We start from the raw sequence: 55385 nt of genomic DNA, 5'->3' as shown, positions 1-55385 counted from the left end.
GGCGGGCGGACCTACTTCGCGGGCGACACCGGCTACGGGCACTGGTTCCGGGAGATCGGCCGCGGCTACCCGGACATCGACCTGGCGCTGCTGCCCATCGGCGCGTACGACCCGCGCTGGATGCTCCGTCCGGTGCACACCGACCCGGAGGAGGCCGTACGGGCGTTCGGGGATCTGGGCGCGCGGACGATGATGCCCATGCACTGGTCCACCTTTCTGCTCTCCGCCGAGCCCCCGCTGCAGCCACTGCTGCGGGTCCGTGCGGCGTGGGAGGCGGCGGGGCTGCCGCGCGAGGCGCTGTGGGACCTGCCGGTCGGGGGTTCGCGCGTGCTCGACCGCGACGACTGAACGACCGGGCGGGCCTGAACCCTGATGAGTACTGGCAATTAGTGCATCGGTGGACATAAGTGGCAAGTGGTGCGCACCCCACCTAGCTTCCTGTTCATGCGCACTCGACAGCTTCGCTACCTGGCGGTCCTCACAGCCGCCCTCGTCATCGAACTCGGTCCGCTGCCCACCGCCCACGCCAAGACCCAGCACGTCGTCCACCCGGGCGAGTCGATCCAGGCCGCGGTGACGGCCGCCAAGCCCGGCGACACCATCCTCGTCAAGGCCGGTACCTACCGGGAGAACGTGCTGATCACCACCTCGAGCCTGACCCTGAGCGGGGAGGGCGAGAAGACCGTCATCACGCCGCCCGAGACGGCGTCCGCGAACGACTGCGGGAAGGCCGAGACCGGTGTCTGCGTCACCGGTACGGCCGAAAGCCCCCTCACCGATGTGCGAATCCGCTCGCTCACGGTCACCGGCTTCGCCAAGAACGGCATCTGGGGGAAGTACACCGACCGGATGGACGTACGCCGGGTGACCGCCGCGCAGAACGGTCAGCAGGGCATCGGCCAGGAGAAGTCCACCGGCGGCAGCTTCCGCTCCAACACCTCCAAGGACAACGGCCAGTCGGGCATCTTCCTCGCCAACACCGTCGACGAGGAGGGCGCGGCCCTCGACACCAAGGGCGCGGTCGTCCGCGACAACCGGCTGACCGGGAACCGGGTCGGGGTCGGCATCAGGCGCCTGAGGGTCCTGACCGTCCAGGGCAACACCCTCTCCGGCAACTGCGGCGGTGTGTTCGTGGTGGGCGACGAGGGCTCGCCCCGCGCCGGGGACCTGTCGGTCATCAACAACAAGGTCCACGAGAACAACAAGTACTGTCCGCCCACCACCCGGCTCGCCTTCATCCAGGGCACCGGCATCCTGCTCACCGGCGTGGAGGACACGCGGGTGACCGGCAACGAGGTGCGGGACAACGTGGGCGCCTCGCCGATGTCCGGCGGGATCGTGCTCTTCCCCAGCGTCGTGGGCGCCCAGAACGCCCGTAACACCATCAAGGACAACGTGCTGGCCGGCAACCTGCCTGCCGACCTCGCCGACCGGGACGCCGGCCCCGGGAACACCTTCGAGGGCAACGCCTGCACGGTCTCCGAGCCCGCCGGCCGGTGCGAGAAGGGTGCGTCATGACGTCGATAAGGACCGCTGCGCCCAGCGCGGCGAGCGCCCCCGCCGCCACGGACCCCGCCGCGGCCACCGGTACCGGCACCGCCCCCGACGGCGTCCCGTCGAAGGCCGCCCCGCAGCTGCGGGAGCTCGTCTTCGGCGCCGCCCGGGCGGCGGCCGTCCGCGCCGCGGCCGCCCTGGGCGTCGCCGACGCCCTGGGGGAGCGGCCCGCCACCGTCGCGGAACTGGCGACCGCGGTGGGCGCCGAGCCCGAGCGTCTTGGCCGGCTGCTGCGCGCCCTGACCTGCTGCGGGGTGTTCGCCGAGACCGAGGACGGCCGCATCGCGCACACCGAGATGTCCCGGCTGCTGCGCGAGGACGCCCCCGACAGCCTGAAGTACATCTGCCTGTGGTGCACCGAGCCGTGGACCTGGGAGACCTGGCCGCGGCTGGCCGAGGCCGTACGCTCCGACACCTGCGCCTTCAACGACATCCACGGCAAGGACTTCTTCACCTATCTGCACGAGGACGCGCCCGACTCGGCCCGCGTGTTCGACAGGGCGATGACCACCTCGAGCAGACAGTCCGCCGTGGAACTCGCCGCCTTCCTCGACCTCGACGGGGCCGCGGAGGTGGCCGACATCGGCGGCGGCCAGGGACATGTCCTGGCGTCCCTGCTGGAGAAGCACCCGACGCTGCGCGGCACGCTGCTCGACCTCCCGCAGGTGGTGGCGAACGCGGACGCGCGGCTGCGCGACGGCGGGCCGCTGGCCCCGCGCGCCCGGCTGGTGCCGGGCGACTGCCGCCGCGAGATCCCGGTGCGGGCGGACCTGTACATCATCAAGAACATCCTGGAATGGGACGACGAGTCCACCCGCAGGACCCTGGCCAACGTGGTGGCCGCGGCCCGGCCGGGCGCCCGGGTCCTGGTGATCGAGAACCTGCTCGACAACAGCCCCTCGATGCGGTTCACCACCGCCATGGACCTGTTTCTGCTCCTGAACGTGGGGGGCCGGAAACACTCCTCGGACAGTCTGGTGACACGCATGACGGAGGCCGGGCTGAACGTCACCGGCATCAGCCCGGTCAACCCCTATCTGCACGCGTTCGACAGCCGTGTGCCGGGCGGGGAGGCCGCCTGACCGCGCCGTGCGCGGCCGCGCCGCATGGGGTGATGCCCGCGTGACGGTGTTCACGCGGGCATCCGGGTTCTTCCGGGGTTCTTCTGGTCTTCCGGGGTTCTTTCAGGGCGGGTTCAGGCCCACTGGAAGGAGTCGAGGTGGGCGAAGACGACGACATTGGCGGTGTAGTCGCGGACGGCGCGGTCGTAGGAACCGCCACAGGTGATCAGGCGCAGCTGGGCGTCGGGGGTCTGCCCGTACACCCGCTCGTCGGGGAAGTTCGCCTTGCTGAACGTCTCCACCGAGTCGACGACGAACGTCGCGACGATCCCGTCGGCGCGGGTGATGGTGACCCGGCTCCCGGCCTTCAGCGCGCTGAGCGGATAGAACACCGCCGGGCCCGTCTTGGTGTCCACATGCCCCGCCACGATGGCGTTGCCCCGCTCGCCGGGTGAGGGTCCGCCGTTGAACCAGCCGGCCAGGTTGTTGTTGTCGGCGGGCGGCGGGATCAGCACCCCCGACCGGTCGAGCGTCAGCTCGGTGAACGGCGCGCTCACCCCGATGGAGGGGATGTCCAGATGCCTGGCGGGCGAGCGCGGCAGCGCCGGCCCGAGCCGGACCTCCTGGGGGGCCGCCGTCTGCGGGCGGGTGGCGAGCGTGGGTCCCGAGGACGCGGGCTTCTTCGGGGACGGCTGGGTGGAGGCCGCGTCCACCGAGTTGTAGATCAGGAAGACGCCGATGAGGGCCGACGCGGCGGCCCAGCGGATGACGCGGGTGTTGCTGTCGGCACCGCCCTGTTTGCCCATGGATTCTGCCTTTCTGGCCGGCGGAGAGCCCACCGGCAAAGAGCGTGGCGCTGCCGTGGCCAACCGCCACAAGCGGTGTTGGCCACGGCAGCGGGGCTACGAAAACCGATCAGCTCAGATCGCGGTCCCGGCCGGCTTGCGGCGACGCAGGGCGTACGCGCCGGCGCCGAGGCCGCCGAGCAGCAGGACCGAACCGGCCGCCATGCCGCCACCGGTGGTGGCCATGCCGCCGCCACCGGTGTGGACACCACCGTGCGGCTTGCCGTGCTCGCGCTCCTTGCCGTACGAGCTGCTGCCGCCCCAGCCGTGCTCTTCCTTCTCCTTGCCGTAGCCCGACTCTTCCTTGCTGCCGTAGCCGCCCTTGCTGTAGTCGTCCTTGCCGTAGCCGGACTCTTCCTTGCTGCCGTAGCCGCCCTTGCTGTAGTCGTCCTGCTTGCCGTAGCCCGACTCTTCCTTGCCCTTGCCGTAGCCCGACTCTTCCTTGCCCTTTTCGAAGCCTGACTCTTCCTTGCCCTTTTCGAAGCCCGACTCCTCCTTGCCCTTGCTCTCCTTCTCCTTCCAGGCACCGCCGGAGCCGTAGTCCTCCGACTCCTGACCGCTGGAGTAGCCCCCGTGGCCGCCCGGGTCGGAGACGTCAGCGGCGAACGCGGCGGCGGGTGCGCCCAGAGTCAGGGAAGCGGCAAGCGCCGTCCCGGCGATGAGTGCGCGAGTTGATCGCATGAGTCATTCCTTCCGGCACCTGCACGATTACTGACATTTGCCAGATAAAGGGATCGCGTAGGTGTCTCATCCACCGTCAGCGACGGGGCGGCCCGCTGCCACTTGGCGCGGCCCGCTTTCAGGCCGGTTGTAAGCCCTCCGAGTGGAGATCGCCGTGGTCTTCACTCGTTCGCCGCGCGAATGGGCTGACGATGAGTCATCTTTTCGGCCCATCGTTTCGATCAGCCCCGTGGTGTGCCTCGCCGACCGGAACTCCGGACGCGCCAGCACCCGGCGCAGAAAGCCCAGCGTGGTCCGTACGCCCCCGCCACCGACCCGGAACTCGCCCAGCGCCCGGTCCATGCGGGCGAGCGCCTGCTCGCGGTCGGGAGCCCAGGCGACGGTCTTCGCCAGCAGCGAGTCGTAGTCCGGACCCACCCGCCAGCCCGGGAAGGCGTGCGTGTCCACCCGTACGAAAGGCCCCCCGGGCGGCACGAACTCCGTCAGCGAGCCGGGCGTGGGAGCGAAGCCGCGGTCCGGGTCCTCGGCGTTGACCCGGCACTCGATCGCCACTCCGCGACGCACCACATCGCTCTGACCGAACGTCAGGGGCTGCCCCGCCGCGATGAGGATCTGCTCCCGGACGATGTCGATCCCGGTCACCATCTCGGTGACCGGGTGCTCCACCTGCAGCCGGCAGTTGATCTCCATCAGGTAGAACTCGTGGTCGGGGGTGAGCACGAACTCGAAGGTGCCCGCCCCGACATAGCCCACCGCCGCCGCGCCGCGCACCGCCGCCGCGCACATCGCGGTGCGCCGCTCCTGGGGCAGGTTCGGCGCGGGCGCCTCCTCCACCATCTTCTGGTGCCGCCGCTGCACCGAGCAGTCGCGCTCGCCTAGGTGGACCACCTTGCCGTGCCGGTCCGCGAGCACCTGCACCTCCACATGGCGGGCGTGCTCCACGAACCGCTCCATGTAAAGGCGCTCGTCGCCGAAGACCGCGCGGGCGTGGGCCCGGGTCTCGTTGAACGCGGGCACCAGGGCATCCGGGTCGCGGACCACCGCCATGCCGCGGCCGCCGCCCCCCGCCACCGCCTTGAGGATCAGCGGATAGCCGATCCGCCCGGCGACGTCCCTGGCCTCGGCGGGCGTGGCCACCGCGCCCGTACTGCCCGGCAGCACCGGCAGCCCCGCCTCCGCCATCAGCGCGCGGGCCGCCGCCTTGTCGCCGAGCCGCTGCATCACCGGGGCCGGCGGGCCGATGAAGGTGATCCCCGATTCCTCGCACACCTCCGCGAAGTCCGGGTCCTCGGACAGGAATCCGTACCCGGGGTGGATGGCCTGCGCCCCGGTGCGGTGCGCCGCCTCGATGATCGCCGGGACGCTGAGATAGCTGGCCTTCGACTGCGGCGGACCGATGTGCACGGCCTCGTCCGCGAGCTGGACCACGGCCGAGTCGCGGTCGGCGGTGGAGTACACCGCCACGGTGCGCATGCCGAGCTCCCGGCAGGCGCGCAGGACACGCAGCGCGATCTCGCCGCGGTTGGCGACGAGGACGGTGGAGAACACGGATCACACCGGCCCGGCGGCGGGCCCGGGCTCCACCGCGAGCAGGGGCTGCTGATACTCCACGGGCTGCCCGTTGGGCACCAGGATCTCCACGACCCGCCCGGCGACATCCGACTCGATCGTGCTCATCATCTTCATGACCTCCAGCACACCCACCGGCTGCCCCGGCTTGACCGTGTCCCCGACGGAGACGAACGGCGGGGCGCCTGGCTCCGGCGCGTGGTAGAAGGTGCCGACCGTCGACGCGCAGATGTAGGCCGGCCCCGTCCCCGCCTGCTGCGCCCCGCCCTCCGGCCGCACCCCGTCGGCCACGGCGGCCGCCGGCCCGGCCGCGGCCACCCGCGGCTGCGGCTGCGGCGGGGGAGCCGGGGCCGGCGGGGGAGCGGCGGCGGACCCGGGCGGCGGCGCGTGGTCGGGTCCGGCCGGATCGGGCCACTCCATCTCGACCGTCGTCTGCCCGTGCCGCAGCGTGATGCGGCGCGGCTGCTTGTCCGCGGCCTTCGCCAGCTCCGTCACACTGCGGCACAGGGAATCCAGCGTGGCGTGCGGGGGCAGCACGACCGCGCCCGGCCGGTGCCCGTTCTCGCGATGGTCCGTGATGTGGCTGTCCGCTGTCACGATGCACCTCTCCCGGTGTGTAGCTGCGCGCCGGCCGACCCGGCGGGGACCCCCGTGTCCAGACCGAAGCGGCGGAACCGCTCCGCCCGCGCCGCCAGCAGCCGCCCCGGCTCCCACGGCACCAGCTCGCCGAGCGCCTCGACGAGCGCGTCGCCGAGCAGGGCGGCGGCCTTGGCGGGATCGCGGTGGGCGCCCTCAGGCGGCTCCGGTACGACCCCGTCGACCACCCCGAGCCGCAACAGCTCCCTCGGGTCGAGCCGCAGGGCCGCCGCGGCCGCCTGGGCGGCCTCGGGGTTCTTCCACAAGATGGCGGCGCAGCCCTCGGGGCTGATGACCGAGTAGACGCCGCCCGCGCTGATCAGCACCCGGTCGGCGACGGCCAGCGCGAGCGCGCCGCCACTGCCCCCCTCACCGACCACCGCGGCCACCACGGGCACCGGCAGCCGCGCCATCAGCCGCAGATTCTCCGCGATGGCCAGCGCCTGGCCGCCGCGCTCCGCGTCCGGGCCCGGGTTGGCCCCCGGGGTGTCCACCAACGTCACCACCGGCAGCCCGAGCTTCGCCGCCATCCGCATCAGCCGCGCGGACTTGCGGTAGCCGCTGGGCGCGGGCATCCCGAACCGGTGCGCCTGCCGCTCCGCCAGGCTCGCCCCGCCCTTGTGCTGCCCGATCACCATCACCGGCCGCCCGGCGAGCCGCCCGGGGCCGCCGACCACGGCGGGGCAGTCCTCGCTGAGCCGGTCGCCGCGCAACTCGTGGAAGTCGTCGAGGATATGGCCGATGTAGTCCATCGCGGTGGGCCGCTCGGAATGCCGCGCCGCCCGCACCGCCTCCCAGGCCTCCCGCTCCGCCACCTCCGTGACGCACCGCAGGACCGCCTTACGCGCGGCCCCGCCTTGGCCCGCGTGCCGCTCACCGCGCGCGGCGCCGACCGCGCCCGGGTGGGTGGTGAGGGCTGTGTCCGGCCCGCCGTTCGGCAGCCCCGGCACGCCGGGCCGTCGCCCGCGGCCCGGGGCGGCGGCCGGGTGGCGTGCCGCCGCGCTCAGGGGGGCGGCGGGGGATTCCGGTCCGCCGTCCGGTAGCGCGTGCTCCCGCCCGGTCGGCGTGTCGGGCGCGCCGGGCGCCGTGGGCTCGGACACCCGGGGGTCGGGGGCGCCCAGGGCCAGGAGGCGGGCCAGGGTGGGGCGGAGGGCGGAGCGGGGGACGATGTTGTCGACCATGCCGTGTTCCATCAGGAACTCCGCGGTCTGGAAACCCTCCGGCAGCCGCTCCCCGGTCGTCTGCTCGATGACCCTGGGTCCGGCGAAGCCGAGCCGCGCACCGGGCTCGGCGACGATCACATCGGCGAGGGTGGCGTAGGACGCCGCCACGCCCCCGTACGTCGGATCGGTGATCAGCGAGACCGTCAGGATTCCGGCCTCGTCGAGTTCGGCCATCGCCTGCGCGGTCTTGGCCATCTGCATCAGGGCCAGCGCGCCCTCCTGCATCCGGGCCCCGCCGGAGGCGGTGACCAGCAGCAGCGGGACGCGCCGGGCGAGGGCGGTCCGCGCCGCCTCGCAGATCAGCGCGCCCACCCCGCAGCCCAGGCTGCCGCCGAGGAACCGGAAGTCCATCGCGGCCACGACCACGGGCCGGTCCTCGATCCGGCCCAGGGCGCAGATCACCGCCTCCTTCAGGCCCGTCTTCGCCCGCGCGTCCGCCAGCCGCTCCGCGTACGGACGCGTGTCGGCGAACTCCAGCGGATCGTGCAGCGGCTGCACCTCGCCGACCGGCGCCGCGGAGCCGGCGTCGAGCAGCTGGTCCAGCCGCTGCCGTGCGGTCAGCGGGCTGTGCCAGCCGCAGTCCGGGCATACGCGCAGGGTGCGCGCGAACCTCTTGCCGTAGATCAGGTCGGCGCAGCGCTCGCAGCGCACCCAGTCCGCGACCACAGTCGTGCTCCCTTCCGGCCTTCCTCAGGCGCGGTCGCGCTCCCAGCGGTAGAACTCGTGCGCCATGGCGTCCTTGGGCTCGCGCCAGGTCTCCGGGTCGTACGCCTGCACGAACGGCTGGAGCCGGGCGCTGACGTCACGGAACTCGGGGTGCTTCGCGTACCGGGCGACCTCCTCGGCCGGCGGCCGCTCGGCCTCGATGAGATGCAGGTACACATCGCCGAACTGGAACAGGCTGCGGCCGGTGACCCCGATCAGCCCGGGCAGCTCGCCCCGGTCGGAGTCGGCGAAGACCTTGGCGATATCGGGCCCCGCGTCCCGGTTCATCTTGGCGACGATCATGGTGCGGTACATCGTCAGGCCTCCACCGTGGCGCGGGCGCGCTGCTCGATCTTGTCCCGGATGAGCTCCATCTGGATCTTGGAGTTGCGGTTGATGAGCTCCGTCATCCCGGCGTCGTCGATCGGCGCGTCGGGCCTCATCTCGAAGTCCTGGGTCCAGCGCATCCGGGTGCCCTCGGGCGTCTCGTCGTACTCCCAGCGGATGTTCATGAAGGCGAACGGGCCGGTCTCGACCCGGCGCGCCCACACGGTGTGCACATCGCGGGCGGTCTCGCGCTCGGACACCCAGCTCCAGACCTTGCCGTTCTCGTCGGGGTGCATGGTCAGCCGGAAGGTGGTGGTGTCACCCTCCCGCCGCAGCACCTCGACCGAGGCGTACTCGCTGAACAGGTCCGGCCAGCTCTCGATGTCGTTGGTCATGTCCCACACAAGGTCCAGCGGCGCCGCGATGGTGATCTCGTTGTCGGTGTGCCCGGGCATCTCATGCTCCTGCGGTGATTGAGGCGTTGATGACGTCGATGAAGTCATTGGGGGTCTTGCAGCTCTCGGCGCCCGGCTCGATCGGGGTGCCGTAGTGGTTCTCCAGCTCGCCGACGATGGCGAGCAGACCGAGCGAGTCGAGACCGAACTCGGTGAAGGTCATCTCCGGCGACCCCGCGAGGGCGGCCGGGTCGACGGTCAGGCCGGCGCACTTCTTCATGAGCGCGGCCAACTCCTGGTGGGTGAATTGACGGGACATCACATATCTCCTTCCGGGCCGCGGAGCACGAGCGCCGCGTTGTATCCCATGAGCCCTCGGCTGAGCACCAGCGCACACCGCGGCTCGGCGGGGCGCGGACTTCGGGTGACCAGGTCGAGGTCATGGCAGACATCGGTGACATACGGCGTGGGCGGCACCATGCGGTGCTCCATGGCGAGCACCGCTGCCGCCACGTCCAGCGCGGGAGCCGCGCAGTGTGCCCGGCCGAAGCCGGTCTTCGGCGCGGTCACCGGGACGCGGGTGCCGTGCCGGCCGAGCGCGTCGGCGATCGCCAGCGCCTCGGCCCGGTCCGCCTCCGGTACGCCGAGCGCGTCCGCGAACACCACGTCGATCTCCTCGGGCGCGCATTCCGCGTCGTCCAGCGCCACGCGGATCGCGCGGGCCAGCCCCTCCCGGGACCGCTCCCACCGGGACGCCCCGGTGAAGGTCGCCCCGTAGCCGCTGATGAACCCGCGGATCGGCACCCCGCGGCGCCGGGCCGCCCCCTCCTCCTCCACGACGAACATCGCCCCGCCCTCGCCGGGTACGAAGCCGCCCGCATCGGTGGTGAACGGCAGATACGCCCGGCCCGCCTCACGGGCCCGGCTCAGCTCCCGCCACCCCAGCTGGCAGACCATCGAGTACGGGGCGAGCCCCGCCTCGGTGGCGCCCACGACGATCGCGTCCGCCCCGTGCCGGATCGACCGCCGTGCGTGCGCCAGCGCGTCCAGACCGCCGGCCTCGTCGTCCGCCACCACCCCGCAGGGGCCCTTGAAGCCGCCGCGGATGGAGACCTGGCCGGTGCTGGCCGCGTAGAACCAGGCGATGGACTGGAACGGGCCCACATGGCGCGGCCCCTTGCCGTACAGCTGCTGCAGCTCGCGCTGGCCGAACTCGCCGCCCCCGGAACCGGCCGCGGTCACCACCCCGACGGCGAACGGCGACATGTCGTCGACCGGCAGCCGCGAGTCCTCCAGCGCGAGGTCGGCCGCGGCCAGCGCGATATGGGTGAAGCGGTCGGTCTGGACCAGCAGCCGCTCCTCGATCATGGTGGCCGGGTCGAAGCCGCGGATCTGGCCCGCGACCCGCACCGGGAAGTTCTCGCTGCCGCGACGGGTGAGCCGGTCCAGGAAGCTGATCCCTTCCCGGGTCGCCTTCCAGAAGGCGTCCGTGCCCACGCCGTTCGGCGCGATGACCCCGAGCCCGGTCACCACCGCCCCGCGGGCCCGGGCACTCATGCCGCACCTCCCGCCCGGCCCAGCACCACCGCGGACTGGAAGCCGCCGAACCCGCTGCCGACCGACAGCACATTGCGCAGCGGCAGGGCGCGCGCGGTGCGCGGGACGTAGTCCAGGTCGCACTCGGGGTCCGGGGTCTCGTAGTTCGCGGTCGGCGGGACCACGCCGTGGGCCAGCGCCAGGGCGCAGGCGGCGAGCTCGATCGCGCCGATCGCCCCCAGCGAATGCCCCACCATCGACTTGATCGAGCTCATCGGCGTCTTGTACGCGTGGGCGCCCAGCGACCGCTTCACCGCGGCCGTCTCGTGGCGGTCGTTCTGCTTGGTGCCGGAGCCGTGCGCGTTGACGTAGTCGATCTCGGTGCTGTCGATGCGGGCGTGGCCGAGCGCATGGTTGATCGCCTCGGACATCTCCAGGCCCTCCTGGGTCAGACCGGTCATGTGGTAGGCGTTGCCGTAGGTGGCGAACCCCTTGAACTCGCAGTACGCGTGGGCCCCCCGGGCCCGGGCGTGCTCCAGCTCCTCCAGGACCAGCACGGCCGCGCCCTCGCCGAGGACGAACCCGTCGCGGTGGGCGTCGAACGGCCGGGACGCGTGGGCGGGGTCGTCGTTGTTCGTCGAGGTCGCCTTGATGGAGTCGAAGCAGGCCACCGTGAGCGGGGTGACCGGGGTGTCCGCCGCCCCCGCCACGCACACATCGGCCCGGTTCTCCTCGATCGTCTGGAAGGCGTACCCGATCGCGTCGAGACCCGACGTACAGCCCGTCGAGACGGTCTGCACCGGCCCCTGGGCGCCCGCGAGCTCCGCCACTCCGGAGGCCAGGGCGCTCGGCGAGAAGGCGTGGTGCAGATACGGGCCCGCCCGCCGGTGGTCCACGTCCCAGCGCGCACCGGACTCGCTGACCTTGACGTAGTCCTGCTCCAGCCGGGTGGAGGCGGCCACCGCCGAGCCCATCGACACACCTATCCGCCACGGGTCCTGCGTCCCGAGTCCCCCAGGTTCGATCCCCGCGTCCCGCATCGCCTCGGTGGCCGCCACCAGCGCGAACTGCACATACCGGTCCGAGCGCTCGATCTGCTCGGCCGTCAGCCCGCAGGCCACGGGGTCGAAGTCGCATTCGGCGGCGATCCGCGAGCGGAACCTCGCGGCGTCGAACAGCGTGATGCCGCGGGTCGCCGTGCGGCCCGCGGTGAGCATGTCCCAGAAGGCCGGGACGCCCACGCCCCCGGGAGCGACGACACCGAGCCCGGTGACCACCACCCGTCGGGTCACGACGCCGCCTCGGCGGGCTCGGCGGTCTCGGTGTCCACGTGGCCCAGCTCCGGGCGGGGGGCCAGCGGGCCGAGGTGGAAGACCATCCGGGCCTCGGTGTCGCCCACGTTGCGGAACCGGTGGCGCATGTTGACGGGGATCAGAAGCCCCTGGTCGGCGCGGAGCGGATGCGCCGTGTCGTCCAGGTCCACTTCCAGCTCACCGCACACCACGTACACGAACTCCTCGGAGTACGGGTGGTAGTGCTCGGTGACGCGCTCACCGGGCTGCACGACGGCCATACCCATGAAGCCGCTCGTGGCGCCCACCGTGGTGGGGGTGAGCATGGCGCGCACATCGCCGCCGCGGCGGCGGTTCGGGGCGACGGCGGACAGGTCGACGATGAGGTGGGACTGCGTGGTCATAGTGGCCTCCAGAAGGCGGCGCGGCCGCCGCGCACGACGGAAGGGAAACAGGGTGGGAGGGCGGGAGCTGGGGGTGTGGGAGGGCGGGAGCTGGGGGTGTGGGAAGGACGGGAGCTGGGGGTGTGGGAGGGCGGGGACGAGAGGGGGGAGAGGGGATGTGCCGGGGGAGCGGGTACGGGCGTGGGGTTGGGACCGGGAGGGGAGTGTCAGTAGTCCGCCGCGCGGCGGTCGGTGACCGGTTCCATGTCGCAGTCGGTGAGGAAGCGCCGCAGCCCGGCCTCGCTCGCCAGGTCGATCTTCTTGCCGCCGTCACCCGCGTCGAGGAGCCGGCCCAGCACGGCTGCCGCGCGCGGCCCGCTGACCCCGGCCGCCACCGCGAGCTCACGGTCGAGCGGCACGTCCATGTCCACCATCCGCACGACGATGTCGTCGCGCTGGAAGACGGTGCTGCTCACGATCGTGTGCTGCCCCTTGCCGCCGCCTGCCTCCAGCTCCGCCTTCGACTTGGTGACCGCGAGGTCGTCCTGACGGGCCAGCAGGCTGGCCACCGCCGGCCCGCAGCCCTCCTTGACCGGGTACAGCAGCATGTGGCGCCGCAGGTTCGGCGGGCGGCTGGGGTCCGCCGTCAGGTGGTGCACCACGGGTAGCGCCGCCCGCATGAAGAAGTCCCGCGCGGCCTCCGGGTCGTCCAGGTCGCGGTCCTCCTCCAGATGCGGGTTGATGGCCTCCTCGACCGCCCGCACCTCCGGCTGTCTGGCCACATGGCGCAACGCCGCCACCAGGTCGCCCTTGACCTCGACCGCCCGTACGACACGGTTGCCGCTCATGAACAGCGAGGTGCGGCACAGCCGGGTGTTCTCGTCCACGCGGGCCTCGGGCGCGGCGTAGTCGGCCAGGATCTTGGCCACGCTCTGTTCGCTGCCGGGCTTGACGGTGAAGGTCAGGGCGTGCCGCACCAGCCCGTCGCCGACCCGCGGGGCCAGCCGTACGGGGGGCGCGGCGCGGCGGCCGGCCGCGTCCTTGGCCGAGAAGGTCTCCCGCAACACGCTGAACCGCAGGGACCGGGTGTCCTCCACGCACCCGTGGAGGGGTTTGACCATCTCGCGGTGCTCGGGGCTCTCCACCCAGCTCAGAAACGGCGGGGCACTCTCCCACTCGCTGGTGATCAGCCACTGGGAGGGGTTCTCGATCGACTGGCACAACTGGTCGCTGATGTGTCCCGGGACCGCGGCCACCTGTTGGGACAACTGCTCGTAGGCATGCAGGAAACGTTCCTCCGCGCCCGCGTGGACCGACACCAGCAACACCACACGCAGCCGGGCGTCGGTGAGCATGGAATGCCGTGGCGGGGGCTCGGGCGTGGTGGACTTCGCGGGCCGCGAAGTCTTGGGCAGGGTGCTCATAGATTCCACTCCTCCTCCGGGGGCGTCCTTCGCCGGACGCGGCGCCCGTTAGACGATCGTGGAGCGCTCCCACGGATGCCGCGAGATATGTGAGCCATCCGGGCGAAGGGGCCCGCCAGACGCCTGACCAGGCGTAAAACCCCGGGAATAGCAGCGAGATGAATCCCCATGTCGATGAGCGTGTGCCCGTACTCGTCGTGGGCGGGTCCCTGGTGGGACTGTCCGCCTCACTCTTCCTGGGCCGGCTGGGCGTCGGACACCTGCTCGTGGAGAAACACGCGAGCACCTCCACGCACCCACGCGGGCGCGGGAACAACCTCCGCACCATGGAGCTGTTCCGGACCGCGGGGGTGGAGTCCGCGATCCAGGAGGCCGCGTCCGTCCTGGCCGGCAACCACGGCATCCTGCAGGCCGAATCCCTCACCGGAGTGGACCACCGCTGGCTTTTCCGGGAGATCGACCCGGGCGGCGCCATGCGCGGGCTCAGCCCCTCCGGGTGGTGTCTGTGCAGCCAGAACGACCTCGAACCCGTCCTGCTGCGGACCGCCCAGGAGCTGGGTGGCGAGCTGCGCTTCTCCACCGAGCTGATCTCCTTCGAGCAGGACGCCGACGGGGTGACCGCCGTCGTCCAGCACCGGGAGTCCGGGCGCACCTCGGTGGTGCGCGCCGACTACCTCATCGCCGCCGACGGCCCCCGCTCCTCCGTACGCAGGCGGCTGGGCATCGGGCAGACCGGCCACGGCGAGCTGTTCCACAACGTCAGCATCACCTTCCGCGCCAAGCGGCTCGCCGACGTCGTGGGCGACCGCCGCTTCATCGCCTGCTATCTGACCAACCCGGCCGCCGACGGGGCGCTGCTGCCGGTGGACAACGTCGAGAACTGGGTCTTCCACGCCCCGTGGCACCCCGAGACCGGCGAAACCCTGGAGGACTTCACCGACGAGCGGTGCGCCGAACACATCCGCATGGCCACCGGCGTCCCCGACATGGAGGTGGAAATCACCGGCAAGGCCCCCTGGCACGCGGCCGAACGGGTGGCCGAGCGCTACCGCGACGGCCGGATCTTCCTCGCCGGCGACTCCGCCCACGAGATGTCCCCCACCGGCGCCTTCGGCTCCAACACCGGCATCCAGGACGCGCACAACCTCGCCTGGAAACTCGCCGCCGTCCTCGGCGGCTGGGCCGGCCCCGGACTGCTGGACACCTACGGCGCCGAACGCCAGCCGGTCGCGGTGGCCACCAGCGCCCGGGCCGCGGCCCGCTCAGCCGAACACAGCCACCCCGGCTACACCCCGCCCCCGTCCGCCGGCGGCCCGCAGCGCGATGTGCTCGCGGTGGCCATGGGCTACCGCTACGCCTCGGACGCGGTCCTCGGCGCCGACCCCGCCACCCCCGTCGTCCCCGACCGCTTCACCTCCACCGGCGAACCCGGCAGCCGCGCCCCGCACCTGTGGGTCGACCGCGACGGCACCCGGCTGTCCACCCTCGACCTCTACGAGCGCACCTGTGTCCTGCTCACCGGCCCCGAAGGCGCCGCCTGGCACGGCGCCGCCCTACGCGTCGCCGACCGCCTCGACATCCCCCTCGCCTCCTACCGCCTCGGCCCCGACCCCACCCACGACCTGACCCCGGACCCCGGCACCGACTGGACCGAACTGCACGGAACCACCCCCCAGGGCGCGGTCCTCGTCCGCCCCGACGGCTTCGTCGCCTGGCGCGCCCAGCACGCCGAACGCGAGCCGGAGCGGGTCCTGACCGACGTCCTCCAATCGGTCCTCTGCCGCTGACCCGGCCCCGTACGGGCGGGCCCGGCCGACCCCGAGTCGGCCGGGCCCGGGCCGCCGCCCCGTCTCCGCCCCTGTCCCTTGACCTGCCCCGTCCGTTGTCCTTCTCTGCCCGTTGACCTTCCTCGTCCGTTGACCTTCGAGTTGGTTGAAGCCTGATGATGGCCGCGTGCCACCTGCCGAGCTGATGCCGATCGGGGTCTTCGCCCGACGCAGCGGTCTGACCTCGAGCGCGCTGCGGTTCTACGCCGACTCGGGGCTGCTGCGCCCCGCCGAGACCGACCCCGTCTCCGGCTACCGCTACTACCGCCCCGACCAGGTGGCGCGAGCGGTCGCGCTCCGTCGGCTCCGCGCGATCGGGATGCCCCTCACCGCCGTCGAGGCCGTCCTGGCCGCCGGCCCCGAGGAGGCCTCCCGGCTGATCGACGAGCACCTCGCGAAGGTGCTCGGGGACGCGGCGGCGGCGCGGCGGAAGGCCGCCCTCCTCCAGTCCTCGCTCGCCGACGGCGTGCCGAGCCGGCCGATCGCCGCGCTCAAGGGTCCCGTGCTGGCCGACGCGGTCGAGCAGGTCCTGACCGCGACCGTACGGGAGCCGGGCCTGCCGGTACTCGGCGGGCTGCGCCTCGAGGTGACCCCCGAAGCGGTCACCCTCACCGCGACCGACCGCTACCGGCTCTCGACCCGCACGCTTGTGCCCGCCGAGCCGGCGACCGCCACCTGGGCCGGCACCGTGGGCGGCGAGGAGTTGCGGGCCGCGGCCGCCGAGATCCGCCGCAGTCCGCTGGTCCGCATCGAGGCGACACCGCACGCGATCCGGCTGCGCCGGGCAGGACGGCGAGAAGACCAGGAGGACCCGCACTGCGGGTTGCTGTCGGAGGAGTTCCCCGACTACCGGCTGATGCTCGCGTCCCTGGGCGAGGCCACCACGCGTGTGACGGTGTCCAAGGACGTCTTCCTGCGCGCCCTGGAGGACCACCCCGGCGAGCGGATCACGCTGCGCCTGACCGACCAGGGGATGAACATCCTGCCGTCCGGTGACGCGCACCCGGACATGCCGCTCCCCGCCGCTGTGACGGGGCGGCCCCTGTCGGTCTCCTTCGAGCTGACGACGCTCTATCCGGCCGTCAGCACCGCCCTCGGCCCCGACGTGATGCTCGACCTGAGGGGGCCGGACCAACCCGCCACGATCCGCTCCGCCGACCGCGGTGACCTCACCACCGTGGCCATGCCCGTCAAACAGGAGGACCCTCCCCGTGACCGCCACTCCCACGACCGCCACTCCCACAACCCCCGACCCGACCATGGAGGCCATCGGCCACGCCGTCACGGAGGGCCGGGCGGGTGACACCGCCTCCGCCCGCCGGCAACTCCTGGACCTCTGGTCCGCCATCGGCGTCACCGGCGACCCCCTGCACCGCTGCACCCTGGCGCACTACCTCGCCGATCTCCACGAGGACCCCGCCCAGGCCCTGGCCTGGGACATCCGCGCCCTGGACGCGGCCGACGCCCTGACCGACGAGCGCGTCCAGCAGCACCACGCCGGCCTTCACATCGCGGGCTTCTACCCGTCCCTGCACCTCAACCTCGCCGACAACTACCGTCGGCTCGGATCCTTCGAAGCCGCCACCGACCACATCGACGCCGCCACCCGGCATGCCCCCGACCTCCCCCAGAACCCCTACGGCGACCTGCTCCGCACCGCCATCCAGGAGGTCGCCGAGGCCATCACCCGGCGCGACACCGCCCGGCGGTCCTCCGCCCCCGGCCCCGCGTGACCCGACCCGCGGGACGGCCCGGTCCGTGGGACGGGACCTGCCGTACCGTCCTCGCGCGGCCGGAAGGTCGCGGTCGCGCGGTCGATCACGTTCTGCTGTCGGCCAACACCGTCGCGGTTCCGATGGCATAGGCGACAGGATCGCCCCATGCAGCCGATCTTCGTCCTCGTGCACAGTCCGTCCGTAGGCCCCTCGACCTGGCGCCCCGTGGCCGAACACCTGACGGCGGCGGGATACCACGTACAGGTGCCCTCCCTGCTCCACATCGGCGCCGGTGCTCCGCCGTTCTGGCCCCGCGTCGTCAGTGCTGTCCGCGACGACCTCCGGCAGGTCCCGGCCGACAGCCCCGTCACCCTGGTGGCACACAGCAACGCGGGCTTGTTCCTGCCCGCGATCCGCTCGGGCCTCGGCCATCCGGTCACCGGCTCGGTCTTCGTCGATGCCGCGCTGCCTGCCCTGAACGGGCCGACCCCTGTCGCCTCACCCGAGTTGCTGGAGTTCCTCGGTCCGATGGCCGTGAACGGCAGGCTGCCACGCTGGACCGACTGGTGGGACGAGGCGGACGTCGCACCCATGTTCTCCGATCCGACGATGCGACAGACCGTCATCGAGGAGCAGCCCACCCTGCCGCTGTCCTACTACGAGCAGCGCGTCCCGGTCCCTGACGGCTGGGATGACCATCCCTGCTCCTACTTGCTGTTTGGCCCTCCGTATGACGACCTCGCCGCCGAAGCGCGCGAACGCGGCTGGCGTGTGGCACACCTGCCCGGCGCACACCTCCACCAGATCATCGATCCCGCCGGCACGGCCCGGCACCTCGTCGAACTCGCCACCACGACGTGATCCCCCCGCCACCGACAGTCCGGGTGAGCGAGCCGACGGGCCCGCCGGCCGTGGCGCCGATCCGCGCGAGCGGAGCCCTGCGAAGACGGGTGGTGCGCGGGAACCCCAGAAGCGGGACGCGCGGGCGGTTCCGACGGTGGTGGACACTTCCCTGAGGGCGCGCTCTCGCTGGGACTTGATCACCATGAGCGACTGGTCTCTGCAGCGGGGCCATGGTGCCCGATTCGAGTGGGGGCCCATCGGGGCCCGGCGGCTCGCGGCGGAGGCGGCCTGCCTCGTGGTGGTCGACGTGCTGTCGTTCACGACGTCGGTGACGGTCGCCGTCGAGGCGGACACGCGGGTGTTCCCGTATGCCTGGCGCGACGAGACGGCGGTCGCCTTCGCCCGGCGGAAGGCCGCCGAGCCGGCCGTGGGTCGGCGCGCCGCCACAGCGACTTCTCCGTAGTCGCTGTCCCCCGCGGCCCTGCGGCGGGCTCCGGCGGTTCCCCGGCTGGTCCTGCCCTTGCCCAATGGCTCCGCCATCTCCGCGGCGGCGGGCGGCTCCACGGTGGTGGCGGGCTGTCTGCGGAACGCGAAGGCCGTCGGCCGGTGGCTGGCGGGGCACGGCTACGGGACCCCGGAGGGACGGGTTGGTGCCGACCTTCAGGTTCCTGTCTTTCACCGTCCACACGGTGCGCTTGCCGTCAGCCCCACGAAGGCGCCCGCATTCCCGTCGCCCAGGATCGCTGCCTCCGGCTCACGGGCTCAGCCGAGATACGGCTGCTCGCGATGTTCCAGGAAGTGACGGAGCCGGAGCCGCTGGGTGTGGTGCATGGGGAGATCGGCGAGTTCTCCCGGCGGCACGAACCGAAGCTCTGTGGACTCTTCGGAGATCGCAAGCTGCCCCCCGACAACGCGGGCGGTGAAGCACACGTTGAACTGTCGGCGGACCTCGCCGTCTGTGTAGGCGATGACATGGCGCGGGTCGGTGTACGTGCCGACGAGTCCGGTGATCTCTACCTCGAGTCCCGTCTCTTCCCTGACCTCGCGGACTGCCGTTCCTGGCAGGGATTCGGTCATATCCATGCCGCCGCCGGGCAGAGCCCAGAGGCCGTTGTCCCGGCGACGCTGGAGCAGGATTCGCCCGGTCTCGTCGGCGACCACGGCGGACGCGGCGACAACCAAGCTGTTCGGCTCAGGGGCGTCGGGATCGTCGTAGTACTCGGTCCGCGCCATCGGTCACCTTTCCTCCACCGGCGTCGCCGTCGCCCACACGGCGTTGAAGCTCTGGACGTAGGTGTCGAACATTCCACCCTCGCCGTGTCGACGGAGGTGCCAGACGGGTGCGCCGTACGCGTTCACCCCCCAGACATGTGCGTTGGCCATGAGTTGATCATCTGCGCGGTAGAGCGAGTTGTAGAGGGTCGTTCCGTGGGTCCGGACCTCGATGCCTGGAGTGTCGAGGAGGGGCCGGTAGTGCATGAGCGCGAGTCGGCAGCGTGATTCGATGCCGTGACCGAACTTCTCTTCCTGGCCCCGTTGCTGGACGTTCGGGCTGTCGGCGTCGCCAACGGCGATCCGCACGGCACAGCCGTCAGCGGCTCGCTCCCGTAGAAGATCATTCAGGTGGGGGTACGCCTCGTGCAGGAAGACGGCGGCGTACACGAGCACGTCAATCCGTTCGCGGGCCTGCGTCAGCATCTCCACGAACGCGGACACCGGGATGTCCGCGCGCTGCTCGTAGAGCGCCACCAGCTCGGGGCTGACCGCGCGGGCGGCGCGCGCCTGGCGGAGTGCCGGCCATAGGGCGTGCACGTCTTCTCCTAACGTTTCCGCTGCCACCATCGCCGTGGTACGTCGCGGAGTACGGTTCAGGTTGACCCACCTCTCAACAGATTTGGGGTCCACCTCGACCTTCGCCGCAAGGGCGGCATACGTCCAGCCTCCGGCTGTCATGGCGGCGCGTAGCCTCTCGTTCGGCATCAGAGTCTCTCCCCACGTGTCGGGACGGCACTCGGGACGTTCTACCTGGCACGGGACGTCCCGAAGTGGGCTTTAGGGGAGGTTCCTACGTCCTGATGACAGCGCGATGATCGCGAAAAGCTCCCGCGACCGTTGCAGGCGGCCCGGGAGCGCGGTCAACGCTGTGAGGAGCGTCAACATGAGGAGGACTATCGCTCGATTCGTGGAACGGCTGTTAGAGCTGGTGCTGCCCGCTCCAGGTCGGCACCGGGCTGCCGACAGCGTAAAGGCGGTGGCGACATGAGTACGCGACCGCGTCTCCTGCCGTGGCCCAGCGACGCCGGGAAGCGCTGCTATCTCGTGACGGACGATGACGGCGACAGCCGTCTGTCGAGCCTGGCCGACGAAATCGAGGCTGTACAGCTCAAGGCGGAAACCTCAGCCCGTCGCCTCGCCGTGCGCGCGGCGGCGGGCGCGGGTGCGGCGCCAGAGGGCGGGGGCGGCGCCGACCAGGACGGTCAGGGCGATCGCGGCCGCCACGCCCTCCCAGGGGCGGTCGAAGAGCGAGCCGCCCAGGATGCCGATGAGCGCGTACGTGCCCGACCAGGCCAGCACCGCCGGGACATCGCCGTGCGCGAAGCGGCGCAGCGGCATCCGGGCGAGCAGACAGGCGAGCATCACCGGGATCCGGCCGGCCGGGACGAGCCGGGACAGCACCAGCACGGCCACCTCGTGCTCGTCGAGGCGGCCTTGGGCCTGGGCCAGGCGCTCGGGGGCGGCGCGGCCGCGGAGTTGGGCGAGCCAGCGAGAGCCGTTCTTGGAGCGGAGCCCGCGCCGGCCGAGCCAGTACAGGGCGATGTCGCCGAGGAAGGCCGCGAAGGACGCCACACAGAAGACGACCAGCAGCGACAGGGGCGGCACGCTCTGGTGGATCGCCACCACCGCCGCCGAGCTCACCACCGCGCCCGTGGGCACCACCGGCACCAGCGAGCCCACCACCACCAGCAGGAACAGCGAGGGATAGCCCACCGCCTGCTGGGTCGACTCGGGCGGCACGCTCCGCACGAGCTTGCCGATGGCGTCGAGTATGTGGTCGGTCATCCGGCGGTCTCCAGGCGTACGCATTCGCCGTGCCGCAGGACGTGCACCACCGCGTCGGGCGCCAGCCGCCCGGCGTGCCGGACGAAGTCGTCGCCGGGCGCGTGGAATTCGTGCGGCCGGATCGCGTCGAGGCCGATCGGCCAGTACGTGCCGTAGTGCACGGGCACCGCGCTGCGCGCGCCCAGCCGGGCGAGGGCCTGGGCGGCCCGGTGGGCGTCGAGGTGGCCGTGGCCGAGGTAGGGGCCCCAGCCGCCGACGGGCAGCAGCGCCACATCGCAGTCGCCGACCGCCCGCGCCATGCCGTCGAACAGCCCGGTGTCGCCCGCGAAGTACGTCGTGGACTCACCCCGCAGGACATAGCCGAGCGCGGGCACCCGGCTCGGCCCGTACGGCAGCCGTCTGCCGTCGTGCGCGGCGGGCACGGCCCGGATCCGCACCTCGCCCACCGCGATCTCCTCGCCCGGCCGCACCTCGGTGACCCGCAGCTCCCGCGCCCGGGCCACCCGCCGCAGCCCCGGCACGGCCGCCCCCGCGCCGCGCGGCACCACCAGCCGGGTGCCGGGGCGCAGCCGCATCAGCGAGGCGAGGTGGAGGTGGTCGGCGTGCAGATGGGAGACCAGCGCGACCTCGGCGACCGCGGCGGCGGGCGGCGGCACGGGGCCCCGGCGCCGCCGCAGATGCGCCAGCCGCCGGACGAACAGCGGGTCGGTCAGCACGCGCACGCCCGAGTCCCGCACGGTGGTGGTGGCATGCCCCCACCAGGTGATCTCCACCGACACTCGGAGCCTCCGTCCTCGTGGTGCCGCCCGACCGGCGGGCGCAGGTGCTCGTCGCATTCTTTCACTGCGCCCGACGGTGGTTGACAGGCCCTCCGACGGGTATGCATGACTCATGCATGTACGCGAGAACGACACCGAACGCGTCGCGAACCTGCTCGGGGCCGCGGCGCTGGCCATCACCGACGACCTGCTCACCGCCCCCGTGGCCGCCTCCAGCCTCAGCATGAGCGCCGCCGCCGCGCTGATCGTGCTGCACACCGACCCCGGCGTGAGCGTGACCGAACTGGGCCGCAGAGTGGGGCTGACCCAGTCGGCGGCGGTACGGATGGTCGACGGACTGGAGCGCGGCACGCTCGTGGAGCGGCGGCGCACCCTCGGCAACTGGACCGGCGTCCATCCGACCAGCAAGGGCCGGCGGACCGCCGAACACCTGCTGAGCGCGCGCACGTCGCACCTCGCCACGGCGCTGGACGCCCTCGACCGGGCGGAGGTCCGGGCCCTGGGCGGGCTGCTGGAGAAGCTGCTCGACCGGCTGTACCAGGGCTGCGGCGCCGCCGACCGGATGTGCCGGCTGTGCGACCGCGCGGTGTGCACACCGGAGGGGAGCCACTGCCCCGTCGGGGCCGCGGACCGGGCGGCACAAGGCCGCACACCCGACGCCCCCGGTACGCCTGGGAGCTGAGCTGACCGGGGGCGATTCCCTGATCACGGCCGGTTAATCCCTGGCCCGGAGCCCGCCCCTCCGGCACCATGGCGCCGTGCACGCTACAGAGCTTCACCGCCGCGCGGTGGTCGCCGACGCCCACAACGACCTGCTGATCGCGGTCACCGCCCGCCCGCCGCACCGCTGGGCCTCCTTCTTCCGCGACCAGTGGCTGCCCCAGCTGCGCGAGGGCGGGGTGGATCTTCAGGTGCTGCCGGTCTTCATCGAGGACCAGTTCCGCCCCGAGGGCGCGCTGCGCGAGACGCTGCGGATGATCGAGTGCGCGCACACGCTGGCCGAGGGCAACGCGGACGAGGTACGGCTGTGCCTGGACGGGGACGACGTCGACCGCGCCCTGGGCGAGGGCAGGGTCGCGCTGGTCCTGGCGCTGGAGAGCGCCCCCGGCCTTGACGCGAACGTGGAGCTGATCCCGACCCTGCACCGGCTCGGGGTGCGCATGGCGTCCATCGCCCACTGGGGCCGTACCGCCCTGGCCGACGGCAGCGGCGAGGACGCCACCGGCAGCCGGCTCACCGAGGCGGGGGTGGCGGCGCTGGCGGAGATGGAGCGTCTGGGGATGCTCTTCGACGTCTCCCATCTGGGCGCCTCGGGCGTCGCCCATGTGCTGGAGCTGGCCACCCGGCCCGTGCTGGCCACGCACTCCTCCGCCCGCGCCCTGCTCGACCACCACCGCAACCTCACCGACGAGCAGATCCGCGGCATCGTCGCCACCGGTGGCATGGTGTGTGTGAACTTCCTCGGCGAGTTCCTGGCCACCGACCCCGCCGAGCGCACGGTGGACCGGCTGGCCGACCACATCCTGCATGTCGTCGAGGTCGCGGGTGTGGACCGGGTGGGCCTGGGGCCGGACTTCATCAAGGAGGTCAGCGCGGACACCAGCCCGCCGTGCTGCGAGGACCTGGAGTACGCCGAGCTGGTGGTGCCGGGGCTCGAAGGCCCCCGCGGCCTGCCCCTGGTCACGGAGGCGCTGGTCCGCAGGGGCCTGCCCGAGGCCGACATCCTCAAGATCCTCGGCGGAAACGTCCTCGAGCTGTTCCGCAAGGAGCTCGGCCGCCCGGCGTGAGGCTGTCACCCCTGGGGCGAGGCTCCGACGATGACCGCCGCCGCCAGGGCCCGGAGCGCGCCGCTCACTTGCGCCAGAACGCGTGATTCTTGTGGAGAAACGCCCCGGCCGGGCCCGGGATGCGCTGTGACAGGCTGGGGGCCGGCCCGCGAGTGCCGAGCGGGCCTGGATACGCGAGGTGAGTGACGGCGTGCAGATGCCCCGTTGGAAATCCGTGGGCGCGGCCCTGCTGCGGGTGATCGCGGTGTGGGCGGTGTCCACGCTCACCATGCTGGCCCTCGCGGCCATCCTCCCCGACTTCCGGCTGCAGTCCCCCGACGGGGACAGCGCCACCCGTACGGCGATCACCGCGGCGAGCGGCGCCGGGGCCTTCGGCCTGCTCAGCGAGCTGGTGTGGCCGCTGCTGGTGCGGGCCCTGCTGCTGGTGCCCGCGTTCGTGCTCGGGCTGCTGGTGTTCGCGCTCAACGGCTCGCTGCTGCTGGTCGCGCTGAATCTGATCCCGGACGGACGCGGCACCGCCGAGCCGGAGACCGCCGTGGTGGTCGCGGCCGTCATGTCCGCCGCGTCCTCGGCGACCAGCACCTTCCTGACCGTGCGGGACGACGGCGCCTACGGCCGGCGGCTGGCGCGGCTCGCGGACCGAAGACGGCGCCGTCGGCGCGGACAGGGCGAGCCGGGCGGGCCACCGCAGCCGCCCGGCACGGTGTTTCTGCAGCTCGACGGCGTAGGACACGATGTGCTGCGGGACGCGGTGCGGCCCCGCGGCAACCGGCCGCCGATCATGGAGACCGTCGCCGGGTGGGTCGACACCACCCATGCGCTCACCCCCTGGCGCACCGACTGGTCCAGCCAGACCGGCGCCAGCCAGCTCGGCATCCTGCACGGCTCCACCGAGGACGTGCCCGCCTTCCGCTGGTACGAGAAGGAGACCCGGCAGACCATCGTCAGCAACCGGCCGACCAGCGCGGCCGAGCTGCAGCGCCGCGCCGCGGCCCGCACCGGGGACGAGGGGCTGCTCACCGTCGACGGGGCCAGCCGCGGCAACCTGTTCACCGGCGGCGCCGAGGAACTGGCCCTGGTGCTCTCGGTGGCCGCCCGGCGCGGCCGCCACAACCGCTCCAGGAGCGGCTACTTCGCGTACTTCAGGGACCCCGCGAACGCCACCCGCACCGCGGGCTCCTTCATCGCCGAGATCTTCCGCGAGCTCGGCCAGTCGGCGCGCGCCAGGCTGCGCCGCGAGACGCCGCGCGTGGGCCGGGGCGGGCTGTACCCGTTCATCCGCGCCTTCGCCACCGTCGTGGAGCGCGACGTCGTGGTCGCCGCGGTGATGGGGGACATCCTGTCAGGGCGCACCGCGATCTACGCCGACCTGGTGGCGTACGACGAGGTCGCCCACCACTCCGGGCCACACAGCCGCGACACCCACCAGGTGCTGCGCCGCCTCGACCGCTGTGTCGCGCTGATCGCCGAGGTCGTCGAGCACGCGCCGCGCGACTACCGCATCGTGCTGCTCTCCGACCACGGACAGAGCCCCGGCGCCACCTTCGCCGACACCTACGGCCTCACCCTGGAGGACCTGGTGCGGGCCGGATGCGCACTGCCCGTGCCCCCGCGGACCGGGCGCACACCCCGGGGGCACCGCCCGGCGGCGGCCGGGGCCGGCGCCGAGGCGCGCGAGGCGGCGCGCGCGGCGCTGCGCAGGCCCGAGCGGGACGGCGACGGACACGGCCCGTCCGATCCCGTGGTGCTCGCCTCCGGCAATCTGGGTCTGGTGTCCTTCCCCGATGTGCCGGGCCGGATGAGCCGCGAGGAGATCGACCGCCGCCACCCCGCGCTGCTGCGCACCCTCGCCGACCACCCCGGCGTGGGCTTCCTGCTCGTACGGTCCGAGCGGCACGGCGCGGTGGTGCTGGGCGCGGACGGCGCCGAGCACCACCTCGACACCGGCCGGGTCGTGGGGCGCAGCCCGCTGGTGGTCTTCGGGGACGGCGCCGTGGCCGCCGTACGGCGCACCGCGCACTTCCGCAACGCCCCCGACATCATGGTCAACTCCGCCTACCACCCGGCGACCGGCGAGGTGCACGCCTTCGAGGGGCAGATCGGCTCGCACGGCGGGCTCGGCGGGGCGCAGAGCCACCCCTTTCTGCTGTGGCCCCTCGAACTCAGCCCGCCGACCCGGCCGGGGGAGGAACTGGTGGGCGCCGAGCGGGTGCACGCGGTGCTGCGGCGCTGGCTGCGGGAGGCGGACGGCCCGCAGGTCCCGGAGACCTCACAGGCCAAGGAGGGCGAGGAATCACGGCGGCTCGGCGATGTCACCGCAGCATCTCCGGCGGCCTCGCCACCTCTGCCGGATAAAACCCGGTGATTTGGTGTACCGTGCACGATTCCCCGACCATGGCGGGATGCACGACCCGCACCCCGCCCGCCGCTTCGGCCTGCCCACGGCGACCGCGCTCGTCATGGGCAACATCATCGGCGGCGGCATCTTTCTGCTGCCCGCCTCCGTCGCCCCGTACGGCACCGTCAGCCTGCTCGCCTTCGTCGTCCTGACCGTCGGCGCGATCGCGCTCGCGCTGGTCTTCGGGCGGCTGGCGCGGCGCGATCCGCGCACCGGCGGGCCGTACGTCTACGCCCGCGCGGCGTTCGGCGACTTCGCGGGGTTCCTGTCCGCCTGGTCGTACTGGACCATGACCTGGGTGAGCAACGCGGCGCTCGCGGTCGCGGCCGTCGGCTATGTCCATGTGCTCGTCCCCGGCCATGCGTCCAAGGGCGTCGACCTGGCCGTGGCGCTGCTCGCGCTGTGGCTCCCGGCGCTCGCGAACCTGGCGGGCACGCGGTGGGTCGGCGCGGTGCAGATCGTCTCCACGGTGCTGAAGTTCGTGCCGCTGCTCTTCGTCGCCGTCGCCGGGCTCTTCTTCTTCGACCCGGACAACCTCGGCCCGTTCCACACCGGCGGCGGCAGCGCGATCGGCGGTCTGTCGGCGGCGGCAGCGATCCTGCTCTACAGCTATGTGGGCGTCGAGTCGGCGTCGATGAGCGCGGGCGAGGTGCGCGACCCGGAGCGCAACGTCGGGCGGGCCAGCGTGCTGGGCACCATCGGCGCCGCCGTGGTCTACCTGGTCGGCACCCTGTCGGTCTTCGGCACCGTCGCCCACCGGGACCTGGTGAACTCCACGGCGCCCTTCTCCGACGCCGTGGACGCCATGTTCGGCGGCACCTGGGGCGGCACGCTCATCGCGCTGGCCGCCGTGGTGTCCATCGTCGGCGCGCTCAACGGCTGGATCCTGATGAGCGCCCAGGCGCCGTACGCGGCCGCCCGCGACGGGCTCTTCCCCGCCGCGTTCGCCGCCAAGCGGCGCGGCGTGCCGACCTTCGGCGTGCTCGTCGGCACGGCCCTCGCCTCGCTGCTCACCGTCGTCAACTACACCTCAGGATCGGGCGGGGTCTTCGAGTCCCTGGTCCTGATCACCACCTTCTCGGCGACCGTCCCGTATCTGCTGGCCGCCGGCGCCCAAGTCCACTTCCTGCTGTCGGGGCGCCGGGACGAGGTGCGCGCCGGCCGCTTCGCCCGGGACCTGGTGCTCGCGCTGGCCGGTTTCGGCTTCTCCTTCTGGCTGGTCGCGGGCGCCGGATACGCGGCCGTGTACCAGGGCACGCTCTTCCTCTTCGCCGGTGTGCTGGTCTACGTCGTGATGGCCGCCCGCCGCGCCGCCGCCCGGTCCGGCGCCGGGACGGTCCCCGCGGACGGCGCGCCCCCGGTCGCCGGGACGGCCGCCTGACCCGGGGAGCGCGGCGGCCAGCGGCACCCCGACCGCGGCGACGGCCGCCAGGACCACCGTCGTGGTGGCCGTCGTGGTGAGGGCCATCAGCATGGTCGCCGCGGCGACGCCCAGCGCCGGGCCGACGTTCAGGGCGGTCTGCTGAAGCCCGCCGGCCACCCCGGCGTGCTCCACCGGCGCATGGCGCACGATCACGGCCGTGGCGGTGACCATCACCGTGCCGAACCCGGCGCCGATCGCCAGGAAGCAGCCGCCGATCGCCACGGCCGTCGACTCCTCGTCGAGCCGGGAGAACAGCAGAACGCCGAGGGCGAGCAGCGCCGTCCCCGCCACGGCCGTACGGCGGGGCCCGTACCGGCGCAGCAGTACGGCGCACACCGGCGCGCCCAGCACCATCATCGCGGGCAGCGGCAGCGCCCTCAGCCCGCTCTGCAGCGGATCCAGCGCGAGCACGTCCTGCAGGAAGTACGTGCCGAGGAACAGCGTCCCGAACACCGCGGCCGACGCCGTTACCAGGATGCCGAGCGCCGGGGCGACGGCCGCCGACCGCAGCAGTCCCGGCGGCAGCAGGGGGTGCGCGGTGCGGCGCGTGTGCCACGCGAACGCGCCGCCCGCCGCCGCGGTGGCGAGGCACCCGAGCGCGGTCGCCGCCGTCCAGCCGGCATCGGGCAGCGCGACGAGCGTGTACACCACGGACGCCAGGGCCGGCGCGAGGAGGAGCGCGCCGGGCAGATCCAGCCGCAGTCCGGGCGCCCGCTCCGGCTCCGGAATCCGGGCGACGAGCGCCAGGACACCGATCAGCAGCGCGGGCGCCACGGTGAGGAAGAAGACGGAGCGCCAGCCCAGCTGGTCCGTCAGCGCCCCGCCGACCAGCGGGCCGGCCGCGGCGGCCAGCCCGATCGCGCTGGTGCGCAGCGCGATGGGCATCCCGATCCGGTCCGGCGGGTACGCGGCCCGCAGCATCCCGAGGGTGGCCGGTTGCAGCAGTGCGCCGAACACCCCCTGGGCGACGCGCAGCCCGATCACCCAGCCGACCCCGGGCGCCAGGCCGATGCCCGCCGACGCGGCGGCGAAGCCCAGGGTGCCGATGGCGAACAGCCGCTGGTGCCCGTAGCGGTCGCCCAGGCGGCCGGCGAAGACCAGCAGGCTCGCCACGGCGATGAGATAGCCGGTGCTGGTCCACTGCACCGCGGCGAAGGAGGCGTGCAGATCCCGCCGCATGGCGGGCTGCGCGATGGTCAGCACGGTGCCGTCCAGGGCGACGATCGCGGCCCCGGTGACGCCGGCGACGAGCGTGAGCCGCCGGTGATGCGATGGGCTCACGGCAGCTCCGGCCCGAGGTGCGCGTCCAGCGCGGCGCGCAGCAGCGGTTCGACGTCGTCGGCGCCCGTCGCGAGGGGAAGGCTGCCCCACCCCCACAGCTGGGCGATGCCGTGCAGATTGGCCCACAGCGCACCCGCGACGACCTGGGGCGCGGCATCGGCCGTCGGCCGCGCCCGGGCGACCAGGTCGACCAGCACCTCGAACAGCGGCAGGCTGGTCTCGCGCAGCCCCAAGTGGTCGCTGCGCAGCAGGTCATGGCGGAACATCAGCTCGAACATGCCGCGGTTGGTCAGGGCGAAGTCGAGGTAGACCCGCCCCAGCGCCATCAGCTGGGCGCGCGGCTCGGCCCGTCCGTCCCCGAGCGCCCCGGCGGCGCCCGCGGCCAGTGCGGCGAAGCCCTGGCGCGCGATCGCGGACAACAGCGCCAGGTGGGTGGGGAAGTACCGGCGCGGGGCCCCATGGGACACCCCGGCCCGGCGGGCGATCTCCCGCAGGGACAGGGACTGCATCCCCTCGCTGGTCACCAGCTCCACGCCGACCTCGATCAGCCGGGACCGCAGCCCCGTGTCGTGCTCGCTCATAGACACTGTCTACCAGGGCGCGTAGACAGTGTCTACTAGGTTAAGGATCCAGTCGGTTGGGCCAGAATGATGCAATCGCGCATAGGTGACGACTCGTGAGAAACCTTGAGGCCGACATATGACTGAGCAACAGCCCCCGACGCCCCCGCAGCCCCAATGGCTTCCTCCGCAGCCCCAAGGCCTTCCCCCGCAGCCCCAGGGGATCGCCCCGCAGCCCGCGGGCTTCCCGGCGCAGCCCGGACAGTCTCCCGCCGGGTCCCCTGCCGCGTCCTCGCCGCGGCGGGGCCGGATCTCCTTGCGCAACCCGCTGATCACCGCGGCCCTCGGCCTCGTGGTCGGCCTCGCCGCGGTCGGCATACCCGTCCTGCTCTCGGACGACGACGGCGGGGGCTTCGGCGGCGGGGGTAGCGGCGGTGAGCTCAGCGCCCCCGCGAAGCTGGACGGGCTCAGACCCTTCGCCGACATCCAGCGCGCGTCAGGCGCCCCCAAGGCCAAGGAGATGGCGGACGGCATCGCCAGGGAAGAGCGCAAGAGCGGCGAGCGGCTGTCCGAGGCGTACGGCGGTGCCGCCGCCGTGGTGAAGCAGTACGCCGACGAGGACGTCGAGACGACTGTCACGCTGATCGCGGTCCGGAGCCGGTCGCCGAAGCCGTACGTCCCGTACGAGGACCGCAAACGGCTCGCCCTCGCCGTGCCGCCGGACGAGCTCAAGGTGTTCGGCGACGTCTCCTGCGTGCTCTACAACCAGCCCACCCCGGAAGGCTCCAAGCCCACCGCCGAGTCCGTGCACGTCACCCTGTGCCAGCGCACGGGCGACGGGCTCACCGTCCAGATCCGCCCGGGCGGCAGCGGCGTGGCCAACCAGCCCGAGAAGGTCGCGTCCCTCGTCGAGAAGGCCTGGGCGGAACTGTCCTGAGCCGGGCCGTCCCCGGCCTGGCCACCTCCATTACCTGGCGGGTAATCGACCGGACGAGCCGTCGGCGGCAGGGTTGGGGCATCGGGTTCCGGGCCGGCGCACTCCGGCTCGGAACCCGGCCCCACAGTTGCGTTTCAGGTAATGAGGAGAGCCCTGCCATGACCGTCAAGTCGCAGTACGAGACCGCCGTCGCCCGCTACTTCGAGGCGTGGAACGCGACCGACGCCGAGGCCCGCGCCAAGGCCGTCGCCGCCGCCTGGACCGAGGACGGCGGCTACACCGACCCGCTCGCCACCGTCAGCGGCCACGACCAGCTCGCGGCGGTCATCGCCGGGGCCCAGGAACAGTTCCCCGGCTTCGTCTTCCAGCACACCGGGACCGTCGACGGGCACCACGACACCGCCCGCTTCACCTGGGAGCTGGTCTCGACGGCCGACGGCTCCGCGCCGGTCGCCGGGTCCGATGTGATCACGCTGGCCGAGGACGGCCGGATCCGCTCCGTCCTCGGCTTCCTGGACCGGGTCCCGGCGACGCCTACGGCATGAGCCGCCGCAGGACCTGCGCCGTCTCCGGGTCGGCCGGGAGAAGGGTCTCGATCGCCAGCTCGGAGACGGTGACGTCCATGGGGGTGTTGAAGGTCGCGATCGTGGACACGAAGGACAGCACATGTCCGGCGTGCTCGATCACCATCGGCAGCGCGAACGGCGCGTGGTCCCCGCCCACGGCCGCCCGCTCCCGGCCCCCCGAGCCCAGCGGATAGGCGCTGACCTCGTCGTACAGCTTGCGCAGCGGCGAGGACCGCATCAGCGCCAGCTGGCGCTCCATCTGCTCCAGCAGATGGCCCCGCCACTCGCGCAGATTGAGGATGCGCGGGGCCAGGCCGTCCGGGTGCAAGGTGATGCGCATCGCGTTCATCGGCGGCCGCAGGAGGTGGTCCGCGACCCCCTCCAGCAGCATCGCCATGCCCTGGTTCGCCGCCACCACCTGGTACATCCCGTCGACGACGATCGCCGGGTACGGGTCGTAGCCCGTCAGCAGCCGCTCCATCCCCTCGCGCAGCGGGCCCATCGACGGGTCGTCCACAGAGGTCTCCGGGTAGTGCGGCGCGTAACCGGCCGCGATCAGCAGGGCGTTGCGCTCCCGCACGGGTACGTCGAGGTGCTCGGCGAGGCGCAGCACCATCTCCTGGCTGGGCCTGGCCCGCCCGGTCTCGATGAAGCTGATGTGGCGGGCGGAGGAGTCGGCGCGCAGCGCGAGTTCGAGCTGGCTGATCCGCCGCCGGTCCCGCCATTCGCGCAGCAGTGCGCCCACCCCCGGGGCAATCACGGCAGTCGTCATGCCCTGACGGTAACCGAACACGCGTCTGCGGCTCGCGTGTGGTCCGTACGGTCCGTGGGAAGGTGGGACCCGTCGCGACGAAAGGGGTGTCCCATGGCGGTCGAGCCGCTGTCGAACGAGGAGATCGAGCGGGGTCTGGAGGACCTTCCCGGCTGGTCGCTGCGGGACGACCGGCTGGTGCGCGAGTACTCCTTCCCGGGACACCCGGCCGCGGCCCGCCTGGTGGCCCAGGTCGCCGAGGCCCAGGAGGAGCTGGGGCACCACTCCGACCTCACCCTCGGCTACAACAAGGTCGGCGTCTCGGTGAACACCCACAGCGTCGGCGGCAAGGTGACCGAGCTCGACCTCCGGCTCGCCCACCGCATCGAGGACATCGCCCGAGGACAGGGCGTGGTCTAGGACTGGTCCAGGACGCCACGATCCGGGGCGGCGAGTGCCGCCCGGTGGGCGGGCCGCCCGCTTCAGGCCGCGGGTCTCGGGCCACGCCCGTGGCCCGGTCGGCCGGGCGACCGGGCTATGAGCGGGCTGCCGGGGCGCCGGGGGCCTCAGCCGGTGGTGAGGGTGAGGCCGTACGCCTCGAGGATCGGGTTGACCGGCTGGAAGTACGTGGTGCCACCGCTTGTGCAGTCACCGGAGCCGCCCGAGGTGACGCCCTGGGCCTGGCTGCCGGAGATGTACGAACCGCCGGAGTCGCCGGGCTCGGCGCACACGGTCGTCCGGGACAGGCCGCTGACCATGCCCTCGGAGTACCGGACACTCGTGTCGAGCTGCTCGATCGTGCCGCAGTGCCAGCCGGTCGTCGAGCCGGAGCGGCAGACCGAGGAGCCCACCGGCGCCTGCTGGGAGCCGGAGACCGTGACGACGGAGCCGCCGGGGCCGAGCACCACGGGCTTGGGCGTCCAACTGCTGTTGACCGCCACCCAGGCGTAGTCGTTGCCGGGGAAGCGCGAGGCCTTGAAGGTGCCCTGTGCGGCCTTGTTGACGCCGGTGGTGGTGGCGCCCGCCTGGCCGCAGTGGCCCGCGGTGACGAAACCGCCCTGGGAGTCCTTCGTCACCGAGAAGCCGATCGAGCAGCGCGCGGTGCCGTTGATGTAGTACGCCTCGCCGCCGCGCACGTCGTCCAGCGGTCTCGGCTGCTCGGCGGATTCCACGATCCGCACCATGCCGCGGTCCACGCCGCTGTCGGTGACGAAGGCGGAGGCCTCGTCGGGGTCGGCCGCCTGGATCACCACGCTGTTGCTCTTCACATCCACGTACCACACGGCGGCGGCCGCGGCCGTAGGCGCGCGCCGCTCGGCCGCGCGGTCCAGGGCGCCCTTCGCGGCGGTGAGGTCGTCGAGGCTGTGGCTGACCGTCACGGGCCTGGCGCCGGCGGCGGTGATCATGCCGTGCCGGCCCTGGTCGGTCGTGGCGACGGTGAGCTCGGCGGTCTTGCCGGTCACCCACGCGCCGCCGAACGCGGTCCCCAGGCTTCTGCGGAGGGCGGGGGTGGCCGTACCGGCCCGGTACTCGTTGGTGATCCGGGCCCTCGCCTCGTCGGCCGTGAGGCCGAGGTCGCGCCGCATCGCGTCCAGCATCTCGGTGGGGACTTCGGTGGGGGCCCCGGTGGGGGCCGCGGACGTGGGGCCGGGTTCCGCCGCGACGGGAGTCGCCAGGGCGGGTATGGCAGTCAGGGAGAGGGCGGCGATGGCGATGGCACAACCAGCGGTGAGGGCAGGTCTGTGGCTGCGGAGCATCGGGTGTCTCCTCGTGTCGTGGGGGCTTGCGTCAACGTAAGCCGGTCCGACACGCGCCGCCCACCTGCCCGCTCTCCCCGGTTGCGCCCCGCGGCACACCCGGCACGACCGCCCGCGGGCCCGCCCCCGCGCCCGTCGCCGCAGGCGGCCCGGTGTCCGGCGGCTGACGCCCGGCGGGCGCGGACTCCACCCGAACAGCCGCCGCCGATCAAGCGGTTACGCGAACGCCCCCGCCCTGCGGTGAGGGCGGGGGCGCTCGACGGGCCGGGTACGGCGCCGGATCACACCACGTTGAAGGTGTCCGGGTCCGGGCCGAGGCGGTTGCCGGAGTCCATCGCGTCGATCGTGGCGAGGTCCTGGGCGTCCAGCTCGAAGTCGAACACGTCGATGTTCTCCTGGATACGGGACGGCGTGACCGACTTGGGTATCACCACATTGCCCAGCTCCAGGTGCCAGCGGAGCACCACCTGGGCCGGGGACTTGCCGTGCTTGTCGGCGATGGCCCCCAGCCGGTCGTCCTCCAGCAGGCCCTTGCCCTGGCCGAGCGGGGACCAGGCCTCGGTGACGATGTTGTGCCGGGCGTTGAAGGCGCGCAGCTCCGCCTGCTGGAGCTGCGGGTGCAGCTCGACCTGGTCGATGACCGGGGCGATCTCGGTCTCCGAGAGCAGCCGCTGGATGTGGGCCGGGTGGAAGTTCGAGAGGCCGATGGCCTTGGCGCGGCCCTCGGCGTGGATCTTCTCGAACGCCTTCCACGTGTCCACGTACTTGTCGACCCCCGGCAGCGGCCAGTGGATCAGATACAGGTCCACATACTCGAGGCCGAGCTTGGACAGCGAGGTGTCGAAGGCGCGCAGGGTGGAGTCATAGCCGTGCTCCGCGTTCCACAGCTTGGTGGTGACGAACAGCTCGTCGCGCGGGACGCCCGACGCGGAAATGGCCCTTCCCGTGCCCTCCTCGTTGCCGTAGATCGCGGCGGTGTCGATGCTGCGGTAGCCGGCGTCGAGCGCCGTGCGGACCGCGTCGGCCGCCTCGTCGTCCGGGACCTGCCAGACGCCGAAGCCGAGCTGGGGCATCCGGACGCCGTTGCTGAGGGTGATGAAGGGGACCTTGCTCACGAGCGGTCGATCCTTACGTCGAATACGGGTGCGTACATCTTCAGAGTGAACGGTCGACGGACGGGGCGCATTCCCTACCGGCCACTCCGTCCGCTGCTTCCCAGCGCGCCCGCGCACCACACCTCGCGCACCCCCTCGGACGTGCGAAGGCCACCGCCGACGCGGTGGCCGGGGGCTCGCCGGGGCCCGCCGCCGGCGATCCGGCCCGCGGCGACCGCGTCGGCCACCGCGGTCCGGACCGCGCGGTTCCGGTCGTTCCTCACCCCGCGGCGAGCAGCAGCGGTTCGGGCAGCTCCGCCCGGAACCGCCGCAGCACATGCCCCTCGCGTACCGTCGCGCCCACTTCGACGGCGGCCCGGCTGACCGTGGCGCGCGGCGCCCGCACCACCATGGCCAGCCGGTAGGTGCCGCGGATGCTCGCCGTGGGGGTGCGGCGGATCTCCCAGCCCGGGTCGGACCTGAGCTCGCGCCGCGCCTCCAGACAGACCCGCGCGCCCAGCGCGGCTCGATCCTGTCGTACGAACCCCAGCCGCGGGCCGAGGTGGGCCGGGCCGGTGGCCCGGACCTCCCCGCTGAGCTGCAGCGGGGTCATGGACCAGGCCACCGGCTGGAAGGTGGCCCGGCGATTTCCGGCCGGATCGGCCGAGAGGGTCAGATCAAGATTGACCGTATGCAGTTGAGAACTGGCTGTTTCTTGCGCGCAGCTGACCGAAAGATGCACCAAGTGGTACACCGCGCGCTGCTCGTCGGCCTTGTTGGCTTCCGATTCCACATATGCCTTCAGCTCCGGAACCCGTCCCACGAGTTCCGTCGTCACCGGCACGGCCAGCGGCCCGCCCAGCGTGACCCGCCCGGCCAGGGCGGCTGCCGCGGCGGGCCGCCGCGGGACATGGCCCGAAGGCCCGGAGAATTCCTCGGATACCAGTGCCAGCTCGCGCTCGGGAAGTTCGGGGAGAATGATGTCGATCATTTCCGTGCCCCCTTTGCGGCTCAGGAATGGTAGAGCGCCTCGATTTCGACGGCATACGCCTGCTCGATCGCCTTTCGCTTCAATTTCAGCGAAGGCGTCAGGAGACCATGCTCCTCCGAGAACTGAGCTGCAAGTATTCGGAACGTACGAATCGACTCGGCTTGGGAGACCAGGGTGTTGGCCGCGATCACGGCCCGCCGGATCTCCATCTCCAGCTCCGGCTCGCGGACCAGCTCCTGCGCGGCCAGCTCCGGCCGGCCGCGCATCGCCAGCCAGTGCGCGACGGCCTCGGCGTCCAGCGTGACCAGCGCGGCCACATACGGCCGGTCATTGCCGACCACGATGCACTGGGCGACCAGCGGATGCGCCCTGATCCGCTCCTCCAGGACCACCGGCGAGACGCTTTTGCCGCTGGAGGTCACCAGGATCTCCTTCTTCCGCCCGGTGATGGTCAGATAGCCGTCGTCGTCGAGGGTGCCCAGGTCGCCGGTGGCCAGCCAGCCGTCCCGCAGCACGGCGTCGGTCGCCTCGGGGTCGCCGAGGTAGCCCTCGAAGACCTGGCCGCCCGAGAGCAGGACCTCGCCGTCGTCCTCGATGTGCACGGTGGTGCCCGGCAGCGGGACGCCCACCGTGCCGAAACGGGTCCGGTCGGGCGGGTTGGCGACGGCCGCCGCGGTGGTCTCGGTGAGCCCGTACCCCTCGAAGACCGTGACGCCCGCGCCCGCGAAGAACAGCCCGAGCCGGCGCTCCATCGCCGAGCCGCCCGAGAAGGCGTGCCGCACCCGGCCGCCCATCGCCGCCCGCACCTTGCTGTAGACCATCTTGTCGAAAAACTGGTGCTGCACGCGCAGCGAGGCGCTGGGCCCGGGCCCGATGTCGAAGGCCCTGGCCTCCTGCGCCTCGGCGTACCGCACCGCGACGTCCACGGCCTTGTCGAACGGGCCGAGCCTCCCCTCCGCCTCGGCCTTCCTGCGGGCCGCGGCGAAGACCTTCTCGAAGATGTACGGCACGGCCAGGAAGAACGTCGGCCGGAACGACTGCAGATCGGGCAGCAGCGCGGCCGCGGTGAGGCTCGGCTGGTGGGCCAGTTTCACCCGGCCGCGGACGGCGGCGACCTCGACCATCCGGCCGAAGACGTGCGCGAGCGGCAGGAACAGCAGGGTCGCGGCCTCGTCGCCCCGCTTGGAGTGGAAGACCTCCTCGTAGCGGGCGACCACGGTGTCGCACTCGGCCATCAGATTGGCGTGTGTGATGACACAGCCCTTGGGGCGGCCGGTGGTGCCCGAGGTGTAGACGATGGTCGCGGGGTTCTCGGGCTGCAGCGCCTTGCGGTGGCGGTGCACCACCTCGTCGTCCACCGACGCCCCGGCCGCGGTCAGCTCGTCCACCGCGCCCGCGTCCAGCTGCCACAGCCGGGCCAGCATCGGCAGCCGCCCGACGACCGAGCCGATCGTCATGGCGTGGTCCTCGTGCTCCACGACACAGGCGGAGACGTCCGCGTCATGCAGCATCCAGAAGACCTGCTCGGCGGAGGAGGTGGGATACATCGGCACGCTCTGCGCCCCGATGGACCACAGCGCGAAGTCGAACAGCGTCCACTCGTAGCGGGTACGGGACATGATCGCGACGCGGTCGCCGAACCGCACGCCCTGGGCCAGCAGCCCCTTGGCGAGCGCCAGCACCTGGTCACGGAACTCGCCCGAGGACACGTCCTGCCACTGGCCGTCCGCCGTCTTACGGCCCAGCGCCACCCGGTCCGGATCGGCGTCCGCGTGCTCGAACACGGAATCCGCCAAGCCTCCGGTCTGCGGAGGGCTCGTCAACGGGGGGACGGTGAACTCGCGCAATGAGTAGCTCCTTGAAGCGCTCCGCACAGCGCCGTGACCGTATCTGATCTGGGGCTATGAGCCCGTTGTGCGGCTCATGTGTGACGACTTTCTCCACCGAATCTCTCCCATCAGGGCACAGCTCGGGGCACAGGTCAACGCATCGGGCAGGGGTCAGGGCACGGGTCCGGCCAGGATCGCGGCGGCCAGCCGGTCGGCCGCGGCCCGGGCCGCGGAGTCCCGCTGCCGCCTCCCGTGCAGGAGGACGAACTCCACCGGACCCAGATCGGGCAGCCCGGCCCGGTCCGGGATGCGCGCCAGGCCGGGCGGGATCAGGCCGCGCGTGTGCGCCATGACCCCCAGACCGGCGCGCGCCGCGGCGACCAGCCCGTTGAGACTGCCGCTGGTGCACACGATCCGCCAGGGCCTGCCGTGCCGCTCCAGCACTTCGAGCGCGCGGGCCCGGGTGAGGCCCGGCGGCGGGAAGACGATCAGCGGCAGGGGCCGGTCGGGGTCAAGACGCAGCCGCTCCGAGCCGATCCACACCAGCTTGTCCCGCCACACCAGCCGGCCCCCCGGCCGCTCCTCGGACCGCTTGGCCAGCACCAGGTCCAGCTTCCCCGCCGCCAGCCGCTCGTGCAGCGTGCCCGACAGCTCCACGGTCAGCTCCAGATCCACCTCCGGGTGGTCGCGGCGGAACCCCTCCAGGATCTCGGGGAGCCGGGACAGTACGAAGTCCTCCGACGCGCCGAAGCGCAGCCGCCCGCGCAGCCGGGTGCCCTGGAACCAGTTCGCCGCCCGCTCGTTCGCCTCCAGGATCGTCCGGGCGAAGCCCAGCATCGCCTCGCCGTCCTCGGTCAGCTCCACCCCGTGGGTGTCGCGCGTGAACAGCGGCCGGCCGACCTCGTCCTCCAGCTTGCGCACGTGCTGGCTGACGGTGGACTGGCGCAGGCCCAGACGGTGGCCGGCCTGGGTGAAGCTCAGCGTCTGGGCGACCATGAGGAACGTGCGCAGCTGGGACGGGTCGTACACACCGCAAGTGTAGGCGGGGGCCATCGCGGTTCGCGATGACAGTCAGAGCGGTCAGTGGGATTCCCGATAGCGGTGATCAAGAGCATGCTGGAGAGGGCATCCGACCATGCCGCCCGGGACGCAGCGAGCCACCGAGAGAGCCGCGAGAGCCGAGAGAGCCGAGAAAGAGAGCGCATGCACCGCCGTAAGATCACCCTCCCGTCCTGGCTCCCTCTGGATTGGTTCATCCTCGCCCTGATCGGCACCGTCGTCCTCGCCGCGCTGTTCCCCGCCAGTGGCCGCGCCGCGACCGTCGCCGACGGATCGACCACCGTCGCGGTCGCCTTTCTCTTCTTTCTGTACGGCGCGCGGCTGTCCACCCGCGAGGCGCTGGACGGAATGCGCCACTGGCGGCTCCACCTCACCGTGCTGGCCTGCACCTTCGTCGTCTTCCCGGTGCTGGGCACGGCCGCCCGCGGCCTGGTGCCGTATGTGCTGACGCATCCGCTCTACACCGGGCTGCTCTTTCTGTGCCTGGTGCCCTCCACCATCCAGTCCTCGATCGCCTTCACCTCGATCGCCCGGGGCAATGTCCCGGCCGCCATCTGCGCGGGCTCCTTCTCCAGCCTGATCGGCATCGTCGTCACCCCGCTGCTGGCCGCGCTGCTGCTGGGCAACGGGGGCGGCGGATTCTCGGCGGACTCGATGGTGAAGATCGCCCTGCAGCTGCTGGCCCCGTTCCTCGCCGGACAGCTGCTGCGCCCCTGGGTCGGCGGCTTCGTCGCCCGCCACCGCAAGGTCCTCGGCTACGCCGACCGCGGCTCGATCCTCCTGGTCGTCTACGCCGCGTTCAGCGAGGGCATGGTCCGGGGCATCTGGCACCAGGTGACCCTGGCCCGGCTGGGCGCGCTGCTGGCCGTCGAGGCGGTGCTGCTGGCCGTGATGCTCACGCTCACCTGGCACGGCTCCCGGCGGCTGGGCTTCGACCGCGGGGACCGGATCGCGATCGTCTTCGCCGGGTCGAAGAAGAGCCTGGCGTCCGGGCTGCCCATGGCCAGCGTGCTGTTCGGGGCGCAGGCGAGCCTGGCCGTGCTGCCGCTCATGCTCTTCCACCAGATGCAGCTGATGGTCTGCGCCGTGCTGGCCCGGCGCTTCGCCAGGTCGGCTCCGGAGCCGGTGGCCCCGGAGCCGGCCCCCGCGACGGCGCGGCCCCAGGAGGCTCAGACGCCGGTCCGCGCCTGAGCCCCGGGCGCTAGCCTTCGGCGGGGCGGACGTGGTCCAGGGGCAGCCGGACCAGGGCGGTGGAGTGCTTGTCGCCCCGGTCGTCCGGTGTGGCGTTGAACTCACGGACCTGCCGCAGCTCGGTGTCCGACAGCGCACGCGCCCACACCCGTACCTCGTCCAGATCGCCCGTCAGGTGCGAGCGGCTGTCGACGGCCTCGCCGACATGGATGCCGAACGGCGAGGTGCGGGTGACCGGCCCGGGCACATCGGCGGTGGAGAACGCCGTGCCCCCGTCCACGGTCAGGGTCAGCCGGCCCCCGGTGCGGGTGAGCGCGGCGTGGTGCCACTGCCCGTCGTTGTACGCGGCGTCGTTGCTCACCGAGGCGCTGGTGAAGGTGGCGGTGCCGTTGACCGTGGTGATCAGCGCCCGTACCCGGTTGCTCGAGGGCTCGCCGCGCAGCCACACCTGCGGCTGCTTGTTGCCGATGCCGCCCATCCACAGGAACGGCTGCTGGCCCGAGGTGGCGGTGTAGCGGAACCACAGGCTCACCGTGAAGTCACGGGTGCCCAGCGGCAGTGAGGGCCGGAACGGGATGTGCACGGCGTCGTCCGTGCCGTCGAACGAGAGCCCCCGTCCGAACCGGCCCTCGGCCTGGGCCGGGCCGCCGAGCACGGTGGCCGGGTGGGCGTCGGGCGCCCGGTCGGAGGTGGTCGGATCGGGGCCGCGGCGCGGGCCGAGCCAGTCCTCGGTGAACCGGGCGAAGCGGATCTCGTCCCGGGCGTCGACCGCGCCGCCCTCGTACATCAGCCCGATCTCGTCATGCGAGATGGCGACCATGTCCGAGTAGCCGGACCAGTCAGTGGTCACGACCTTGCCGCGGTCGACGCTGTCCCAGGTGCGGCCCTCGTTCCAGGAGGAGCGGACCATCATGGTGCGGCGCCGGTCGGGGTCGGCGGGCGCGGCGAACAGCAGACGGCTGTACCCGTCCCGGTCCTCGCCCCGCAACCGGAGGATCGAGCCCTGTACCTGGGGCGTGTACAGGTCGGGGATGGTGCGGAACGGCTGGGTGAAGCTCTCCCCGCCGTCCCGGCTGACGGCGAAGTCGCGGTGGCCGAGGTCCGTGCCGTCCTGCTCGCGCCCGTTGACGTAGACCGAGCCGTCCTCGCGCTCCACCAGCGTCATCTCGGAGGGCTTCTGGCGGAAGGTGCCGTCCGCCGCGACGGGCCAGCTGTCCACCGCGCCGATGCGCCAGCTGTCGCCACCGTCGTCGCTGTAGGCAAGCGCCGCGTGGTTGGCGGTGATCCGGGTGCCGTCGTGGCTCTCGGTGTTGACGGTGAAGAGCAGCCGCCCCCGGTGCCGGCCGTGCTGCAGCTGGATGCCGTGCACGGGCCCGGTGGCGTACCAGGAGTTCCACGAGGCGGGCAGCAGCGAGTCGCTCAGATCGCGCGGGGCGGACCAGGTCGCGCCGTCATCGTCGCTGTACTGGAGATGCGGGGTCCGGTCACAGGGCACATCACAGCCCTGCGAGTCGTCGCGCCCGGTGTTGTACGTACTGGCGAGCAGGATGCGGCCGGTGCGCTGGTCCACGATGGGCGCCGGGTTGCCATGGGTGTCGCCGGCGCCCTCGTTGATCACCTGCAGCGGTCCCCAGGTGCGGCCGCCGTCCGTGGAGCGCTTGAGGACCAGGTCGATGTCGCCGGCGTCACCGCAGTTGTTCACCCGCCCCTCGGCGAAGGCCAGCAGCGTGCCGTCCTTCGACTTCACGATGGCCGGGATCCGGAAGCACGAGTATCCGCTGTCCTGGGAAGACTTGAAGAGGACTTGCTGCTCGACGTCGGTACGGGCCGCGGAGGCGGATGGCTCCGCTTCCGCGGCCCGCACCGGAATCGGGATCAGGGCCAGCGCCGCGGCGGCGAGGAGAGCCGACGCACGGCGTCGCCATGGTCTGGACCGCTTGTGTGGAGCGCGAAGATCTGACGCCATCGTCACCGGCCTGCCCTTTCAGTGGCATCTGGACATCACGACATCAAGACATCCCACGTCTGATCGAGTGCTGCCGGAGAAGTGTCCCGTCTCGCCCCCGCGCCGGACAAGGACCGTGCGTCAGATCGTCTGTCCACCAAGCGGGTTGGGCTGATTTGCTGGTCGGTCATCCGGGGGCTCCGGGTCGGTCTGCCGGGGCGGGCGGTTCAGTCGGCTACGGCGAGCTGGGTGCGGTGGTGCCGGGGCGTCTCGATCTCGTCGACCACGGCGATCGCGAGATCCGCGTACGAGACCCGGCCGCCGCCGGGCGGCAGCTGGCCCCCGTAGAGGCGGTAACGGCCGGTGCGCGCGCCCTCCCACGCGAAGTCCATCGGCGGGTTGACGACCAGCCAGTCCAGCTGCGGGGGCGCGGAGCGCAGCACCTCCAGACCCGCCGCGTGCCCGAGGGCGAAGGTGCGGAACGCCTCGGGGAAGTCCGGCGCGTCCAGGACCCGTACGCCCGGCTCGGCCTCCAGCGTGGCGGCGAGCCCGACGACGACCAGCCGCCGCACCCCGGCCTCGCCCAGCCCGGCCAGCAGGGCCCGCGCCGTGCCCTCGTACAGCTCCGTCGGGTCGGTGTCCTCGCGGTAGATCGAGCTGATCACCGCGTCATGCCCGGCGACGGCCGCCGCGACACCGGCCGGGTCGGTGACGTCACCCGCCACGACCGTGACACTCCCGGCGGCCAGGCCCGGATACTTGGCCGGGTCGCGGACGACCGCGGTGACCTGGTGGCCACGGCCGGCCGCCTCGGCGACCAGAAGCCGGCCGGCCCTTCCGCCGGCCCCGAAAACAGCGATACGTGCCATGGCGGCACTCCCTTCGGATCGAGTGCCCGGACCGTAACGGCGGAAGTGCCGGTTACTTCAAGGGAATCGGCGCCTGTCGGCGCGTGGGCCACCTGCCTCGGCTACCGTCGGAACGGTGACCGAGCCCCTGACCGAGCCCCTCCCCGAACCCCTGACCGCCGATATGTTCGGCCCCGACTGCCCGAGCCGCGCCATGCCCATCCGGCTCGACGCCAAATGGGCCTGGCTGATCATCCGCTGCCTCGAAGGCGGCCCGCGCCGCTTCTCCGAGCTTCGGGTGCCGCTCGCCCGGGTGACCCCCAAGGTGCTCAGCGAGTCACTGCGCGCTATGGAACGCGACGGCCTGATCACGCGCACCGCCTACGCCGAGAACCCGCCCCGTGTCGAATACGCCCTGACCGACCTCGGGCGCTCACTGCTCGGCCCGATGAACGCCGCATGCGAATGGGGCCGGAGCCACCTGGGCGAACTGCTCGATGCGCGCGAGGCGTACGAGCGGCGCGCCGCTACACCGCCGCCACGCCGGCCGTGATCACCGTGTCCAGCAGCGAGCGCGAGGTCTCGAGCTCCTCGATCGCCGATGTCATCCGCGCCCGCTCGTCCCGCAGCTGCGCGACCAGCTCCGAGCAGGTGGGCACCAGGCCCTCGCCGCCCTCCCGCAGACACGGCATGATCTGTGAGATCAGCGCGGTCGACAGCCCGGCGGCGAGCAGCGAGCGGATGCGCTGCACCGTGGCCACGTCGGACTCGTCGTAGACGCGGTAGCCGCTGGGCAGCCGCTCCGGCTGGAGCAGGCCCTGCTGCTCGTAGTAGCGCAGCAGCCGTTCGTTCACCCCGGTGCGCCGGGCCAGTTCACCGATGCGCATGCCACGTCCCCTCGTCACGCCGCCGCCGGACGACGCCCAGCAGGCCTCTCATGGGTGTCAGAGTTTACCCGTCGCGCCCGCACAGGGCGTGATCTATCAGCGCCTTCACCGCCTGGTCGGCCCGCTCCTGCCGCCCCGTGTCGGACTCGTCGAAGCTGTTGGCCGACACGGTCACCGCACGGCGGCCGTCGGTGGTGACGCCGTTCTCGCTGGAGTAGCCGAGGGCGTTGCCGCCGTGGTGCCAGTAGAAGCCGCCGCAGCTCAGCGGGGTCGTCTCCAGGCCGAGACCGGCGCGGCGCCCCGGCTCGTCGGGTATCGGCACGGTCCGCCGCATCTCGGCGAGCTCGGCGGGGCGCAGCAGCCGCCCGGTGATGAGCGCGCGGAAGAACCGGTTGACGTCATGCGGGGTGGTGACCAGATCACCGGACGCGTCCGCCGCGGTGGAGTTGAAGACCGTGGTGTCGACGCGGCGCCCGTCCTCCGCGTAGGTGTGGTATCCGTGGGCGTACGGGGCGGGCAGGTACGGATGGTCGCCCGGCAGGGACGTCCCGGTCAGCCCCAGCGGACGGATGACCCGGTCGTGGACCTCCGCGCGCCAGGGGTGCCCGGTGACCCTCTCGATGATCATTCCGATGAGGACATAGTTGGTGTTGGAGTAGCGGTAGGCCGCCCCGGGCTCGGAGTTCGGGGGATGGCCCACCGCGGCGGCCACCAGCTCCCCGGCGGTGTAGTGACGGAAGCGGTTCTCGTAGTAGCCCCGGGCGGAATATCCCGCGGGGAACACCTCGCGGATGCTCGTATAGCCGCGCAGCCCGCTGGTGTGCTGCAGCAGCTGCCGGACCGTGATGCGGCGGCCGTCGTTGCCATGGCCGCTGACGACGCCGGGCAGCCACCGGTCCACCGTGTCCTCCAGCGCCAGCCGCCCCTCACCGACCAGCTGCAGCGCGACCGTGGCCACCAACGTCTTCACCGTGCTGCCCGCCCGGTAGTGGGCGTCGGTTCGCATGGGCGCGCCGGTGCGCACATCGGCCTCTCCCGCGCGGGCCGCTGCGGTGCCGGAGGGAGTGTCCAGCACGGCCGCGGCCCCCACCGCCCCGGCCCGGTGGACCGCCGCCGTATCGCGCCGCAAGACCTCCGCGCCGCCCGCCCCCGGAGCGCCGCCTTTCCCCGAGGCGCGGGCGCCCCCAGGAGCGCGGGCTTCGCCCGGGGCGGGGGCCGCCGCCGCCAGAGCGGCGACGGCCACCAGGGCGGCCAGCGCCGCGGCCGCGCGCCGCCTCACCACGCTCATCGGCGCGCCACCTCACCGCACATCACACGGTCCAAAAGAGCCTGTACGGCCTTCTCGGCCCTCAGCATCCGCTCGTCGTCCGAGGTGGTCCCGCTGGCACTGATCACCACCGAACGCCGCCCGTCGGCGCTGAACGCCGTCCTCACCGTGCCGCCTTCGAGGTCGCCGCCGTGGCCCCAGCGGTCTCCGCCGCAGGTCAGCGGCTGCCGCATCAGCCCGAGCCCATACCGCAGCCCGGGGAAGGCCATCTCGAAGTCGGCGCCCACCGGGACCGTATGGCGCATCTCGGCGAGCTGTTCGGCGGGCAGCAGACGACCGCCGAACAGGGCCGTGAAGAACCGGTCCAGGTCCCGCTGGCTGGTCACCAGCGACCCGGCGGCATCGGCCCACGAGATGTTCCGAACGGTGGTGTCGGTCCACCGGTCGGAGCCCGGGAAGCGGTGGTAGTTATGGGCGTACGGCTGCTTCAGATACGGGTCGTCGCCGGGCTCGTAGGTGTCCTTCAACCCCAGAGGCCGGATGATGCGGTCGCGCACCTCGTCGGCCCAGGGCCGACCGGTGGCCTTCTTGATGATGAGGCCGGCGAGCATGTAGTTGGGGTTCGAGTAGTTCCACTTCGGTTTCGGGTCGTCCGGGTCGGCGGGCGGGAAGTCGGGACTGTGCCGCATCGCTCCGGCGATGCTCTGCTCCGGATCGACGTGGTAGAGCTTCGTCCGCTCGAAGTCCTCGGCCGTGTCCCCGAAGTCCTCCTCCAGACCGTAGTTGTAGATGCCGCTGGTGTGCTGGAGCAGATTCCGGATGGTGATGCGGCGGCCGTCGTTGCCATGGCCCGACACCACACCCGGCAGCCAGCTGTCCACGGTGTCCTCCAGCGACAGCCGCCCCTCGGCGACCAGCTGCAGCACGACCGTGGCCACGAAGGCCTTGGTGACGCTGGCGGCCCGGAAGTTCGCCCCGTACGGAACCGGGCGGCCGGTGTGCAACTCGGCCTCGCCCGCGCGGGCGAGGAGCCGGCGGCGGCCGTCGCGCACCTCCACGGACATGCCGACGTACCCGGCCTCCCGCAGGGTCCTGGCCACTTCGCTCGCCAGCGCCTCCTGGCCGGACAAGGTGTCCGAGGACGCCGCGGCCGGGACGGCGGCGACGCCGCCGGCCGCGACGACGGCGAGCGCCGCGGCCGCGGCCATGCCCCTTGACCGGAGCTTCTTCGAGTGGAGTCGCCCCCTTCGGAGCTCGTGCGCGGACGTCGGGGCGGAGGAGGTCACAGCGGGTGATTTCATGCTCACCACCCTCCCGGAGGCGGTGGTGCCGGGACCATCACGCCAGCCCTAGTCCCAAGGTCACGCCAGCCCTACCGGCCGGGTATGGCCAGCCCTACCCCGACGGGCCGTCAGGCCGAGGCCCCGCTGTCGATGACCAGGTCCGTGCCGACCACCGCGCCGGCCGCCGGCGAGGCGAGATAGAGCACCGCGGCCGCGACCTCCTCGGCCTCCGCGACCCGGCCCAGCGGGGACTCCCGCTTCATCCGCTCGGCCCGGTCGGCCTCCGTCTCACCGGGCCGCAGCGACATCGAGGTGGCGGCGGCCCCCGGGCTGACCGCGTTGATGCGGATGCCCTGGTGGATGTGGTCGAGGGCGGCGGCGCGGGTGAGCGCGGACACCGCCGCCTTCGAGGTGAGGTACGCGGCGGCGCCCGGGATCCTGCGGTGCGCGCCCAGGTTGGAGGAGATGTTGACGATGGCGCCGCCGCCGTGGTCCTTCATGTGCGCGATCTCGTGCTTCATGGCCAGCCAGACGCCGGTGACATTGGTCCGCTGCACCGCGTCCCAGTCCTCCTCGCTCACCTCGCCGACGGGCCCCATGCCGCGCAGGATCCCGGCGTTGTTCACCGCGATGTCCAGCCCGCCGAACCGGGCGACGGTCTCCCGGACGAGCGCGTGGACCTGCCCGGAGTCGGTGACATCGGCCACCGCGGCCGCGGCCGTCCCGCCGGCGGCCTCGATGAGCCCGACGGTCTCGTCCAGCGTGGCCGCGGTACGCCCCGCGGCGACCACGGACGCGCCCTCGGCGGCGAAGGCGAGCGCGATGGCGCGGCCGAGTCCGGAGCCCGCGCCGGTGACGAGTGCGGTCTTGCCGGGGAAGCGGTTCATGGGTGGCTCCTTGATGAAGGTGAGGTGGTGATGGGTGATGCGGCAGGTGGTTCCGGAGGGAGCCGGCGGCTCAGGACGGCGGTGGTCCGGTGCGCCGGCTGAGCGCGGTGAGGGCGGCGAGCGCCGCCAGGGCGGCCCCCGTCGCGGCCAGGGACGAGGCGTCGCCGCCGAGCGTGAGCAGCACGGCGAACAGGACGGTCGGGCCGAACTCCATCGCCGTGTTCATCACGCCGCCCGCGAGCCCGGCCTGCCCCCGCTCCACCCCGTCGGTGGAGAGCACGGCGGCGCCCGCGAAGGAGGCCGCCGTACCGATCGGCAGCAGCACCAGGCCCGGCAGCAGCCCGTACGCGTACGGCGTGCCCGCGTCGAGCCCGCCGAGCGCGAGCAGGGCGAGCCCCGCGCCGCCCGCGCCGAGCCCGGCGGCGGTCACGGCCCGGGCCCCGTACCGCCCGATGAGCGGCCCGGCCGCCCGCCCCGAGGCGAGCAGGGCGACGGCGAACGGCACGAAGGCGGCCGAGGTGCGCAGCGCCGACCAGTCGCGCTCCTGCTGGAGGTGGAGGGAGAGGGTCACAAAGGTCATCGCGGTCCCGCAGGCGGTCAGCGCGATCGCCGAGAGCGCCAGCGCCCGCCGCCGGTCCAGCAGGAAGCGGGGCGGCAGCAGCGGGTCGCGGGCGCGGCGCTCGGCACCCCAGAACGCGGCGAGCAGCACGGCCCCCGCGAGCAGCGGCACCAGCACGCGCGCCGACGACCAGGGGTGGGCGTCGGTGACCACGAGCCCGTAGCTGGCCAGGGTGATGCCGCAGGTGGCGAGGGAGGCGCCCGGGAGGTCGAGGGCCCTGCCCCCGCTCGGCGCGGTGTCCGGCAGCAGCCGCGGCGCGAGGGCGAGGGCCGCGCCGGCCACCACGAGCGGTACGGCGAAGTTCCAGCGCCAGGACAGCAGGGTCGAGATGACGCCGGAGAGCAGATTGCCCGCGGTCGCGCCGAGCACCGAAAGACCGCCCCACGTCGCCATCGCCCTGCCGTACGCGGCGGGGGAGGGGAAGACGGCGCGCAGCACGGCCATGGCGGCGGGCGCGCTCAGCGCCGCCCCCGCGCCCTGTGCGAACCGCGCCGCGAGCAGGGCCTCGAAGCCGGGGGCGAGCGGGGCGGCGGCCGAGGCGGCGGCGAGCAGCGCGAGCCCGGCGGTGAGCGTCCGCCGCCCGCCGTACCGGTCGGCCAGGCGCCCGCCGAAGAGCAGCAGCCCGGCGAAGGTGAGCCCGTAGGCGGCGCTCAGCAGGATCAGGTCCGAGCGCTCGAGGCCGAATTCGCGGCCGATGCGGGGGAGCGGCACGGAGATCGCGGCGAGCGTGAAGATCAGCGTGGCCTGGACGCTGCCGAGCAGGACGAAGGCGCCGCGCTGCCGGACGGCGGCGGTCGTGGCGCTCTTCTCGTCGCCGTCTACGGCGGTCATGGTCCCATCCCCCGATTTCTTGACCGAACGGTTCGTTATAAGGGCGTGCGCGGAGCGCCCGACCGGCTCCGGCGTGCGAGGTGCGGCTCAGTCCAGCAGGGCCAGCGCCTGTTCGGCCGCGTCCCGGACCCTGGCCGGGTCCTGCGAGGCCTTGCCGACCACCCGCAGCCCCTGCAGCAGCACGAACAGCATCCGCGCCAGCGTGCGCGGATCGCGGTCCTCGGGCAGCTCGCCCTGGGCCTGGGCGCGGACCAGCGCGGCGTACAGCGGGGTCTCGACGTGCTCCCAGCTGATCTCGACCCGCCGGGCCACCGCGGGGTCGTGCGGGGCCAGTTCCGCCGCGCTGTTGGTGACGAAGCAGCCGTGGCGCCGCTCCTCGGGCGAGGCGGCCTCGGCGGCGAAGCGGCGCACCAGCGCCCGCACCGCGGGCAGCGCCGGGCCCGGCTGGGACAGGTCGCTCAGCATGCGCGGATCGCGCGTCTCGGCGTACCGGTCCAGGGCCTTCAGGTACAGCTCGTGCTTGTTGCCGAAGGTCGCGTAGATGCTGGCGCGGCCGATGCCGAGGTGTTCGACGAGGTCGGCCATCGACGTGGCCTCGTAGCCCCGCCGCCAGAACAGCTCAAGGGCCGACTGGAGCGCTGCGTCGGGGTCGAATTCCTTGGTCCTGGCCATGGCGAGGACTGTAATCTCAACAAGAACGATCAGTCAATAAAAGCGAAGGATGACCAAGCCGAGAGACAAGGACCGGCCGGCGCAGGGGGCGCTCCTCACCGGCCGGTCCGTCATCCCGTGCAGCGGGCGGACCGGTGTCAGGCCCTGCTGGCCGCTGTCCGCAGGGCAAGCCGGTGCTCGCCCGCGTACACGTTCATGGAGGCGCCGCGCAGAAAGCCGACCAGCGTCAGCCCGGTCTCGGCAGCCAGGTCCACGGCCAGCGACGAGGGCGCCGAGACGGCCGCGAGGACCGGGATTCCCGCCATCACCGCCTTCTGCGCGAGCTCGAACGAGGCCCGGCCGGAGACCAGCAGCACGGCCCCGGAGAGCGGCAGCAGCCCCTGCTGCAGCGCCCGCCCGACCAGCTTGTCCACCGCGTTGTGCCGGCCCACGTCCTCGCGCACGTCCAGCAGCTCGCCCTCCGGGGTGAACAGCGCCGCCGCGTGCAGCCCCCCGGTCCGGTCGAAGACGCGCTGCGCCGCGCGGAGCCGGTCGGGGAGGGAGGCGAGCGTCTCGGGGTCGATCCGCACGGGGGCGCATCCGTCGTCGCCCACCGGCCAGCGCGCCGTGGTGCGCACCGCGTCCAGGCTGGCCTTGCCGCACAGCCCGCACGACGAGGTCGTGTAGACGTTGCGCTCCAGGGTGATGTCGGGGACCGGGACGCCGGGGGCCAGCTTCACGTCCACCACGTTGTACGTGTTCGAGCCGTCCTCGGTCGCCCCCGCGCAGTAGACGATGTTCGCCAGCTCGTCCGCCCGGCCCAGGACCCCCTCGCTCACCAGGAAACCGGCGGCGAGCGCGAAGTCGTCGCCCGGCGTGCGCATGGTGATCGCCAGCGGCTTGCCGCCCAGCCGGATCTCCAGGGGCTCCTCGGCGACGAGGGTGTCCGGACGCGTGCTGACCGCGCCGTCCCGGATGCGGATGACGCGGCGGCGCTCGGTGACCCGTCCCATATCGATCAGTCCTGTCAGTCCCGGTTCTGTACGTGCTGGTAGCCGAAGCGACCCTTGATGCAGAGATTGCCGTGGGTCACCGGGTTGTCGTGCGGTGAGGTGACCTTCACGATGTCATTGTCCTGCACATGGAGTGTGAGGTTGCAGCCGACGCCGCAGTAGGCGCATACGGTCGTGGTCTCCGTCTGCGCCGACTCGTCCCAGGTCCCGGCCGCCCGCATGTCGAACTCCGACTTGAAGCTGAGCGCGCCCGTCGGGCACACCTCGATGCAGTTGCCGCAGTACACACAGGCCGAGTCGGTCAGCGGCGCGTCGTGCTCGGTGGAGATCCGGGCGTCGAAGCCGCGGCCGGCGACCGCGATGGCGAAGGTGTTCTGCCACTGCTCACCACACGCGTCCACGCACTTGTAACACAGGATGCACTTGTCGTAGTCGCGCACATAGAGGTCGTTGTCGACCTTCGGCTGCTCGTCCACCCGGGCCGCGTCCGGCCCGAACCGGCCCGGCTCGGCCCCGTACTCCTCGATCCACTCGGCGGCGCGCGGCGTCGTCGACAGATCGGTCGAGGAGGCCAGCAGCTCCAGCACCACCTTGCGGCCGTGCCGGGCCCGGTCGGTGTCCGTACGCACCTCCATGCCCGGCTCCACGCGGCGCGAGCAGGCCGGGGCGAGGGTCCGCGCGCCCTCGACCTCCACGACGCACACCCGGCAGGCGTTCTTGGGGGTCAGCGTGTCGCCCTGGCACAGGGTCGGGATGTCCTTGCCGGAGGCGCGGCACGCGTCCAGGAGCGTGGACCCCTCGGGGGCGCGCACCGGCTCCCCGTCGAGCGTGAGGTCGACCAGGCGGCGCGGCGGCTGGAGCGGGACGGCGGTCATGCGGAGGCTCCCTTCTGGTCCTGCTCGAAGACGCCGAGCCGGTCGATGGCGGACTCGACGGCGTTCCAGGCGGTCTGGCCCAGACCGCAGATCGAGGCGTGACGCATCGCCTGCCCGACCTCGCGCAGCAGCGCGATGTCGCCGGCCGCGGCCGCCCCCGTACGGTCCTTGATCCGGTGCAGCGCCTCCTCCTGGCGCACCGTGCCCACCCGGCAGGGCACGCACTGCCCGCAGGACTCGTCGCGGAAGAACTCGGCGATGCGCAGCAGAATGCGCGGCAGCTGCACACTCTCGTCCAGGACAAGTACCACCCCCGAGCCCAGCGTGGTGCCCGCGGCCCGGGTGCCCTCGAAGGTGAGCGGCACGTCCAGCTCGTCGGGGCGCACGAAGCCGCCCGCCGCGCCGCCGAGCAGCACCGCGCGCAGCGCGGGCGGCGGCCCGGCGAGCTCCAGCAGTTCGCGGAGCGTGGCGCCGAACGGCAGCTCGTAGACCCCGGGGCGGTCCACGGCGCCGGAGACGCAGAACAGCTTGGTGCCCGTGGAGGACGCGGTGCCGACGCTCGCATACGCCGCGGCGCCCTCGGTCAGGATCGGCAGGACGTTGACCAGCGTCTCGACGTTGTTGACCGCGGTCGGCTTGGAGAACAGGCCCTTCTCGACGGGGAACGGCGGCTTGCTGCGCGGCTCGCCGCGGCGCCCCTCGATCGAGTTGAAGATCGCGGTCTCCTCGCCGCAGATGTACGCGCCCGCGCCGCGCCGGATCTCGATGTCGAACGCGTAGCCCTGGCCCAGTACATCCGGGCCGAGCAGACCGCGGACCCGCGCCCGGCCGATGGCGTGCTCGAGGCGGGCGAGGGCGCGCGGGTACTCGCCCCGCAGATACACATAGCCGTGGTGGGCGCCGATCGCGTATCCGGCGATGGTCATGGCCTCGATGAGCGCGTACGGGTCGCCCTCCATCAGCACCCGGTCCTTGAACGTCCCCGGCTCGCTCTCGTCCGCGTTGCACACCAGGTGGTGCGGGTGGTCGGGCTGGCGGGCGGTGGCGTCCCACTTCCGCCCGGTCGGGAAGGCGGCCCCGCCGCGCCCCACCAGACCCGCGTCGCTCACCTCGCGGATCACCCCGGCGGGCCCGAGTTCGAAGGCCCGGCGCAGGGCGGCGTAGCCGCCGTGGGCGCGGTAGTCGTCCAGGCTCGCCGGATCGACGACCCCGACCCTGCGCAGCAGCCGCAGCCCGCGCGATGTGGTTCCGGCCTGCGGCACGGCGGCCGCGGCGGGCGGCTCGGCCGGTGCGTCCGCCACGGCGCGGGCGGCCTCGGCGACGGCGGCGGGGGTGGCGGGGGCGACGACGGCGGTGGCGGCGGTGGCGGCGGGCGCGGAGGTGGTCGTTGGTGCTGCCGTGGCCCCGGTGGCGGCCGTGGGCGCACCCGCGCGGATCGCCAGCGCCGCCGGAGCGCGCTCGCACAGGCCCAGGCACGGGCTGCGCTGCCAGACCACGCCACCTCCGGCCGAGGCCGCCGCGCCCTGCGGGCCCGCCAGGGCCGCCGGGCCTGGGCCCTGCGGGCCCGCGACGGCCGCCGACCCCGCCGCCCCCAGCTCACGCTCAAGACCCGCGCACACCTCTGCCGACCCCCGGGCCGCGCAGGCCAGGTCCGTACAGACGTGGACGACGGTGGCCGGGCGGGGGCGGACCGAGAACATGGCGTAGAAGGTCGCCACGCCGTAGCCCTCGGCGGGCGGCACGGTCAGCCGGCGGCACAGATAGTCCAGCGCGCCCTCGCTGATCCAGCCCACCCGGTCGTTGATCGCGTGCAGCCCCGGCAGCAGCAGATCGCGCCGCTCGCGCGCCGCCCGCCCGCCGCGCGCCCAGCGCAGATCGCCTTCCGTACGGTCGTCGGCGCCCTCCCAGGCGGACTCGGGCGGGCCGAGCAGCGCGTCGACGGCGGCCCGCTCCTCGTCCGTCGGCTTGCTGTCACCGAAGTGCAGATCCACGCTCAGCTCCTCACGGCTGTGTGCTGTTCGGTGAGCTTTTCGATCCGGATCGCCGACGCCTTGAACTCGGCCGTCCCGGCGATCGGGCAGTTCGCCTCGATGGTCAGCGCGTTGGTGTCGACCTCGTCGGGGAAGTGCATCGTCATGAACGCGAGCCCCGGCCGCAGCCCCGGGTCGATCCACACCGGCGCCACCACCGCGCCGCGCCGCGATGCCACGCGCACCTCCTCGTCCGCCACCACCCCGTAGCGGTCCGCGTCCTCCGGGCACAGCTCGATGTACTCGCCGCGCCGCAGCGGAGAGGCGAAACCGCCGCTCTGCACCCCGGTGTTGTACGAGTCGAGGCGCCGTCCCGTGGTGAGCCGGATGGGGTAGCGCTCGTCGGTCAGATCGACCGGCGGGTCGTGTTTGACCGGCCCGAACGGGGCGCGCGGGCCGCGTCGCGCCGGGTCGGCCGCCCACAGCCGCCCGTGCAGATAGCTGGGTTCCAGCCGCTGCGTGCTGGGGCAGGGCCACTGGATGCCGTGGTGTTCCTCGAGCCGTTCGTACGTCATCCCGAAGTGGTCGGGGGAGACGGAGCGCAGCTCGTTCCACACCTCCTCCGCATCCGTGAACTTCCAGTCCCGGCCGAGCCGCCGGGCCAGCTCGCAGATGATGTCGATGTCCTCGCGGGCCTCGCCCGGCGGTTCCACCGCCTTGCGCACCCGCTGCACCCGCCGCTCGCTGTTGGTGGTCGTGCCGTCCGTCTCGCACCAGGCGGCGGTGGCGGGCAGCACGACATCGGCCAACTCGGCGGTCTTCGTCAGGAAGATGTCCTGGACCACGAGGTGGTCCAGGGCCCGCAGCCGCCTGATGGCCTGCTCGCTGTCGGCCTCGGACTGGGCCGGGTTCTCGCCGACGCAGTAGACCGCGCGCAGCCGGCCCTCCTCCATCGCCTCGAACATCTCGGTGAGGTTGAGCCCGTGGCGCGGCTGGATGACCACGTCCCACGCCGTCTCGAACTTGTGGCGGGCGGCCGGGTCCAGGATGTCCTGGAAACCGGGCAGCCGGTTGGGGATGGCGCCCATGTCGCCGCCGCCCTGCACGTTGTTCTGGCCGCGCAGCGGCTGCAGCCCGGAGCCGTGGCGGCCGACGTGGCCGGTCAGCAGGGAGAGGTTGATCAGCGCCCGGACGTTGTCCGTGCCGTTGTGGTGTTCGGTGATGCCCAGTGTCCAGCACAGCTGGGCGCGTTCGGCGGTGGCGTAGGCGTGTGCGAGGTCGCGGATCGCGGCGGCGGGGACACCGGTGACCTTCTCGGCGGCGGTGAGCGTCCAGGGCTCCACTTCGGCCGCGTACTCCGTAAAGCCGCTGGTCGCGCGGTCGATGAAGGCGCGGTTGGCGAGCCCGGAGTGGATGATCTCGCGGCCGACGGCGTGCGCGAGCGGGATGTCGGTGCCGACGTTGAGCCCCAGCCAGCTCTCCGCCCACTCGGCGGTGGAGGTACGGCGCGGGTCGACGGCGTACATCCGGGCGCCGCCCCGAATGCCCTTGAGCACGTGCTGGAAGAAGATCGGGTGCGCGAAGCGGGCGTTGGAGCCCCACATCACGATCAGGTCGGTGTCCTCGACCTCGGCGTACGAGGAGGTGCCGCCCCCGGAGCCGAAGACCGCCGACAGGCCCGCGACGCTGGGCGCGTGGCAGGTGCGGTTGCACGAGTCCACGTTGTTGGTGCCCATCACCACGCGCGTGAACTTCTGGGCCACGTAGTTCATCTCGTTGGTCGCGCGGGAGCAGGAGAACATCCCGAACGCGTCGGGCCCGTACGTCCCGGTGGCGGCGGCGAACCCGGCCGCGGCCCGCTCCAGCGCCTCCTCCCAGGTGGCGCGGCGCAGTTCGCCGCTCGCGGGGTCCCGGACGAGGGGGTGGGTCAGGCGGGGGTAGCGCCTGGGCTGTCGGTTGCGGTTACGCGCCACGACGGGCTCCTTATGACGGCTCGTTACATCGTCGGCAACGCCGGCATCGTCGACAGGATATTGAATACAGTATGCCTGCCGGAGCGATTAGGGAAGGTTCCGTCACGCCGTGGCGGCGCACCGACTCCCCCCACCCTGGCGGCCGGGAGTCACGAGCATTACCCCTGACGTAATCGACCGCCCGAGACCCGCCGGGCAGAGTGGCTTCTACCAGGCCTCGGGCCAGCGCACTCCGGCCCGACACCCTGGCAGACCATTCCCACGGGACCCCGACGCCGACGGAGGCCGATCCGCCATGTCCGCTCTTCAGCTCGCCGCCCTGGCCCGCACCTCCGAGCCGCAGACCATGCTGCGCCGCTTCCTCGCCCTCGACGCCGTCGTCACCACCGGCAACGGACTCGCCTACCTCGCCGCCTCCGGGCCGCTCGGCCGGTTCCTCGGCATGAGCCAGGGGCTGCTGCTGGGGCTCGGCGCCTTCCTCGCGCTCTTCGGCGCGGGCGTCGGACTCCTCGCCGCCCGCAAGAGCCCACCGGTGTTGCCGGTCCGTGGCGTCATCGAGGCGAACGTGGCCTGGGCCGTGGTCAGCCTGATCGCGCTCGCCGCCTGGCTGGAGCCGACGACGGCGGGCGCGGTGTGGATTCCGCTCCAGGCCGTCACGGTCGGCGGCTTCGCGGCCCTCCAGTACGCGGCGCTGCGCGCGACGCGGGCCTGACGCAGAACCCCGAATCCCGGCGACGTGACGAAGAGGCCCCGGCGCGCTCCGCTTGGGTTCAAGGGGTCGTCGCAACACCACTTGGTTTCAGGTGGTGAGTAGATCACGTAGACGCTCGGCTGGGGTATCCCAGCCGAGCGTCTTGC

The 55385-nt window shown here is 72.7% G+C and carries 53 protein-coding genes and 1 pseudogene (1 of these 54 running past the window's edge); 18 read left to right on the top strand and 36 right to left on the bottom strand.

The window, feature by feature from the left end:
• From ACFZDL_RS00270 to ACFZDL_RS00260, 3 genes are all read left to right on the top strand, one after another.
• Nucleotides 1-348: the final stretch of an MBL fold metallo-hydrolase gene (locus ACFZDL_RS00270; protein WP_391190164.1), read on the top strand. 729 nt of this gene lie to the left of the window's left edge; only the last 348 of its 1077 coding nucleotides appear in the window; its start codon lies off the left edge, out of view; its stop codon occupies nucleotides 346-348.
• A 96-nt stretch (nucleotides 349-444) separates the two neighbouring features.
• On the top strand, nucleotides 445-1518 hold the full coding sequence (locus ACFZDL_RS00265; protein WP_353590519.1) for a right-handed parallel beta-helix repeat-containing protein: 1074 nt from the start codon (nucleotides 445-447) through the stop codon (nucleotides 1516-1518).
• Nucleotides 1515-2636 (top strand): methyltransferase, encoded by a 1122-nt coding sequence (locus ACFZDL_RS00260; RefSeq protein ID WP_353590518.1) that lies wholly within the window; start codon nucleotides 1515-1517, stop codon nucleotides 2634-2636. The genes ACFZDL_RS00265 and ACFZDL_RS00260 overlap by 4 nt, the downstream gene beginning before the upstream one ends.
• 113 nt (nucleotides 2637-2749) lie before the next feature.
• Here the strand turns inward: ACFZDL_RS00260 and ACFZDL_RS00255 are convergent, their stop codons facing one another.
• The 12 genes from ACFZDL_RS00255 to ACFZDL_RS00200 form a co-directional block, all read right to left on the bottom strand.
• Entirely contained in the window at nucleotides 2750-3421 is a 672-nt protein-coding gene (locus tag ACFZDL_RS00255; protein WP_353590517.1) for a class F sortase, read from the bottom strand.
• Between the two features lie 114 nt (nucleotides 3422-3535).
• Nucleotides 3536-4141, bottom strand: coding sequence for a hypothetical protein (locus ACFZDL_RS00250; RefSeq protein WP_353590516.1), 606 nt, complete (start codon nucleotides 4139-4141; stop codon nucleotides 3536-3538).
• A gap of 66 nt (nucleotides 4142-4207) precedes the next feature.
• Nucleotides 4208-5689 (bottom strand): acetyl-CoA carboxylase biotin carboxylase subunit, encoded by a 1482-nt coding sequence (locus tag ACFZDL_RS00245; RefSeq protein WP_353590515.1) that lies wholly within the window; start codon nucleotides 5687-5689, stop codon nucleotides 4208-4210.
• A gap of 3 nt (nucleotides 5690-5692) precedes the next feature.
• Nucleotides 5693-6307, bottom strand: coding sequence for a biotin/lipoyl-containing protein (locus ACFZDL_RS00240; protein ID WP_353590514.1), 615 nt, complete (start codon nucleotides 6305-6307; stop codon nucleotides 5693-5695).
• The gene (gene accD / locus ACFZDL_RS00235) at nucleotides 6304-8235 is read right to left on the bottom strand and encodes an acetyl-CoA carboxylase, carboxyltransferase subunit beta (RefSeq protein WP_353590513.1); all 1932 of its coding nucleotides are present in this window, start codon (nucleotides 8233-8235) and stop codon (nucleotides 6304-6306) included. The genes ACFZDL_RS00240 and accD overlap by 4 nt, the downstream gene beginning before the upstream one ends.
• Nucleotides 8236-8259: 24 nt before the next feature.
• The gene (locus ACFZDL_RS00230; RefSeq protein ID WP_353590512.1) at nucleotides 8260-8589 is read right to left on the bottom strand and encodes a TcmI family type II polyketide cyclase; all 330 of its coding nucleotides are present in this window, start codon (nucleotides 8587-8589) and stop codon (nucleotides 8260-8262) included.
• 2 nt (nucleotides 8590-8591) lie between these two features.
• Nucleotides 8592-9056, bottom strand: coding sequence for an SRPBCC family protein (locus tag ACFZDL_RS00225; protein ID WP_353590511.1), 465 nt, complete (start codon nucleotides 9054-9056; stop codon nucleotides 8592-8594).
• A 1-nt stretch (nucleotide 9057) separates the two neighbouring features.
• Entirely contained in the window at nucleotides 9058-9315 is a 258-nt protein-coding gene (locus ACFZDL_RS00220; protein WP_353590510.1) for an acyl carrier protein, read from the bottom strand.
• Nucleotides 9315-10553: a beta-ketoacyl synthase N-terminal-like domain-containing protein gene (locus ACFZDL_RS00215; protein ID WP_353590509.1), complete on the bottom strand. Its 1239-nt coding sequence runs from the start codon at nucleotides 10551-10553 to the stop codon at nucleotides 9315-9317. The genes ACFZDL_RS00220 and ACFZDL_RS00215 overlap by 1 nt, the downstream gene beginning before the upstream one ends.
• Nucleotides 10550-11824: a beta-ketoacyl-[acyl-carrier-protein] synthase family protein gene (locus tag ACFZDL_RS00210; RefSeq protein WP_353590508.1), complete on the bottom strand. Its 1275-nt coding sequence runs from the start codon at nucleotides 11822-11824 to the stop codon at nucleotides 10550-10552. Before ACFZDL_RS00210 ends, ACFZDL_RS00215 begins: the two co-directional genes overlap by 4 nt.
• Nucleotides 11821-12228 (bottom strand): cupin domain-containing protein, encoded by a 408-nt coding sequence (locus tag ACFZDL_RS00205; RefSeq protein ID WP_353590507.1) that lies wholly within the window; start codon nucleotides 12226-12228, stop codon nucleotides 11821-11823. Before ACFZDL_RS00205 ends, ACFZDL_RS00210 begins: the two co-directional genes overlap by 4 nt.
• A 206-nt stretch (nucleotides 12229-12434) precedes the next feature.
• Nucleotides 12435-13631, bottom strand: a complete 1197-nt coding sequence (locus tag ACFZDL_RS00200) for a SchA/CurD-like domain-containing protein (RefSeq protein WP_391189725.1) — start codon at nucleotides 13629-13631, stop codon at nucleotides 12435-12437.
• A gap of 158 nt (nucleotides 13632-13789) precedes the next feature.
• Between ACFZDL_RS00200 and ACFZDL_RS00195 the strand changes: the two genes are divergently transcribed.
• From ACFZDL_RS00195 to ACFZDL_RS00175, 5 genes are all read left to right on the top strand, one after another.
• Nucleotides 13790-15418 carry an FAD-dependent monooxygenase gene (locus ACFZDL_RS00195; protein WP_353590506.1) on the top strand — a complete coding sequence of 543 codons (1629 nt, stop codon included), beginning with the start codon at nucleotides 13790-13792 and terminating at the stop codon, nucleotides 15416-15418.
• Between the two features lie 166 nt (nucleotides 15419-15584).
• Nucleotides 15585-16760: a MerR family transcriptional regulator gene (locus ACFZDL_RS00190; protein ID WP_353590505.1), complete on the top strand. Its 1176-nt coding sequence runs from the start codon at nucleotides 15585-15587 to the stop codon at nucleotides 16758-16760.
• Nucleotides 16717-17190, top strand: a complete 474-nt coding sequence (locus ACFZDL_RS00185; RefSeq protein WP_353590793.1) for a hypothetical protein — start codon at nucleotides 16717-16719, stop codon at nucleotides 17188-17190. The genes ACFZDL_RS00190 and ACFZDL_RS00185 overlap by 44 nt, the downstream gene beginning before the upstream one ends.
• Nucleotides 17191-17337: 147 nt before the next feature.
• Nucleotides 17338-18033, top strand: coding sequence for an alpha/beta hydrolase (locus ACFZDL_RS00180; protein ID WP_353590504.1), 696 nt, complete (start codon nucleotides 17338-17340; stop codon nucleotides 18031-18033).
• Between the two features lie 184 nt (nucleotides 18034-18217).
• A complete protein-coding gene (locus tag ACFZDL_RS00175; RefSeq protein ID WP_353590503.1) occupies nucleotides 18218-18478 on the top strand; it encodes a hypothetical protein in 261 nt (86 codons plus the stop codon).
• A 299-nt stretch (nucleotides 18479-18777) separates the two neighbouring features.
• Here ACFZDL_RS00175 and ACFZDL_RS00170 read toward each other — a convergent pair whose 3' ends face one another.
• The 4 genes from ACFZDL_RS00170 to ACFZDL_RS00155 form a co-directional block, all read right to left on the bottom strand.
• A complete protein-coding gene (locus ACFZDL_RS00170; protein ID WP_353590502.1) occupies nucleotides 18778-19248 on the bottom strand; it encodes an NUDIX domain-containing protein in 471 nt (156 codons plus the stop codon).
• A 3-nt stretch (nucleotides 19249-19251) separates the two neighbouring features.
• Nucleotides 19252-19995, bottom strand: coding sequence for a helix-turn-helix transcriptional regulator (locus tag ACFZDL_RS00165; protein ID WP_353590501.1), 744 nt, complete (start codon nucleotides 19993-19995; stop codon nucleotides 19252-19254).
• Between the two features lie 417 nt (nucleotides 19996-20412).
• Entirely contained in the window at nucleotides 20413-21075 is a 663-nt protein-coding gene (locus tag ACFZDL_RS00160) for a VTT domain-containing protein (protein WP_353590500.1), read from the bottom strand.
• The gene (locus ACFZDL_RS00155; protein ID WP_353590499.1) at nucleotides 21072-21854 is read right to left on the bottom strand and encodes an MBL fold metallo-hydrolase; all 783 of its coding nucleotides are present in this window, start codon (nucleotides 21852-21854) and stop codon (nucleotides 21072-21074) included. The genes ACFZDL_RS00160 and ACFZDL_RS00155 overlap by 4 nt, the downstream gene beginning before the upstream one ends.
• 112 nt (nucleotides 21855-21966) lie before the next feature.
• Between ACFZDL_RS00155 and ACFZDL_RS00150 the strand changes: the two genes are divergently transcribed.
• The 4 genes from ACFZDL_RS00150 (at nucleotide 21967) to ACFZDL_RS00135 (ending at nucleotide 27420) form a co-directional block, all read left to right on the top strand.
• Entirely contained in the window at nucleotides 21967-22536 is a 570-nt protein-coding gene (locus ACFZDL_RS00150) for a MarR family winged helix-turn-helix transcriptional regulator (RefSeq protein ID WP_353590498.1), read from the top strand.
• A gap of 76 nt (nucleotides 22537-22612) precedes the next feature.
• The gene (locus tag ACFZDL_RS00145; RefSeq protein WP_353590497.1) at nucleotides 22613-23641 is read left to right on the top strand and encodes a membrane dipeptidase; all 1029 of its coding nucleotides are present in this window, start codon (nucleotides 22613-22615) and stop codon (nucleotides 23639-23641) included.
• 196 nt (nucleotides 23642-23837) lie between these two features.
• On the top strand, nucleotides 23838-26006 hold the full coding sequence (locus ACFZDL_RS00140) for a phage holin family protein (RefSeq protein WP_353590792.1): 2169 nt from the start codon (nucleotides 23838-23840) through the stop codon (nucleotides 26004-26006).
• 37 nt (nucleotides 26007-26043) lie between these two features.
• Nucleotides 26044-27420 (top strand): amino acid permease, encoded by a 1377-nt coding sequence (locus ACFZDL_RS00135; protein ID WP_353590496.1) that lies wholly within the window; start codon nucleotides 26044-26046, stop codon nucleotides 27418-27420.
• Here the strand turns inward: ACFZDL_RS00135 and ACFZDL_RS00130 are convergent.
• A pseudogene (locus ACFZDL_RS00130) lies at nucleotides 27376-28743 on the bottom strand (MFS transporter); the annotation flags it as partial. The gene ACFZDL_RS00135 and the pseudogene ACFZDL_RS00130 sit on opposite strands and share 45 nt — an antisense overlap.
• Complete coding sequence (locus ACFZDL_RS00125; RefSeq protein ID WP_353590495.1) at nucleotides 28740-29324, bottom strand: TetR/AcrR family transcriptional regulator; 585 nt, start codon at nucleotides 29322-29324, stop codon at nucleotides 28740-28742. The gene ACFZDL_RS00125 and the pseudogene ACFZDL_RS00130, both read right to left, overlap by 4 nt.
• A 295-nt stretch (nucleotides 29325-29619) precedes the next feature.
• Here ACFZDL_RS00125 and ACFZDL_RS00120 point away from each other — a divergent pair, with 295 nt between their 5' ends.
• Together ACFZDL_RS00120 and ACFZDL_RS00115 are read left to right on the top strand one after the other, a co-directional pair.
• Complete coding sequence (locus tag ACFZDL_RS00120) at nucleotides 29620-30240, top strand: hypothetical protein (RefSeq protein ID WP_353590494.1); 621 nt, start codon at nucleotides 29620-29622, stop codon at nucleotides 30238-30240.
• Between the two features lie 158 nt (nucleotides 30241-30398).
• Nucleotides 30399-30785, top strand: coding sequence for a nuclear transport factor 2 family protein (locus ACFZDL_RS00115; RefSeq protein WP_353590493.1), 387 nt, complete (start codon nucleotides 30399-30401; stop codon nucleotides 30783-30785).
• Here the strand turns inward: ACFZDL_RS00115 and ACFZDL_RS00110 are convergent.
• The gene (locus ACFZDL_RS00110) at nucleotides 30775-31578 is read right to left on the bottom strand and encodes a helix-turn-helix transcriptional regulator (RefSeq protein WP_353590492.1); all 804 of its coding nucleotides are present in this window, start codon (nucleotides 31576-31578) and stop codon (nucleotides 30775-30777) included. The two genes, ACFZDL_RS00115 and ACFZDL_RS00110, sit on opposite strands and share 11 nt — an antisense overlap.
• A gap of 93 nt (nucleotides 31579-31671) precedes the next feature.
• Here ACFZDL_RS00110 and ACFZDL_RS00105 point away from each other — a divergent pair, with 93 nt between their 5' ends.
• On the top strand, nucleotides 31672-31977 hold the full coding sequence (locus ACFZDL_RS00105) for a 4a-hydroxytetrahydrobiopterin dehydratase (protein ID WP_353590491.1): 306 nt from the start codon (nucleotides 31672-31674) through the stop codon (nucleotides 31975-31977).
• A 146-nt stretch (nucleotides 31978-32123) separates the two neighbouring features.
• On the opposite strand, the gene ACFZDL_RS00100 is transcribed toward ACFZDL_RS00105, so the two are convergent.
• The 5 genes from ACFZDL_RS00100 to ACFZDL_RS00080 all read right to left on the bottom strand — a co-directional run bounded on the left by ACFZDL_RS00100 (nucleotide 32124) and on the right by ACFZDL_RS00080 (nucleotide 38257).
• Nucleotides 32124-33314, bottom strand: a complete 1191-nt coding sequence (locus tag ACFZDL_RS00100) for a S1 family peptidase (protein ID WP_353590490.1) — start codon at nucleotides 33312-33314, stop codon at nucleotides 32124-32126.
• A 281-nt stretch (nucleotides 33315-33595) separates the two neighbouring features.
• Entirely contained in the window at nucleotides 33596-34429 is an 834-nt protein-coding gene (locus ACFZDL_RS00095) for an aldo/keto reductase (protein WP_353590489.1), read from the bottom strand.
• 259 nt (nucleotides 34430-34688) lie between these two features.
• Nucleotides 34689-35399 carry a hypothetical protein gene (locus ACFZDL_RS00090; RefSeq protein WP_353590488.1) on the bottom strand — a complete coding sequence of 237 codons (711 nt, stop codon included), beginning with the start codon at nucleotides 35397-35399 and terminating at the stop codon, nucleotides 34689-34691.
• Between the two features lie 20 nt (nucleotides 35400-35419).
• On the bottom strand, nucleotides 35420-37246 hold the full coding sequence (locus tag ACFZDL_RS00085; protein WP_353590486.1) for an AMP-dependent synthetase/ligase: 1827 nt from the start codon (nucleotides 37244-37246) through the stop codon (nucleotides 35420-35422).
• Between the two features lie 153 nt (nucleotides 37247-37399).
• Nucleotides 37400-38257: a LysR substrate-binding domain-containing protein gene (locus ACFZDL_RS00080; RefSeq protein WP_353590485.1), complete on the bottom strand. Its 858-nt coding sequence runs from the start codon at nucleotides 38255-38257 to the stop codon at nucleotides 37400-37402.
• Nucleotides 38258-38431: 174 nt separating this feature from the next.
• On the opposite strand from ACFZDL_RS00080, the gene ACFZDL_RS00075 reads away from it, so the two are divergent.
• Complete coding sequence (locus tag ACFZDL_RS00075; RefSeq protein ID WP_353590484.1) at nucleotides 38432-39478, top strand: bile acid:sodium symporter family protein; 1047 nt, start codon at nucleotides 38432-38434, stop codon at nucleotides 39476-39478.
• 10 nt (nucleotides 39479-39488) lie between these two features.
• On the opposite strand, the gene ACFZDL_RS00070 is transcribed toward ACFZDL_RS00075, so the two are convergent.
• Together ACFZDL_RS00070 and ACFZDL_RS00065 are read right to left on the bottom strand one after the other, a co-directional pair.
• Complete coding sequence (locus ACFZDL_RS00070) at nucleotides 39489-41444, bottom strand: sialidase family protein (protein ID WP_353590483.1); 1956 nt, start codon at nucleotides 41442-41444, stop codon at nucleotides 39489-39491.
• A 206-nt stretch (nucleotides 41445-41650) separates the two neighbouring features.
• On the bottom strand, nucleotides 41651-42292 hold the full coding sequence (locus tag ACFZDL_RS00065; RefSeq protein WP_353590482.1) for an NAD(P)H-binding protein: 642 nt from the start codon (nucleotides 42290-42292) through the stop codon (nucleotides 41651-41653).
• A gap of 163 nt (nucleotides 42293-42455) precedes the next feature.
• Here ACFZDL_RS00065 and ACFZDL_RS00060 point away from each other — a divergent pair, with 163 nt between their 5' ends.
• Nucleotides 42456-42824: a helix-turn-helix domain-containing protein gene (locus ACFZDL_RS00060; RefSeq protein ID WP_353590791.1), complete on the top strand. Its 369-nt coding sequence runs from the start codon at nucleotides 42456-42458 to the stop codon at nucleotides 42822-42824.
• Here the strand turns inward: ACFZDL_RS00060 and ACFZDL_RS00055 are convergent.
• From ACFZDL_RS00055 to ACFZDL_RS00010, 10 genes are all read right to left on the bottom strand, one after another.
• The gene (locus tag ACFZDL_RS00055) at nucleotides 42799-43158 is read right to left on the bottom strand and encodes a MerR family transcriptional regulator (RefSeq protein WP_353590481.1); all 360 of its coding nucleotides are present in this window, start codon (nucleotides 43156-43158) and stop codon (nucleotides 42799-42801) included. The two genes, ACFZDL_RS00060 and ACFZDL_RS00055, sit on opposite strands and share 26 nt — an antisense overlap.
• Before the next feature lie 64 nt (nucleotides 43159-43222).
• Nucleotides 43223-44446: a serine hydrolase domain-containing protein gene (locus tag ACFZDL_RS00050; protein ID WP_353590480.1), complete on the bottom strand. Its 1224-nt coding sequence runs from the start codon at nucleotides 44444-44446 to the stop codon at nucleotides 43223-43225.
• The gene (locus ACFZDL_RS00045; RefSeq protein WP_353590479.1) at nucleotides 44443-45633 is read right to left on the bottom strand and encodes a serine hydrolase domain-containing protein; all 1191 of its coding nucleotides are present in this window, start codon (nucleotides 45631-45633) and stop codon (nucleotides 44443-44445) included. Before ACFZDL_RS00045 ends, ACFZDL_RS00050 begins: the two co-directional genes overlap by 4 nt.
• A gap of 203 nt (nucleotides 45634-45836) precedes the next feature.
• Nucleotides 45837-46595, bottom strand: coding sequence for an SDR family oxidoreductase (locus tag ACFZDL_RS00040; RefSeq protein WP_353590477.1), 759 nt, complete (start codon nucleotides 46593-46595; stop codon nucleotides 45837-45839).
• 70 nt (nucleotides 46596-46665) lie between these two features.
• Entirely contained in the window at nucleotides 46666-48045 is a 1380-nt protein-coding gene (locus ACFZDL_RS00035) for an MFS transporter (RefSeq protein WP_353590476.1), read from the bottom strand.
• 87 nt (nucleotides 48046-48132) lie between these two features.
• Complete coding sequence (locus ACFZDL_RS00030; RefSeq protein ID WP_353590475.1) at nucleotides 48133-48717, bottom strand: TetR/AcrR family transcriptional regulator; 585 nt, start codon at nucleotides 48715-48717, stop codon at nucleotides 48133-48135.
• A 137-nt stretch (nucleotides 48718-48854) separates the two neighbouring features.
• Complete coding sequence (gene fdhD / locus ACFZDL_RS00025) at nucleotides 48855-49709, bottom strand: formate dehydrogenase accessory sulfurtransferase FdhD (RefSeq protein ID WP_353590474.1); 855 nt, start codon at nucleotides 49707-49709, stop codon at nucleotides 48855-48857.
• 14 nt (nucleotides 49710-49723) lie between these two features.
• Entirely contained in the window at nucleotides 49724-50584 is an 861-nt protein-coding gene (locus ACFZDL_RS00020) for a 2Fe-2S iron-sulfur cluster-binding protein (RefSeq protein ID WP_353590473.1), read from the bottom strand.
• Nucleotides 50581-52575 carry an NADH-ubiquinone oxidoreductase-F iron-sulfur binding region domain-containing protein gene (locus tag ACFZDL_RS00015; RefSeq protein WP_353590472.1) on the bottom strand — a complete coding sequence of 665 codons (1995 nt, stop codon included), beginning with the start codon at nucleotides 52573-52575 and terminating at the stop codon, nucleotides 50581-50583. The genes ACFZDL_RS00020 and ACFZDL_RS00015 overlap by 4 nt, the downstream gene beginning before the upstream one ends.
• A gap of 2 nt (nucleotides 52576-52577) precedes the next feature.
• Nucleotides 52578-54527: a molybdopterin-dependent oxidoreductase gene (locus tag ACFZDL_RS00010; RefSeq protein ID WP_353590471.1), complete on the bottom strand. Its 1950-nt coding sequence runs from the start codon at nucleotides 54525-54527 to the stop codon at nucleotides 52578-52580.
• 295 nt (nucleotides 54528-54822) lie between these two features.
• Between ACFZDL_RS00010 and ACFZDL_RS00005 the strand changes: the two genes are divergently transcribed.
• Complete coding sequence (locus ACFZDL_RS00005; protein ID WP_353590470.1) at nucleotides 54823-55239, top strand: hypothetical protein; 417 nt, start codon at nucleotides 54823-54825, stop codon at nucleotides 55237-55239.
• Nucleotides 55240-55385 lie beyond the last annotated feature (146 nt).

This window comes from Streptomyces sp. NPDC007917 (genome assembly GCF_042959105.1).
Lineage (GTDB): Bacteria > Actinomycetota > Actinomycetes > Streptomycetales > Streptomycetaceae > Streptomyces.
Note: the sequence above shows the minus strand (reverse complement) of the source record. Positions and strands in the feature narration are given on the sequence as shown.

Coding starts and splice junctions, on each gene's coding strand:
- ACFZDL_RS00040 (WP_353590477.1), bottom strand. CDS start 46,595: ATGAACCGCTTCCCCGGCAAGACCGCACTCGTCACCGGCGCGGGCTCC.
- ACFZDL_RS00045 (WP_353590479.1), bottom strand. CDS start 45,633: ATGGCCGCGGCCGCGGCGCTCGCCGTCGTCGCGGCCGGCGGCGTCGCC.
- ACFZDL_RS00055 (WP_353590481.1), bottom strand. CDS start 43,158: ATGCGCATCGGTGAACTGGCCCGGCGCACCGGGGTGAACGAACGGCTG.
- ACFZDL_RS00260 (WP_353590518.1), top strand. CDS start 1,515: ATGACGTCGATAAGGACCGCTGCGCCCAGCGCGGCGAGCGCCCCCGCC.
- ACFZDL_RS00020 (WP_353590473.1), bottom strand. CDS start 50,584: ATGACCGCCGTCCCGCTCCAGCCGCCGCGCCGCCTGGTCGACCTCACG.
- ACFZDL_RS00035 (WP_353590476.1), bottom strand. CDS start 48,045: ATGACCGCCGTAGACGGCGACGAGAAGAGCGCCACGACCGCCGCCGTC.
- ACFZDL_RS00030 (WP_353590475.1), bottom strand. CDS start 48,717: ATGGCCAGGACCAAGGAATTCGACCCCGACGCAGCGCTCCAGTCGGCC.
- ACFZDL_RS00140 (WP_353590792.1), top strand. CDS start 23,838: ATGCCCCGTTGGAAATCCGTGGGCGCGGCCCTGCTGCGGGTGATCGCG.
- ACFZDL_RS00105 (WP_353590491.1), top strand. CDS start 31,672: ATGGCGGTCGAGCCGCTGTCGAACGAGGAGATCGAGCGGGGTCTGGAG.
- ACFZDL_RS00090 (WP_353590488.1), bottom strand. CDS start 35,399: ATGATCGACATCATTCTCCCCGAACTTCCCGAGCGCGAGCTGGCACTG.
- ACFZDL_RS00200 (WP_391189725.1), bottom strand. CDS start 13,631: ATGAGCACCCTGCCCAAGACTTCGCGGCCCGCGAAGTCCACCACGCCC.
- ACFZDL_RS00265 (WP_353590519.1), top strand. CDS start 445: ATGCGCACTCGACAGCTTCGCTACCTGGCGGTCCTCACAGCCGCCCTC.
- ACFZDL_RS00100 (WP_353590490.1), bottom strand. CDS start 33,314: ATGCTCCGCAGCCACAGACCTGCCCTCACCGCTGGTTGTGCCATCGCC.
- ACFZDL_RS00110 (WP_353590492.1), bottom strand. CDS start 31,578: ATGACGACTGCCGTGATTGCCCCGGGGGTGGGCGCACTGCTGCGCGAA.
- ACFZDL_RS00180 (WP_353590504.1), top strand. CDS start 17,338: ATGCAGCCGATCTTCGTCCTCGTGCACAGTCCGTCCGTAGGCCCCTCG.
- ACFZDL_RS00170 (WP_353590502.1), bottom strand. CDS start 19,248: ATGGCGCGGACCGAGTACTACGACGATCCCGACGCCCCTGAGCCGAAC.
- ACFZDL_RS00220 (WP_353590510.1), bottom strand. CDS start 9,315: ATGTCCCGTCAATTCACCCACCAGGAGTTGGCCGCGCTCATGAAGAAG.
- ACFZDL_RS00215 (WP_353590509.1), bottom strand. CDS start 10,553: ATGAGTGCCCGGGCCCGCGGGGCGGTGGTGACCGGGCTCGGGGTCATC.
- ACFZDL_RS00065 (WP_353590482.1), bottom strand. CDS start 42,292: ATGGCACGTATCGCTGTTTTCGGGGCCGGCGGAAGGGCCGGCCGGCTT.
- ACFZDL_RS00205 (WP_353590507.1), bottom strand. CDS start 12,228: ATGACCACGCAGTCCCACCTCATCGTCGACCTGTCCGCCGTCGCCCCG.
- ACFZDL_RS00255 (WP_353590517.1), bottom strand. CDS start 3,421: ATGGGCAAACAGGGCGGTGCCGACAGCAACACCCGCGTCATCCGCTGG.
- ACFZDL_RS00250 (WP_353590516.1), bottom strand. CDS start 4,141: ATGCGATCAACTCGCGCACTCATCGCCGGGACGGCGCTTGCCGCTTCC.
- fdhD (WP_353590474.1), bottom strand. CDS start 49,709: ATGGGACGGGTCACCGAGCGCCGCCGCGTCATCCGCATCCGGGACGGC.
- ACFZDL_RS00005 (WP_353590470.1), top strand. CDS start 54,823: ATGTCCGCTCTTCAGCTCGCCGCCCTGGCCCGCACCTCCGAGCCGCAG.
- ACFZDL_RS00125 (WP_353590495.1), bottom strand. CDS start 29,324: ATGAGCGAGCACGACACGGGGCTGCGGTCCCGGCTGATCGAGGTCGGC.
- ACFZDL_RS00135 (WP_353590496.1), top strand. CDS start 26,044: ATGCACGACCCGCACCCCGCCCGCCGCTTCGGCCTGCCCACGGCGACC.
- ACFZDL_RS00115 (WP_353590493.1), top strand. CDS start 30,399: ATGACCGTCAAGTCGCAGTACGAGACCGCCGTCGCCCGCTACTTCGAG.
- ACFZDL_RS00050 (WP_353590480.1), bottom strand. CDS start 44,446: ATGAGCGTGGTGAGGCGGCGCGCGGCCGCGGCGCTGGCCGCCCTGGTG.
- ACFZDL_RS00165 (WP_353590501.1), bottom strand. CDS start 19,995: ATGCCGAACGAGAGGCTACGCGCCGCCATGACAGCCGGAGGCTGGACG.
- ACFZDL_RS00070 (WP_353590483.1), bottom strand. CDS start 41,444: ATGGCGTCAGATCTTCGCGCTCCACACAAGCGGTCCAGACCATGGCGA.
- ACFZDL_RS00175 (WP_353590503.1), top strand. CDS start 18,218: ATGAGCGACTGGTCTCTGCAGCGGGGCCATGGTGCCCGATTCGAGTGG.
- ACFZDL_RS00230 (WP_353590512.1), bottom strand. CDS start 8,589: ATGTACCGCACCATGATCGTCGCCAAGATGAACCGGGACGCGGGGCCC.
- ACFZDL_RS00075 (WP_353590484.1), top strand. CDS start 38,432: ATGCACCGCCGTAAGATCACCCTCCCGTCCTGGCTCCCTCTGGATTGG.
- ACFZDL_RS00060 (WP_353590791.1), top strand. CDS start 42,456: ATGTTCGGCCCCGACTGCCCGAGCCGCGCCATGCCCATCCGGCTCGAC.
- ACFZDL_RS00225 (WP_353590511.1), bottom strand. CDS start 9,056: ATGCCCGGGCACACCGACAACGAGATCACCATCGCGGCGCCGCTGGAC.
- ACFZDL_RS00150 (WP_353590498.1), top strand. CDS start 21,967: ATGCATGTACGCGAGAACGACACCGAACGCGTCGCGAACCTGCTCGGG.
- ACFZDL_RS00160 (WP_353590500.1), bottom strand. CDS start 21,075: ATGACCGACCACATACTCGACGCCATCGGCAAGCTCGTGCGGAGCGTG.
- ACFZDL_RS00195 (WP_353590506.1), top strand. CDS start 13,790: ATGAATCCCCATGTCGATGAGCGTGTGCCCGTACTCGTCGTGGGCGGG.
- ACFZDL_RS00185 (WP_353590793.1), top strand. CDS start 16,717: ATGGAGGCCATCGGCCACGCCGTCACGGAGGGCCGGGCGGGTGACACC.